52 protein-coding genes, 1 tRNA gene and 1 riboswitch (1 of these 54 running past the window's edge) are annotated in these 57,671 nt (G+C 40.1%); of the genes, 18 read left to right on the top strand and 35 right to left on the bottom strand.

All coding sequences use genetic code 11. The features are described from left to right. Positions 1–73 carry the 5' end (the start) of a hypothetical protein gene (locus ACEQ1T_RS06385; RefSeq protein ID WP_206835858.1) on the bottom strand. The gene continues 122 nt to the left of window position 1, outside the view, so the window shows 73 of its 195 coding nt (coding positions 1–73); it begins with the start codon at positions 71–73; its stop codon lies off the left edge, out of view. Positions 74–347: 274 nt separating this feature from the next. Between ACEQ1T_RS06385 and ACEQ1T_RS06380 the strand changes: the two genes are divergently transcribed. Beyond that, positions 348–536, top strand: coding sequence for a DUF2187 family protein (locus ACEQ1T_RS06380; RefSeq protein ID WP_009331029.1), 189 nt, complete (start codon positions 348–350; stop codon positions 534–536). 181 nt (positions 537–717) lie between these two features. Here the strand turns inward: ACEQ1T_RS06380 and ACEQ1T_RS06375 are convergent, their stop codons facing one another. Further along, a complete protein-coding gene (locus tag ACEQ1T_RS06375) occupies positions 718–828 on the bottom strand; it encodes a DUF6254 family protein (protein WP_019381647.1) in 111 nt (36 codons plus the stop codon). Between the two features lie 248 nt (positions 829–1,076). Here ACEQ1T_RS06375 and ACEQ1T_RS06370 point away from each other — a divergent pair, with 248 nt between their 5' ends. Together ACEQ1T_RS06370 and ACEQ1T_RS06365 are read left to right on the top strand one after the other, a co-directional pair. Next, positions 1,077–1,688 carry a lysostaphin resistance A-like protein gene (locus tag ACEQ1T_RS06370; RefSeq protein ID WP_370222127.1) on the top strand — a complete coding sequence of 204 codons (612 nt, stop codon included), beginning with the start codon at positions 1,077–1,079 and terminating at the stop codon, positions 1,686–1,688. Positions 1,689–1,888: 200 nt separating this feature from the next. After that, positions 1,889–2,572, top strand: coding sequence for a hypothetical protein (locus tag ACEQ1T_RS06365; protein WP_370222126.1), 684 nt, complete (start codon positions 1,889–1,891; stop codon positions 2,570–2,572). A gap of 51 nt (positions 2,573–2,623) precedes the next feature. Here the strand turns inward: ACEQ1T_RS06365 and ACEQ1T_RS06360 are convergent, their stop codons facing one another. After that, positions 2,624–3,682: a GerAB/ArcD/ProY family transporter gene (locus tag ACEQ1T_RS06360; RefSeq protein WP_206835849.1), complete on the bottom strand. Its 1,059-nt coding sequence runs from the start codon at positions 3,680–3,682 to the stop codon at positions 2,624–2,626. A gap of 197 nt (positions 3,683–3,879) precedes the next feature. Here ACEQ1T_RS06360 and ACEQ1T_RS06355 point away from each other — a divergent pair, with 197 nt between their 5' ends. After that, complete coding sequence (locus ACEQ1T_RS06355) at positions 3,880–6,030, top strand: AAA family ATPase (protein WP_370222125.1); 2,151 nt, start codon at positions 3,880–3,882, stop codon at positions 6,028–6,030. 49 nt (positions 6,031–6,079) lie between these two features. Here the strand turns inward: ACEQ1T_RS06355 and ACEQ1T_RS06350 are convergent, their stop codons facing one another. The 3 genes from ACEQ1T_RS06350 to ACEQ1T_RS06340 all read right to left on the bottom strand — a co-directional run bounded on the left by ACEQ1T_RS06350 (position 6,080) and on the right by ACEQ1T_RS06340 (position 10,052). Then, positions 6,080–7,774, bottom strand: a complete 1,695-nt coding sequence (locus ACEQ1T_RS06350) for a M3 family oligoendopeptidase (protein ID WP_206835843.1) — start codon at positions 7,772–7,774, stop codon at positions 6,080–6,082. Positions 7,775–7,910: 136 nt separating this feature from the next. Continuing rightward, positions 7,911–8,366, bottom strand: coding sequence for a MarR family winged helix-turn-helix transcriptional regulator (locus ACEQ1T_RS06345; protein WP_206835839.1), 456 nt, complete (start codon positions 8,364–8,366; stop codon positions 7,911–7,913). Positions 8,367–8,468: 102 nt separating this feature from the next. Further along, complete coding sequence (locus ACEQ1T_RS06340) at positions 8,469–10,052, bottom strand: bifunctional UDP-sugar hydrolase/5'-nucleotidase (protein ID WP_370222123.1); 1,584 nt, start codon at positions 10,050–10,052, stop codon at positions 8,469–8,471. 133 nt (positions 10,053–10,185) lie between these two features. Between ACEQ1T_RS06340 and ACEQ1T_RS06335 the strand changes: the two genes are divergently transcribed. Then, on the top strand, positions 10,186–11,685 hold the full coding sequence (locus tag ACEQ1T_RS06335) for an ATP-binding protein (protein ID WP_370222122.1): 1,500 nt from the start codon (positions 10,186–10,188) through the stop codon (positions 11,683–11,685). A 35-nt stretch (positions 11,686–11,720) separates the two neighbouring features. On the opposite strand, the gene ACEQ1T_RS06330 is transcribed toward ACEQ1T_RS06335, so the two are convergent. Next, the gene (locus tag ACEQ1T_RS06330) at positions 11,721–12,713 is read right to left on the bottom strand and encodes a phosphotransferase enzyme family protein (protein ID WP_370222121.1); all 993 of its coding nucleotides are present in this window, start codon (positions 12,711–12,713) and stop codon (positions 11,721–11,723) included. A 145-nt stretch (positions 12,714–12,858) separates the two neighbouring features. Between ACEQ1T_RS06330 and ACEQ1T_RS06325 the strand changes: the two genes are divergently transcribed. Then, positions 12,859–14,094 (top strand): MFS transporter, encoded by a 1,236-nt coding sequence (locus ACEQ1T_RS06325; protein WP_370222120.1) that lies wholly within the window; start codon positions 12,859–12,861, stop codon positions 14,092–14,094. A 177-nt stretch (positions 14,095–14,271) separates the two neighbouring features. Next, positions 14,272–14,592: a hypothetical protein gene (locus ACEQ1T_RS06320; RefSeq protein WP_370222119.1), complete on the top strand. Its 321-nt coding sequence runs from the start codon at positions 14,272–14,274 to the stop codon at positions 14,590–14,592. Positions 14,593–15,032: 440 nt separating this feature from the next. On the opposite strand, the gene ACEQ1T_RS06315 is transcribed toward ACEQ1T_RS06320, so the two are convergent. The 10 genes from ACEQ1T_RS06315 to ACEQ1T_RS06270 all read right to left on the bottom strand — a co-directional run bounded on the left by ACEQ1T_RS06315 (position 15,033) and on the right by ACEQ1T_RS06270 (position 23,831). Beyond that, a complete protein-coding gene (locus ACEQ1T_RS06315; RefSeq protein ID WP_019381639.1) occupies positions 15,033–15,317 on the bottom strand; it encodes a ferredoxin family protein in 285 nt (94 codons plus the stop codon). Beyond that, positions 15,317–16,612, bottom strand: a complete 1,296-nt coding sequence (locus ACEQ1T_RS06310) for an FAD-dependent oxidoreductase (RefSeq protein ID WP_206835819.1) — start codon at positions 16,610–16,612, stop codon at positions 15,317–15,319. Before ACEQ1T_RS06310 ends, ACEQ1T_RS06315 begins: the two co-directional genes overlap by 1 nt. Further along, positions 16,605–17,630, bottom strand: coding sequence for an electron transfer flavoprotein subunit alpha/FixB family protein (locus ACEQ1T_RS06305; protein WP_206835816.1), 1,026 nt, complete (start codon positions 17,628–17,630; stop codon positions 16,605–16,607). The genes ACEQ1T_RS06310 and ACEQ1T_RS06305 overlap by 8 nt, the downstream gene beginning before the upstream one ends. Positions 17,631–17,655: 25 nt before the next feature. Continuing rightward, complete coding sequence (locus ACEQ1T_RS06300) at positions 17,656–18,474, bottom strand: electron transfer flavoprotein subunit beta (protein ID WP_370222118.1); 819 nt, start codon at positions 18,472–18,474, stop codon at positions 17,656–17,658. 255 nt (positions 18,475–18,729) lie between these two features. Then, positions 18,730–18,963: an aspartyl-phosphate phosphatase Spo0E family protein gene (locus ACEQ1T_RS06295; RefSeq protein ID WP_206835809.1), complete on the bottom strand. Its 234-nt coding sequence runs from the start codon at positions 18,961–18,963 to the stop codon at positions 18,730–18,732. 298 nt (positions 18,964–19,261) lie between these two features. Then, entirely contained in the window at positions 19,262–19,795 is a 534-nt protein-coding gene (locus ACEQ1T_RS06290) for an acireductone dioxygenase (protein WP_370222117.1), read from the bottom strand. A 61-nt stretch (positions 19,796–19,856) separates the two neighbouring features. Further along, a complete protein-coding gene (locus ACEQ1T_RS06285; protein ID WP_206835803.1) occupies positions 19,857–20,492 on the bottom strand; it encodes a methylthioribulose 1-phosphate dehydratase in 636 nt (211 codons plus the stop codon). After that, positions 20,489–21,151 carry a 2-hydroxy-3-keto-5-methylthiopentenyl-1-phosphate phosphatase gene (locus ACEQ1T_RS06280; protein ID WP_370222115.1) on the bottom strand — a complete coding sequence of 221 codons (663 nt, stop codon included), beginning with the start codon at positions 21,149–21,151 and terminating at the stop codon, positions 20,489–20,491. The genes ACEQ1T_RS06285 and ACEQ1T_RS06280 overlap by 4 nt, the downstream gene beginning before the upstream one ends. Further along, positions 21,144–22,376: a 2,3-diketo-5-methylthiopentyl-1-phosphate enolase gene (locus tag ACEQ1T_RS06275; protein WP_206835793.1), complete on the bottom strand. Its 1,233-nt coding sequence runs from the start codon at positions 22,374–22,376 to the stop codon at positions 21,144–21,146. The genes ACEQ1T_RS06280 and ACEQ1T_RS06275 overlap by 8 nt, the downstream gene beginning before the upstream one ends. 86 nt (positions 22,377–22,462) lie before the next feature. Next, a riboswitch (SAM riboswitch) is annotated at positions 22,463–22,566 on the bottom strand. 92 nt (positions 22,567–22,658) lie between these two features. Next, positions 22,659–23,831, bottom strand: coding sequence for a pyridoxal phosphate-dependent aminotransferase (locus ACEQ1T_RS06270; protein ID WP_370222114.1), 1,173 nt, complete (start codon positions 23,829–23,831; stop codon positions 22,659–22,661). A 143-nt stretch (positions 23,832–23,974) separates the two neighbouring features. On the opposite strand from ACEQ1T_RS06270, the gene ACEQ1T_RS06265 reads away from it, so the two are divergent. Then, positions 23,975–24,760 (top strand): carbon-nitrogen family hydrolase, encoded by a 786-nt coding sequence (locus ACEQ1T_RS06265; protein ID WP_370222113.1) that lies wholly within the window; start codon positions 23,975–23,977, stop codon positions 24,758–24,760. A 36-nt stretch (positions 24,761–24,796) separates the two neighbouring features. Here the strand turns inward: ACEQ1T_RS06265 and ACEQ1T_RS06260 are convergent, their stop codons facing one another. The 4 genes from ACEQ1T_RS06260 to ACEQ1T_RS06245 form a co-directional block, all read right to left on the bottom strand. Then, positions 24,797–25,378 carry a metalloregulator ArsR/SmtB family transcription factor gene (locus ACEQ1T_RS06260; RefSeq protein ID WP_370222112.1) on the bottom strand — a complete coding sequence of 194 codons (582 nt, stop codon included), beginning with the start codon at positions 25,376–25,378 and terminating at the stop codon, positions 24,797–24,799. Between the two features lie 122 nt (positions 25,379–25,500). Beyond that, complete coding sequence (locus ACEQ1T_RS06255) at positions 25,501–26,001, bottom strand: methylated-DNA--[protein]-cysteine S-methyltransferase (protein WP_370222111.1); 501 nt, start codon at positions 25,999–26,001, stop codon at positions 25,501–25,503. Then, complete coding sequence (locus tag ACEQ1T_RS06250) at positions 25,998–27,833, bottom strand: PAS domain S-box protein (protein WP_370222148.1); 1,836 nt, start codon at positions 27,831–27,833, stop codon at positions 25,998–26,000. The genes ACEQ1T_RS06255 and ACEQ1T_RS06250 overlap by 4 nt, the downstream gene beginning before the upstream one ends. A gap of 166 nt (positions 27,834–27,999) precedes the next feature. Further along, the gene (locus ACEQ1T_RS06245; protein WP_370222109.1) at positions 28,000–29,805 is read right to left on the bottom strand and encodes a methyl-accepting chemotaxis protein; all 1,806 of its coding nucleotides are present in this window, start codon (positions 29,803–29,805) and stop codon (positions 28,000–28,002) included. A 507-nt stretch (positions 29,806–30,312) separates the two neighbouring features. Between ACEQ1T_RS06245 and ACEQ1T_RS06240 the strand changes: the two genes are divergently transcribed. Both ACEQ1T_RS06240 and ACEQ1T_RS06235 read left to right on the top strand, forming a co-directional pair. Next, a complete protein-coding gene (locus ACEQ1T_RS06240; protein WP_206835772.1) occupies positions 30,313–31,353 on the top strand; it encodes an acyltransferase family protein in 1,041 nt (346 codons plus the stop codon). 103 nt (positions 31,354–31,456) lie between these two features. Further along, positions 31,457–31,530: transfer RNA gene (locus ACEQ1T_RS06235), tRNA-Arg, on the top strand. Between the two features lie 77 nt (positions 31,531–31,607). Here the strand turns inward: ACEQ1T_RS06235 and ACEQ1T_RS06230 are convergent. The 3 genes from ACEQ1T_RS06230 to ACEQ1T_RS06220 form a co-directional block, all read right to left on the bottom strand. Beyond that, positions 31,608–32,327, bottom strand: a complete 720-nt coding sequence (locus tag ACEQ1T_RS06230; protein WP_206835661.1) for a lactate utilization protein C — start codon at positions 32,325–32,327, stop codon at positions 31,608–31,610. After that, entirely contained in the window at positions 32,324–33,754 is a 1,431-nt protein-coding gene (locus ACEQ1T_RS06225; RefSeq protein ID WP_206835659.1) for a LutB/LldF family L-lactate oxidation iron-sulfur protein, read from the bottom strand. Before ACEQ1T_RS06225 ends, ACEQ1T_RS06230 begins: the two co-directional genes overlap by 4 nt. A gap of 136 nt (positions 33,755–33,890) precedes the next feature. Further along, a complete protein-coding gene (locus ACEQ1T_RS06220) occupies positions 33,891–34,607 on the bottom strand; it encodes a (Fe-S)-binding protein (protein ID WP_370222107.1) in 717 nt (238 codons plus the stop codon). 204 nt (positions 34,608–34,811) lie between these two features. Here ACEQ1T_RS06220 and ACEQ1T_RS06215 point away from each other — a divergent pair, with 204 nt between their 5' ends. Continuing rightward, the gene (locus tag ACEQ1T_RS06215) at positions 34,812–36,560 is read left to right on the top strand and encodes a B12-binding domain-containing radical SAM protein (RefSeq protein WP_370222106.1); all 1,749 of its coding nucleotides are present in this window, start codon (positions 34,812–34,814) and stop codon (positions 36,558–36,560) included. Positions 36,561–36,587: 27 nt separating this feature from the next. Here the strand turns inward: ACEQ1T_RS06215 and ACEQ1T_RS06210 are convergent, their stop codons facing one another. Both ACEQ1T_RS06210 and ACEQ1T_RS06205 read right to left on the bottom strand, forming a co-directional pair. Next, the gene (locus ACEQ1T_RS06210) at positions 36,588–36,743 is read right to left on the bottom strand and encodes a hypothetical protein (RefSeq protein ID WP_206835652.1); all 156 of its coding nucleotides are present in this window, start codon (positions 36,741–36,743) and stop codon (positions 36,588–36,590) included. After that, positions 36,744–36,905, bottom strand: a complete 162-nt coding sequence (locus ACEQ1T_RS06205; RefSeq protein WP_370222105.1) for a hypothetical protein — start codon at positions 36,903–36,905, stop codon at positions 36,744–36,746. Positions 36,906–37,072: 167 nt separating this feature from the next. Between ACEQ1T_RS06205 and ACEQ1T_RS06200 the strand changes: the two genes are divergently transcribed. Further along, positions 37,073–37,423 (top strand): DUF3905 domain-containing protein, encoded by a 351-nt coding sequence (locus ACEQ1T_RS06200; RefSeq protein WP_206835648.1) that lies wholly within the window; start codon positions 37,073–37,075, stop codon positions 37,421–37,423. A 78-nt stretch (positions 37,424–37,501) separates the two neighbouring features. Here ACEQ1T_RS06200 and ACEQ1T_RS06195 read toward each other — a convergent pair whose 3' ends face one another. Next, a complete protein-coding gene (locus tag ACEQ1T_RS06195) occupies positions 37,502–38,866 on the bottom strand; it encodes a TrkH family potassium uptake protein (protein WP_206835647.1) in 1,365 nt (454 codons plus the stop codon). Between the two features lie 138 nt (positions 38,867–39,004). Here ACEQ1T_RS06195 and ACEQ1T_RS06190 point away from each other — a divergent pair, with 138 nt between their 5' ends. From ACEQ1T_RS06190 to ACEQ1T_RS06175, 4 genes are all read left to right on the top strand, one after another. Further along, complete coding sequence (locus ACEQ1T_RS06190; RefSeq protein WP_370222104.1) at positions 39,005–40,123, top strand: CdaR family transcriptional regulator; 1,119 nt, start codon at positions 39,005–39,007, stop codon at positions 40,121–40,123. Between the two features lie 103 nt (positions 40,124–40,226). Beyond that, positions 40,227–41,639 (top strand): glycolate oxidase subunit GlcD, encoded by a 1,413-nt coding sequence (gene glcD / locus ACEQ1T_RS06185; RefSeq protein WP_370222103.1) that lies wholly within the window; start codon positions 40,227–40,229, stop codon positions 41,637–41,639. Further along, on the top strand, positions 41,636–42,967 hold the full coding sequence (locus ACEQ1T_RS06180; RefSeq protein ID WP_370222102.1) for a (Fe-S)-binding protein: 1,332 nt from the start codon (positions 41,636–41,638) through the stop codon (positions 42,965–42,967). Before glcD ends, ACEQ1T_RS06180 begins: the two co-directional genes overlap by 4 nt. Positions 42,968–43,079: 112 nt before the next feature. Further along, positions 43,080–43,280, top strand: a complete 201-nt coding sequence (locus ACEQ1T_RS06175) for an alpha/beta-type small acid-soluble spore protein (protein WP_206835637.1) — start codon at positions 43,080–43,082, stop codon at positions 43,278–43,280. A gap of 48 nt (positions 43,281–43,328) precedes the next feature. Here the strand turns inward: ACEQ1T_RS06175 and ACEQ1T_RS06170 are convergent, their stop codons facing one another. The 7 genes from ACEQ1T_RS06170 to ACEQ1T_RS06140 all read right to left on the bottom strand — a co-directional run bounded on the left by ACEQ1T_RS06170 (position 43,329) and on the right by ACEQ1T_RS06140 (position 54,288). Beyond that, positions 43,329–44,474, bottom strand: coding sequence for an anti-sigma factor domain-containing protein (locus tag ACEQ1T_RS06170; protein ID WP_206835634.1), 1,146 nt, complete (start codon positions 44,472–44,474; stop codon positions 43,329–43,331). Next, on the bottom strand, positions 44,471–45,214 hold the full coding sequence (gene sigI, locus ACEQ1T_RS06165) for an RNA polymerase sigma factor SigI (RefSeq protein WP_206835630.1): 744 nt from the start codon (positions 45,212–45,214) through the stop codon (positions 44,471–44,473). The genes ACEQ1T_RS06170 and sigI overlap by 4 nt, the downstream gene beginning before the upstream one ends. 117 nt (positions 45,215–45,331) lie before the next feature. Further along, positions 45,332–46,558 (bottom strand): DUF5667 domain-containing protein, encoded by a 1,227-nt coding sequence (locus ACEQ1T_RS06160; RefSeq protein ID WP_370222101.1) that lies wholly within the window; start codon positions 46,556–46,558, stop codon positions 45,332–45,334. Positions 46,559–46,729: 171 nt separating this feature from the next. Further along, positions 46,730–47,206 (bottom strand): hypothetical protein, encoded by a 477-nt coding sequence (locus ACEQ1T_RS06155; RefSeq protein WP_206835624.1) that lies wholly within the window; start codon positions 47,204–47,206, stop codon positions 46,730–46,732. A 166-nt stretch (positions 47,207–47,372) separates the two neighbouring features. Next, positions 47,373–50,660 (bottom strand): efflux RND transporter permease subunit, encoded by a 3,288-nt coding sequence (locus ACEQ1T_RS06150; RefSeq protein WP_206835622.1) that lies wholly within the window; start codon positions 50,658–50,660, stop codon positions 47,373–47,375. A 219-nt stretch (positions 50,661–50,879) separates the two neighbouring features. Next, complete coding sequence (gene nhaC / locus ACEQ1T_RS06145) at positions 50,880–52,265, bottom strand: Na+/H+ antiporter NhaC (protein ID WP_370222100.1); 1,386 nt, start codon at positions 52,263–52,265, stop codon at positions 50,880–50,882. 445 nt (positions 52,266–52,710) lie between these two features. Then, a complete protein-coding gene (locus ACEQ1T_RS06140) occupies positions 52,711–54,288 on the bottom strand; it encodes a peptide chain release factor 3 (RefSeq protein WP_370222099.1) in 1,578 nt (525 codons plus the stop codon). A 190-nt stretch (positions 54,289–54,478) separates the two neighbouring features. On the opposite strand from ACEQ1T_RS06140, the gene ACEQ1T_RS06135 reads away from it, so the two are divergent. Continuing rightward, positions 54,479–55,354: a metal-dependent hydrolase gene (locus tag ACEQ1T_RS06135; RefSeq protein WP_370222098.1), complete on the top strand. Its 876-nt coding sequence runs from the start codon at positions 54,479–54,481 to the stop codon at positions 55,352–55,354. 191 nt (positions 55,355–55,545) lie between these two features. Then, positions 55,546–56,763, top strand: coding sequence for a NupC/NupG family nucleoside CNT transporter (locus tag ACEQ1T_RS06130; protein ID WP_206835610.1), 1,218 nt, complete (start codon positions 55,546–55,548; stop codon positions 56,761–56,763). Positions 56,764–56,810: 47 nt separating this feature from the next. Here ACEQ1T_RS06130 and ACEQ1T_RS06125 read toward each other — a convergent pair. Continuing rightward, positions 56,811–57,671, bottom strand: an 861-nt coding sequence (locus tag ACEQ1T_RS06125) for an alpha-amylase family glycosyl hydrolase (RefSeq protein ID WP_370222097.1), incomplete at its 5' end; no start/stop codon positions are given.

Genomic DNA, 57,671 nt, shown 5'->3' with positions numbered 1-57,671 from the left:
TTGACACATGATACTCTGAGATGATTCCATTTTTTAATTGATCGAGCACTTCTATAATTTGTTCATGATTCATTACTCAGAACTCCTTTTTACTCTATTCTTTTTCTATCATAATTAAAGTGCTGTCAATTTTGAAGTATCTAATATTATATCTGTACATCAATCATTTATTCTGAATATTAAATAATTTTAATGTACAAAAGTATTTTATCTGGTATAATATTACCAACCTAATGCTGTAATAAATTACCTAAACAGCAGTGAATTGCAAAATTCTTTACGCATTTCATAATATAGTGCAAACTGTTATTACCAGCGAAAGAAATGGACAAAAGGAGAGATGCTTTTTGAAGAAAGCAGAGGTTGGCAATATTATTGAGTTTCGTGACGGATTACAAGGGATTGTAGAAAAAGTAAATGAGAATTCTGTTATTGTAGATTTAACGTACATGGATAACTACCGTGATTTGGAATTAGATCAAAGAACAGTTGTCAATCATAAAAATTATAAGGTAGTAAGAGAATCAGCAGTATAAAAGAAAAAATGAAAGCGCATTCTTTCGGATCCAAAAAAAGCAGCTCTCTTGCTGCTTTTTTTATTCTGCATTTTATCAGTTTCATTCTCCACCTTCCTCTCCCCTTTTCAGCTTGCATTTTAAAATGGCGCACCCTTGAATTTCTTCACATTCGCGGCCCCCAGATTAGGGGGCCCAGATTTTATTCCTTTTCCCCGGACAGTTCTTTTAATGATTTCACTTTACCATGCGGGTGCTGGTCCTGCTTTCTTACCGTCCATGCACGCTCTTTTTCTCTTTTTGATTTCGTCATTATACATACCTCCCTTCTCATGGGTTTATGATTAGCATATCTGCATTATTTTATCTTAACGTTTCCAAAGAAATCTTTTCCTTACTTTTTAGGATTGTTTTTTGTTAAAATAGTGTTTGGTTATTTTTAAAAAGATAAGAAAGTTTTTTGTGCTTTGAGAACTGTCTAGCAGCGTCGCCTGCCCCCTCGGGGGGGGGGCGGGCGTGGGCAAGGCGCTTCGGCTTTTCTTATTGAAAGGAGATTAAAAATTGAAGAGTGTTGCCGCAGATGTCCGATTTATTGGCGGGATATTACTCGCTCATCTGCTTATGTATTTTACATTTCAGGATAAATCAATTTTTTGGTATATCTTTTCTGCCTCTTTACTGCTTCTAATCAGTTATTCCATCATAATGGAGGAAGTGGAAGACAAGGCCACTTTTGGAACATTTATTACCTATGGAGTCCTTTCGGGTTTCCTTTTGTACGGTCTTTTTTGGGCCGGATACAGTTTATTTGAAATTCTCAATCTTCCCTTTGTTAATCAGGTTGAAAAACTATACGGCCGTTTTTCACCATCCTTTATCTGGCACTATATTGCGCTGATCTTAATCATTGTTCCAGGAGAAGAAGTCTTTTGGAGGGGTTTCGTTCAAAAGAGATTGATGAAATTTACGACTGTTAAGTTATCCATCATACTATCGTCTCTCCTCTATTCTTCTGTTCATTTTTATTCAGGATACTGGATGCTAGCCTTTGCAGCGTTAATCGCAGGCCTCTTCTGGGGATGGCTATACGCTTGGAAAAGAAGCCTTCCGCTTGTAATCGTATCCCACCTGGTTTTTGACTTATTGATGTTCGTCCTGCTCCCCTTTTATTAAATGGACTCGTGCAGATTTCAATAATGATTAGACAATTCCATCATGGATTGTCTATTTTTTTTAGTTTTTATTGAGTCTTGTCGATGTTTTACATAAATGGTAATGTACTAATTAATAGGAATTTATATGTAACTCTTTCATTCCATTTACGTCTAATTATGCAAAAGCGCTAGGAGTGACAACGGGAGGATGAAACATTAATGAAAAATATGGCGAAATTAATCTTAATGCTGGGATTATTTGCTGCTATCCTGACAGGCTGCGGCACGACTCAGGATGATTCCGGCAATGAAGCAGATCCGGGGCAAAATGAAGAAGAAACTGCTTCAGAAGGACAGGATGGACAGGAACAGACTGAAGAACAGAATTCAGAAGAAGATGACTCTGTTGGTGAAGGAGACAGTGTTATCAGAATCCTTGAGCAGAATATGGCTTATATGGTTGAGGGTGAAGCGAAGGAAGAGACTGCCTTCCTGAAGCATAGTGATAATCAAAATTATTCTATTTACGTTTTGCCCGCCTATGAACTAACGGCCGAGGAGCCTAATAAAGATGCCTTATACCTTTCAGAAAATGATCAGGTATTCATGCGTATTGAACTTCTTCCGAATGATGCAGACTGGAATATGATCGAAGAAAATACAAAAGCACAATTAGGGGCTGTTAGCGAAAATGTGCAGACATCTGAAGCTCCTTTAGATAATTTTTACAAAGATGCTACTGTAATGAAAGCTGAAGGAAACGGTGAACTGGTTTCAGCCTATCTTGTGAAAAACGAAGATCTTTCTCTGAAGCTTACCCTATTCAATAAGGAAGAAGCTGACCATGAAGATGCTTTCCTTCAGATGGCGAAAACCATTATGAAGGAAGAGCCGCAAAAATAATGAAATGAAAAAGAGATCCGTGCAAAACGGATCTCTTTTATTTAGCTTTAATCAAGCTTTCTTGCCTTTACTTCCATCATCAAATGGCTTCATCCACAGAAGAATAATAAATGTCAAACTTACATATCCGAATACCGGATATAAATAGGAAAGCAATGTTCCATAATTGATCAAACTGATAAAGTAACATACTACAAAAATAAAGCCCACAATAATAATACTCGGAACTGAAATATACTTTTTTACCTGTCTCTCGATCCCAAACACATTCCCAATCACAGAAGTGAAAATTTCACCATAGATGACAAAAACAAATATCCAATAGAATGATGATGCCAACGTCTTAACAATAGCAGCCATTGGGATATCATAAGCTTCCAGATTTGGGAGCATCATCAGCGTCAAATGGCTGGAAAGCAGGATGAGAGTCAATGCGGCTCCTCCAAGGTATCCACCCCACTTTATTGTCCGATCGTCATTTATTTCTGAAGCCACAGGCACTAATACTGCTTGGGCCAATGTCAAATTCAGAGCCGTATAAGAGAACGGAGCCACTACCGCTTTCCATCCATCTTCAGCATATGGGATAAATAGAACCTGTTCTGCAAAATTAGGGAGTTTCATGCTTATGAACAACAAAATAAAGCTAAATGCAATCATCATCGGAACAACAAACGTATTCACAGCGAATAATCCGCGGATACCTACTATCATTGTAATAATCGTTAACCCTATCGTTATGAGCAATCCTGCAGTCTTGCTGATGCCGATCTGTTCTTCAAACACTGCTCCTGCACCTGACAGCATGACGGCGCAAACGCCCAGCAGCATAAACAGCATCAATATATTAATGGCAGAACCAAAAAATCTTCCAAATAAATATTCATTTAATTCCTGATAAGATGCAGCCTTTATTCGGGCAGAGATTCTCATTAATTTGGAGCCGAGAAAAATAAAGATATAGCCGCTCATTAAGATCCCAATTAAACCGATAAAACCAAATCGGGAAAAAAACTCCACAATCTCCCTGCCAGTGGCAAAGCCCGCTCCCACCACGGTTCCCACATAAACGGCAGCGATCTGGAAAGCTGCCCCCCAATTCGTTTTCACTTAATCTCCTCCTTCCTTTCCAATATATGTAGGCTGGTACAAACAAAGACGAGCTTTTTTGCAATACGGCTAAACTACAGTTAAGGGAAAAAATACCAAAACAAAATACTTGAAAGTCAAAGAAGGTCAAATTATAATGCGGGTATAAAGTCAAATATAGTCAAAGTCAGACCAAACTTTTTATGGAGGTATGCAAAATGCTTTGTCAAAAATGTCAAACAAAACAAGCAAATGTACAATTAAGACTGAAATTGAATGGAAATGAACGAAATCTAAACCTTTGCCATAGCTGTTATCAAACTGAAAAGCAACATAGCCTTACTTCCTTTGGGCCTGCTTTGAGTGGTTTTTCAGGTTTTGGCCAAATGCCTTTGGAGGATTTCTTCAAGAAGATGGCTGCCTCTCAAGGAAATGAAAACTATGATCTAAAAGAAGCGCCGGGACACAATCATGGGAATGGCGGATTTATCGATCAATTCGGACGAAATCTTACACAGCTTGCCAAAGCAGGTTTAATTGACCCAGTCATCGGACGGGATTTAGAAATAAATCGTGTGATTGAAATTTTAAATAGAAGAACCAAAAATAATCCGGTCTTAATCGGTGAACCAGGAGTAGGTAAAACAGCTATTGCCGAAGGGCTAGCCATTAAGATTGCCGAAGGAAATGCACCAAAGAAACTTCAAAATAAAGAAGTCTATTTGCTGGATGTGGCATCCCTGGTTGCAAACACAGGCATCCGCGGCCAATTCGAAGAACGCATGAAGCAGCTGATCTCGGAGCTTCAGACACGCAAGAATATTATTCTCTTTATAGATGAAATTCATTTGCTTGTTGGAGCAGGGTCAGCCGAAGGATCAATGGATGCAGGCAACATTCTAAAGCCCGCCCTTGCACGGGGAGAGCTTCAAGTGGTCGGAGCCACCACATTGAAAGAATACCGCCAAATTGAAAAAGATCCAGCATTGGAACGCAGATTCCAGCCTGTTCAAATAGAAGAGCCCGCTGAAAATGAGGCAATTGAAATCTTGATGGGACTGAAACAAAAATACGAAGATTACCATGATGTTTCTTTTACTGAACATGCCATTAAAGCATGTGTGCAGCTGTCAAGCCGATATATTCAGGACCGGTTCCTTCCTGACAAAGCCATTGATTTAATGGATGAAGCAGGTTCTAAAATGAATCTTCAATCAGGATATATACCAGCAGAAGATATTGAAAAACAGCTGAAAGAAATCAGCAGGCAGAAAGAACTTGTTTTAAAAGAAGAAAAATATGAAGATGCTGCAAAACTCCGTGAAAAGGAACTAAAACTCCAGCAGGCACTAAACGGGGACAACAAGGCAGAACGGCCAGTTATTGACGTTAGCCATATTCAGGAGATTATTGAAAAGAAAACCGGGATTCCTGTCGGCAAATTAGCAGAAGATGAGCAGGAAAAAATGCAGAACCTTGAGGCAAGTCTTGCAGAAAAAGTAATTGGACAGGCGGAAGCCGTGCGGAAAGTTGCAAAGGCGATTCGCCGAAGCCGTGCAGGACTTAAATCAAAGTACCGCCCAATTGGCTCATTTCTATTTGTCGGGCCAACAGGCGTCGGCAAAACTGAGCTGACCAAAACACTTTCCCAAGAGCTATTCGGCTCAAAAGACAGCATGATCAGGCTTGATATGAGTGAATATATGGAAAAACACAGCGTAGCAAAAATTATCGGTTCCCCTCCAGGATATGTGGGCCATGAAGAAGCCGGACAGCTTACTGAGCGGGTACGCAGAAACCCATACAGCATCATTCTGCTTGATGAGATAGAAAAAGCACATCCAGATGTACAGCACATGTTCCTTCAAATACTGGAAGATGGGCGCCTGACAGATAGCCATGGCCGCACTGTCAGCTTTAAAGATACAGTCATTATCATGACAAGCAATGCAGGAGCAGGGCAAAAAGAAATCCATGTTGGATTTAGTGCAGCTGACGCCGTCATGGAGTCAAACATTCTTGAATCGCTCGGCAGCTTCTTTAAGCCGGAATTCCTGAACCGCTTTGATAGCATTATTGAATTTAAAGCTTTGGAAAAAGAGCATTTATTGAAAATTGTCGACTTAATGCTTAATGAGCTTCAGGAAACATTAATTGAACAGGATATTGAATTGACTGTTACCAAGGAAGCCAAGGAGAAATTAGCTGCGGATGGATATCATCCCGTTTTTGGCGCACGGCCATTAAGAAGGATCATCCAGGATGAACTTGAAGACAAGATTGCTGATTTCATCATTGATCATGGCGGAAATAGCCAATTACAGGCCGATCTTGTTGACGGTTCAATTGTCATTAAACCCCTCCGCTAAAAAATAAGAAAGAGCCGGAATCAAGAATTTCCGGCTCTTTCTTATTTTTTTATAAACTCTTATCATCCACGGAATTCAGCCAGTTTTCAATTTCTCCGATAACAGACTCGACACAGCCCTCTTCAAAAGGAGAAATCAATCCAGCATCTTTAACAAGGCCTGTGAAAGGCTTGCTGCCGCCAAGCTGGCACAATTTTAAATAATCCTTCCATGCCGCTTCCTGATTCTCCCGAGACCTTTTCCAGAATTGAAATGCACAAATCTGCGCCAATGTGTAATCGATATAATAGAAAGGTGAATTGTAGATATGGCCCTGCCTCTGCCAAAATCCGCCGTTCTCTAAATACTCATTCCCATCATAATCTTTATGCGGTAAGTATTTCTTCTCAATTTCTCTCCATGCCTGTTTTCTTTCCTGAGGTGATGCTTCCGGGTTTTCATATACCCAATGCTGGAATTCATCAACTGATACTCCGTAAGGCAAGAATAGCAGTCCTCCGCTCAAATGAGAAAACTTGTATTTCTCGGTATCATCTTTAAAGAAGCCCTCCATCCACGGCCAAGTGAAAAACTCCATACTCATGGAATGAATTTCAGCAGCTTCATAAGTTGGCCAGTTATATTCAGGGATCTCAAAATGGCTGCTTGAATACACCTGGAATGCATGGCCTGCTTCATGGGTAAGAACATCAATATCTCCTGAAGTCCCATTGAAGTTAGAGAAAATGAATGGGGATTTATAGTTTTCAATATATGTGCAATAGCCGCCCCCTGCTTTTCCCTTTTTGGCTACCAGGTCCATTAGATTATTTTCTCTCATATAAGTGAAAAATTCACTGGTTTCTCTGGAAAGCTCGTCATACATTTTTTGTCCGTTTTCAATAATCCATTCCGGATCGCCTTTCGGTACAGCATTTCCTGTTTTAAATTCAAATCCTTCATCGTAATATTTCAGCCTGTCAACGCCAATCCGCTCTCTTTGCCTTTCCTTTAGCCTTGTGGCGATTGGAACGATGAAATCCTTCACCTGCTTGCGGAAATTTGCAACCATCTCCGCGTTATAATCTGTCCGGTACATGCGGAAATAAGCCAGTTCAACAAAATTCGCATATCCAAGTTTATGGGCAATCCCTGTTCTAACCTTGACAAGCTCATCATAAATACGGTCCAGCTCATTCTCATTATCTCCCAGGAAACCAAAGCGTGCTTCGCTTGCTTTCTTGCGCATTTCTCGATCTGTAGATTCAGTAAATGGCTCCAATTGGGCAAGAGTGCGTTCTTCACCTTCAAAATCAATCTTGGCTGAAGCAATTAATTTAGTATACTCTGAAGAAAGCTTATTTTCTTTTTGCAAAAGGGGAACAATCTCTGGCGAGAACACCTTCAATTGTGCTTCAGCAAGCGCAAACAGCTGATTCCCCCATTTTTCTTCAAGCTCTGCCCTGAACTTAGAATTAACCAAAGCCTGATAATACCTTGTAACAAACCCTTCTACTTCAGGCTGAATTTCATCCATATAATCCTGCTCTGCTTTATAAAATTCATCATTTGTATCAACTGAATGACGGATATAGCAAAGGTTGAACATCGTGCCGACATCATTTCGAATATCATTAATTTCCTTCATAGCTCGATTTTGCTGTTCTGCAGAAGCTGCATTTTCAAATTTCTCAAGCGCTGCTTCGAAGTTCCCCTTTACTTTTTCAAGATTCGGACGAACATATGCATAGTCTTCAAATCTCACATTATTTCCCCCTCATGTATATGTAAATCGATTTTAAACAAACCACTAAACTATTTCGACAATATTTGGTTAATTTCCTCCCCTGAACCTATCTATAAAGCACAAAATAAAAAACAGCCGGTTAAGGCTGTTTTAATTACTGTACCCCATTTTTATCATTGGAGATAGACAGTCCAAGCTTCTTTAATAACTCAATGGCCGTACCTTTTTCTTCTGGAGTAAGCTCGGACATTAATGAATGGATATGCTTTTCATGGTCAGGGAATATGTTTTCGATAAAGTCTTTTCCCTTATCTGTTATTTGCGCAAAGGTAACTCTTCTGTCATTCGGGCATGCGACCCTTTTTAACAAGCCTTTCTGCTCTAGCTTGTCCACTACATATGTGATGCTTCCGCTGGCCAACAGTATTTTCCCGCCAATCTGCTGCAAAGGCTGCTCACCTTTATGGTAAAGCAGTTCCAGAACAGCAAATTCAGTTGGGTTCAATCCATAAGTTTGTATTAGTTTATTTACATTTTCATTTATTGCCCTATATGCCCTGGACAGGACAATAAACAATTTCAACGATTGGTCAATTTGTTCAGACCCCATTTTATCCAATCCCTTTACCATTTAATTAGTAGCGTTTACCTAAATTCAATTCTCAATCATTATAGAAAACAGGAAGAAAGCTGTCAATTTAACACATTCGGATCATTTGCCCGCTACAACCTCCCAATTGTGATTAAGAGTTGGAATTACCTTTTTCTTTTCAAAGAAGTAGTCGGCAATCAATTCGGTCATATCGGTTAAAATTTCTTTCACCACTGGCTTATCCTTGAACATATTGTAGCCTCCACCGCCAGCAGCACGGTAATTGTTCATTACTACATGATACTCGCCATCTTCCCTGATAGGATGCCCTTTATAGAGAAGCTTTGTGATCCTGCTGCCCTTATGTCGTGAAATATCTATTTTATACTCAATACCTTCCCACATATCGTAATTATAATGCTGTGGCTTTGGATACGAAAAATCAGGATTCACCATAATTTTTCCGTCACTGTTCAATTCAAAATAAGCTGCTGACCGCTCCAAAGCGCCTTTAATGTCTTTTCCTGTAACATTGAGAACACATAATGAATTTGGATAAATATAGTTAGAAACAATTTCTCTCATCGTTACTTTAGACTTGAATCCCGGTGCCCCCTCATGAAATAAGGCCGTACAGGAAATATCAGCACCTGACGCTTCCATCTGCACTTTATTAATGAATTCAATCAGCGGATGCTCCCCTGTACGCGCCTCAAATATATTATCAATCAGCATATCCCCATCAATTTCACCGATCACCTTATCCAGCCATTTCTGGGTTTTAGATTCATAATACCCGGCAAGCTGCAGCACCTCATTATCAGGCGGCATTCCGTCCGGATAAATTAAGGCAGAGTGTTTTTCATCAATCAGCCAATCATTGTGTTTCTTTCTGAATTTAACGGTAACCTTTGCAAGCGCTTGACCATTAAATCCCGGCTGCACAACAGCCACACCATTTACTTGTTCTCCTTCAATATAACGGTGCTGATGCCCGGTAATCAGAACATCAATTCCAGGAACTTCTGTACAAATCCGATATGCTTCATTTTCTCCAGTTTGTTCTTCTGTCTCTTCACCTGTTCTGATATCCCTTTCAAAGCCGCCATGATAAGAGACAATAATCAAATCTGGTTTCTCTTCCTCCTGAATATATGAAACCCACCTCTTTAAGCTGATCACCGCAGATTCAAAAACAAGATGTTCAATATGCTGCCTTTTCTCCCAATTGGGGATATACTGGGTTGTGACACCTACTACCGCTGCTTTCAAACCATTTGGAAAAGATTTTATTTTATAAGGTAGCCCGAAATACGTTTCCTTTGTTGAATTGAATAAAATATTGGCTGACAGCCATGGGAAATTGGACTCGCTGACAGCTCTTGCAAGTATGTTCTTTCCATAGTTGAATTCATGATTTCCGATTACAGCTGCATCATATTCAAGTTCATTTAATATTTGAATCATGGGATTTTTTTGGTTTTTTAAGTATCTGGAATAATAATAAGTTAGAGGAGTTCCCTGGATCAGATCGCCGTTATCAATAAGAATGGAGATCTCAGATTGTTCCTTTTCTTTCTTAATTATTGCTGCAAGCTTACCCAGCCCATGATCAGCGTGCTCTCCAGTTCCATAATAATATGGATAAACATGTCCATGGACATCACTTGTAGCTAAAATCGTGAGAAAAACCTCTGATTTCATCAAATAACCCCTCCTTACATATAAAATATCATTCCTTTGAAAGAAAAAAACCACTTTTAACACAAAATGGTATAATATTGATAATGTCACTTAGATAAGAACAAATCAACCTAATTATGCTGGAGTTAACCTGATGAATAGTCGAAAACGAAATTTACTACTATATTTAATCGCAGTAATTATTCCCACTTTGGCCGGCAGCATCTTTTTCGTTATTGACTCTGTTAATCAAAACGATGAAAAAAGACTGGAAGAAGCAAAATGGATTGGCTCCATACACCAAAGGAGCTGGGATCAGTTTATATCTGAAACTGTGACCACACTTGAGATGTTATCACTGACTGCAGGAAGTGCTGACACGCCATCTGATAAACTGGAGCCTCTGCTCCAAAAAGCCAATCAACTGGATCCGCGATATGGCGGGATTTACCTTCTTGATCCCAGCGGAAAGGTTCTTACAGGGTCAAATCAATTTTTAGCGAACTCCGATTTATCTAAAAAGAAATATCTAAATGAGGTTTCACGCACGAAAGATATTGTTATCTCTAACTCAGCTGAAACCCTCACCAATGGGCAAACAGTAGTTGGGATAGGAAAGCCCGTATTCAACGACAATGGAGAGGTAATCTCTATTATTGTGGCACATATGAGGGTGGATTACGTACAAAATATTATGAGACTTCTTACTCCTGAAGCACGGCTTTCTGTCCTTAATTCAGAAAGGGAAACGATTATGGACATCAACATGAATGGTGACTCATCGTTTTCCAGGCATAATAGCATTTCAATTCCAATTGACAGGCTTCCCTGGAGTGTAAAAGTAGAATTGCCGCCAAGAGATATGCTGGAAATTGCCAAAGATGCTTTTAAGGCTATCCTTGTATTAATGATTATAAGCCATATTCTATTTCTCTTTATTAAGTATTTAAGGCTTAAAAAGCAGAATGAAGAGGAAAAAAAGGAAAATGAGCTCCAAAAGCTGGAACTGGTGGGTACTCTTGCTGCCAGCACTGCCCATGAAATCAGGAACCCTTTAACAGGAATAAAAGGCCTTATACAGCTATTAAGTGAAAAATATACGAATACACATGACCAGTATTACTTTTCAGTTATTAATGATGAGATAAGCAGAATTAATGAAATTGTAAGTGAATTTTTAATACTGGGTAAACCTGCAGCTCAAAAGATGGAAACGATGGATTTGAGAAATATCATAAAGGAATTAGAACCCTTGATACGCTCCGAAGCTAATTTACACAATGTCACTTTTGAATCTGCTCTTTCAGATGAACCTGTCATGGTCGATTGTACGAAAGACCAGATGAAGCAGGTTGTCCTGAATTTAACGAAAAACGCTTTTGAATCGATGGAGGGCGGAGGAAAGCTGACAATCAAGCTAAATAAAATGCATTCCAAGTGTCAGCTTAAGATTGCGGACACAGGCTCAGGAATCCCTGAAAATGAGATTGAAAAAATTTTCCATCCATTTTACACTTCAAAGGAAATGGGCACGGGCCTTGGCCTCGTGGTCTGCAGACGCATTCTGCACTCTTTCGGCGGTGAAATATTTATTACGAGCAAAGAAACTAAAGGAACGCATGTAGATATTTTTCTTCCTATTAAAAACGCATAAAAAAGGAAGGTGCACACTGACGGGCACCTTCTTTTTTAAATCGGATAGATAGGATCATTTCTCTCTATTCTTTTCTTTATCGTCTCCATCATAAATAATAGCTGCGAATTCCTGTCTTCAGGAGCAATTTTTTTATGAAGGACGGAATAAAGTGTGATATCTCTTAGCCTCAGAAATAAGGGCAGCTGCCTTTCCAAACCATCAGGAATTTCATTTTCCAGCTGATAGCCAACCAAAAACGCGTCCAGGAAATGTTTACCAAATATTTCCATTTCTGCTGTATCCGCCTCTTTGAACTTATATAAAAGTGAGTAATACAGCGGAATCGCTATATCAGATGCAAACCAATGATGGCAGCAGTCATCAAAATCAAATACATGAATATCTTTCCCATTATAAAAAAAGTTTCCCGAATGAAGATCCGTATGAATAAGGCCAAAACTGTTTATATTTTTCGGCAAATTTTGAAGCAGATTCAATAAATCCTTTGTATGCTTAATGACCAATTGATCTTCTGCCGGTATATATTTCTCCACTAAAAGCAGTTCTTCTTTATCCCATTGCATTCGCGGTAAAATTCCAGCTGATGGAACATATGATTTTGTGGCTGCGTGCATTTTCCCCACCGCTCTTCCCCATGCTTGAAATAACTCCTGATTGAATTCGCGTGCTCGAACACTTATTGGTTTTCCCTCTGCTTTTGAAAACAGGCTGGCATAAAAGGCAGAACCGTCCTCGGCTGTTAACCTCTCAACCATATTCCCATTCTGTGATGGAAAAACTTCTGAAACCTTTAAATCCTTCGATTTCAGGTAATTCATCCAGTCTGCTTCTGATAGTAGCTCCTCCAGCATGCGGTGAGATGAGTGGGTTATCCTCAAAATATATGCTATTCCATCTTTATGAACCTCATAAACATAGTTTTCAAAGTCACCCAGCTTTTTATAATTCCCGATATTCAAAGAATAGATTATAAGGAAATTTTTGAGAATATCGTCCGTCATTAAAGCATCAACTGCTATTTCCATTAGCTCCCCTGCCCTTTTATATAATCTGAATAATGTAAATTATATAATATTTAATAGATTTCCAAAATAACTATTTTGAAAGACTAATGAATAAGGTAAACTATATTTAGCTTTGCGAAATGTTCAGAAAAAAGGAGACTATATCATGAGTACTACCGCTGCTTCAATCAGCCCAAGATATGAGCCGCAGCAGAAAACGGCCTATCGAATCTTATTCATTATTGGCCTTTGCCACCTATTGAATGACTCTATACAATCAGTTATTCCAGCCATGTTTCCCATTTTAGAAAAATCTATGGGGCTTTCATACTCACAGCTAGGAATGATTGCCTTTTCACTGAATATCGTGTCATCTGTCATGCAGCCGGTTATTGGAATGGCCACTGATAAAAAGCCGTTCCCTTTCGCCTTGCCAATCGGCCTGACTTTCACTTTATTTGGCATATTAGGATTGGCCTTTGCCCCGGATTATAAATGGATTATTATATCGGTATTATTGATTGGTTTCGGTTCAGCTGTGTTCCACCCGGAAGGATCCAGGGTTGCTTATTTGGCAGCTGGCCAGCGCAGAGGTCTGGCTCAATCTATCTATCAAGTCGGCGGAAACACAGGACAGGCACTTGCTCCTATCATTACCGCGCTCATTCTAGTTCCGCTCGGTCAAATGGGAGCTGCCTGGTTTACTGCAGTTGCTGCAATTGCAGTCGGACTGCTGATCTATATAGCATTTTGGTATACTGGACGCCTTCAGGAAGAACTAATTGCCGGCAGAGCTAAAAAACTAGCTGGTGGACATAATAATAAAAAGATATCAAAAAAAGTATGGCGTGCACTGACCCTGGTTCTCTTCTTGATATTTGCCCGTTCATGGTATATCTCCGGGATGACAAATTTCTACGCTTTTTATGCAATAGAAAAATATTCTTTCTCCATTAGTCAGGCACAGCTCTTCTTATTTGCATTTTTAGTATCAGGTGCTTTGGGCACATTTTTTGGCGGGCCGCTTGCAGATCGGTTTGGAAAGAAAAGGATTATTTTCCTGTCCATGATCCTGACTGTTCCGCTTTCCATCCTGATTCCTTTCGTTCCATCTCCAATTGCATTTGTCATGCTCGTGGCTAGCGGATTCATACTGATGTCAAGCTTTTCGGTGACGGTAGTATACGCTCAGGAATTAGTTCCGGGCAAAATCGGCACTATGGCAGGACTTACAGTGGGGCTGGCTTTTGGTATGGGGGCAATAGGCTCAATTGCTCTGGGCTATATTGCTGACACTGTTGGTCTGATAAATATGATTATATTAACCGGCTTTCTTCCCGTACTGGGTTTGCTGACATTATTGCTCCCGCCGGATGAAACTGTTTCAGAATGGAATAAATAGATAAAAAGGAGGGGTCCCCCCTCCTTCTTCAAAAGGATTGCAGATTCTTTTTTAAAAGTTTTCTAAAAATTTTAACAATTGTGTGCAATCTTCTCCTTTTTTGCCATATAATAAAGGTAAGATATTAGCTCTCTTTGTGCAGCTAAATACCCTGTAAAATGTTAGGAGGGATTAAATATGCACCTGCCAAACTACTTTGATTTTTATCAAAAATGCCTTATTCCAGCAAAGGCAGCTGAGCCATTCCTTACGGCTGGGCAAACCCATTGGCTAATCGCTCTGGAAGGACAGCTTAAAGAACAGGAAAATGAATTCTACGTCTGGAAAGTAACCCTATATCCGTCCAATTCAGAAGGAAGTTTTTCATGGAATAAGGCGCTTTATTCTTCATCTCTGTACGAATGCATCCATAAAGCGTTTGAACATGCTAAAGAGCTTGAAGCCAATGTAAAAAACTCACAGTTCAATTTTTTAAAGAGACAAGAGAGAATCAGCTAACCTCAAATTTTATTCCCCTATGCGTTACTCTTTTTTTACCCTCGAATGTGAAATAACATACATATAGGTAATTTCTACTTTTAATCAAAACCCTCAGAAAATTGAATTCATAATTCATTATAAAAAAAAGAGCCTAGACATCTCTAAGCTCTCCAAGATTATAGGGGGTCAACTATAATAGTCCGACCACTTTTAGTTTAACAGATCCTGCCTATAAAATTAAGATACTAAAGTACTATTACTTAAAAGCTTTAACGCGGTAATTTATAATAAAAACAGAATAACATACTGCAGGATTAATAGTTTTGATATAGGTTGTTAACATTTTGTTAATATTTCTAATCTATAATATAAATGTACCGAAAGATAAAACCTTTTTCATTACCCCCCTTTTCAAACCGGCCAAATATGGCCGGTTTTTGTATGAAATAGGGGTTTACTTATGCAAGCCTGAATACTATACCATGGCCGCCTTTTGGGTATTCCCATTTAATATTCTGATATGGGCATCCAATCCGGCAGCTGCCGCATTCATGGCATCCTTCATAACCCACCTGCATTCTCAATCCTTCCCACTTGTACACCTCAGCCGGACAGAAAATAGTGCATATTTTATCGGGGCATTTTGTCATGCAGATATCATGATCCAATACGGTAAGATGTGATTTGGTGTCTGCCTTAAAACGAACTAAATATTGCTTTTCTTCGATCGTTTTTGTTGACATTATTTCACCGCCTTCCATGCCCTGTACATGTCTTGAAGCACACGAATGGTCCCGCGCTCACTGGTGAAGCTCTTCACAATTTCCTTTTGCTTATCTTTCTTAGGAGTTCCATCAACTGTAAAGAATTTGCTTGCTGCCCTGTTCAGCATTGGAACATATTCCTTAAAATACTGAGGATAGTGTTCAAACGTGTGAGTTGCATCTTTATATTTTTCCAGGTCTTTAATAATAAAGCTTTGATACAGTGTTTCCCTGTACTGATTCAAGCTTGTTTCGCTAAAATCACCCCGTTTTTTGGCATCAATGATGGTTTCTGCAGCCATCGTTCCGGAAGCCATTGCCATATTGGAGCCTTCGCGATGTATGGCATTAACCAGCTGGGCAGCATCACCTGCAAGAAGGACACCATCCCCGGCCACTTTAGGCACTGAATGGTAGCCACCCTCAGGAATCAAGTGAGCCAGATACTCAGCAGATTCTCCCCCTTCTATTAAAGGTCTTACCATAGGGTGTGTTTTTAAATAATCCAGCAGGTCATAAGGCTTAAGCTTTGCCTTAATCATGCTTGACAGTGTGGTTCCCACACCAATGTTAATACTCTCTTTATTGGTGTAAATAAAGGCAGTTCCCAGATTGCCTTTCGTAGAGTCCCCAAATATTTCAATCGTACAGCCCTGGTTGTCTTCCAGGTTAAAGCGGTCATTAATTTTGTCTTTTGAAAGATTAATGACTTCCATTACCGTTAGTGCCACTTCATCAGGGCGAAATTCTTTATGGTAGCCCAGCTGTTTTGCCAGCAGTGAATTTACACCATCTGCCAAAACCACCACATCTGCATACACCTCACCATCCGGCCGGTCAGTTCTTACACCAACTACTTTTCCATTTTCAGTCAGACACTCAAGCACGACTGTTTCATTTATTAAAAGTACTCCCTGTTCAATCCCTTTTTTTGCAAACCATTGGTCAAATGGCGCCCGGAGTACTGTAAAATTATTATATGGCTCCTTCCCCCACTCAAGACCTTTATAGCCAAAACTCACTGTCGATTCTTTATCCATCATCCAAAACCGCTGCTCTATGACAGGCCTCTCCAGCGGTGCTTCTTTCCAAAATTCCGGAATGATTTCCTCCATTTGCTTACGGTATAATACTCCACCCATTACATTTTTGCTGCCGGGATATTCTCCTCTTTCAATTTGCAGGACTTTTAAACCGTTTTTGGCGCATGTGTATGCACAGGAAGTCCCTGCAGGCCCAGCCCCCACCACAATGACATCAAACTTTTCAGACATAACTCATTTCACCCCCTCTTTCCCTTGCTTCCTTTAACTCTTTAATTAGCTTCGGCACAATTTCAAGTGCATCACCCACGATTCCGTAAGTTGCTACATCAAATATTGGTGCTTCCGGATCTTTGTTAATCGCAATAATGAACTCTGAATTCTTCATGCCTACGACATGCTGAATTGCCCCTGAAATCCCAATAGCAAAATAGACCTTTGGTGTAATAGTTTCCCCGGTCTGCCCTACCTGCTGTTCATGCGGCAGCCATCCAGCCTCCACTACATCCCTAGTACCCCCTACGGTTGCTCCAATTGCTTCAGCCAGCTCATGGATCAGCTGAAAGTTTTGAAAATCACCCATCCCTTTTCCGCCTGCAACGACAACATGAGCATCTGCTAAATTCACTTTTTTTGTGACATCTTTCACAATTTTAATCACCTTAGTGCGCATGTCATCTTCCCTTAGAGCAATCGCTTCTTTTATAACCTCTCCCTGCCTATCTGGATCTGGCTCCATGGCTTTCATAACCTTAGGCCGGACAGTAGCCATCTGCGGCCGGTGCTTTTTACAAAGGATGGTTGCCATTATATTTCCCCCAAACGCCGGGCGGCTTGCTTCAAGAAGCCTCTTATCCACTTCGACATCCAGCATGGTTGTATCTGCAGTCAATCCTGTGCTAAGATCTGTAGCAACAGCACTGGCCAAATCTTTACCATTGGAAGTGGCCCCATAAAGAAATATTTCAGGTTTATATTTTTCTGCAAGATTGATAACTGCCTTCATATATGATTCTGTCCGGTAATCCTTCATTACTTCATGGTCTATTACATATACCTGATCAGCTCCATAAGCGATTACCTCCTGACTTAAAGGCATTATTTCATAACCAAGCAGCACACCGGAAAGAGGCACATCCAGCTTATCTGCCAGCTTCCTGCCTGCACCGAGCAATTCAAGGGATACCCCCTCAATTTTTCCATCATTTTGTTCTATGAATACCCACACTCCCCGGTTCTCATCCATCATGTAAATTACCCCCTAATAATTTCTGTTATCGGCTTACAAACAGCTCTTTCTTATCATTAAGAAGCTCCATCAGCTGCTTAACCTGTTCGTCCGCATTCCCTTCAAGCCTCTTTCCGCCTTCCGGCTTAGGAGGGGTAAACATTTTTCCAACTATCGTAGGAGACCCTTTCAAACCGAGCTGTGTACGATCCACATCCTCGAGATCATTTACAGACCAGATAACCGGCTCATACCTGGCAGCTTTTATCATGTTAGGCATAGGAGAGTATTCTATGCTATTAATCTCTTTTTCAACGGTCAGCAGACAAGGGACTTGAGCTTGTATCAATTCATACCCGTCCGTAATTTTCCTTTTGATCAGGATCGTTTTTTCACCTTCATTAAATTCGGATACCTCTATAACATTTGTAACTGGCGGAATATCCAGCCTTCTTGCTATCCCTGGTCCCACCTGGCCGGTATCTCCATCAATAGCATGTTTTCCGCATATGATTAAATCCACAGGCATATCTTTTGAAATGCGTTCCAATGCTTTAGAAAGAGCATAGCTTGTTGCGAGTGTATCTGCACCGGCAAATGCACGGTCCGAGATTAAAAAACCGCGGTCTGCTCCAATTTCGATGCTTTTCTTAATAACAGCAACAGCCTGTGGAGGCCCCATGGATAAAACCGAAATAATGCCTTTTCCTAAGGTCTTTGTTATTTTCACTGCTTCCTGCACTGCATGGGCGTCATAAGGGTTTAAAATGGCAGGAGCACTTCGCCGGTCAAGAGTATTAGTCTTGGGATTGATTTTAATAATTTTTGTATCTGGGACTTGCTTGACACACACAACTATGTGCATTTTTTACTTTCCCTCCTCTTAACTTAAAACTTGTATGAGTATTGTTCGCTTTAAGAGATTTATAAAAAAGCTTTGTATTACGATATATGATTCTCGATACAGGCATAGTACTGCAATAAGGAATTAATAAGAAATGTGCTGCTCAATATCAAGAAAAGAGGAAGCAGGCTCCCCAAATAAAAAAAAGGACCCATTATGGATCCTTTTTTTTGCTTCCTTATTATATGCTCAATATATATGCTCGGCTTTTTAATATTAGACAACTGCTTTCTTCCATGAGAGAATCATTTCCCGGAAGGAAATCCTCATTCTTTTCTTTTGTTCCTTCTCTCTTTTAATGACGCATTGATATTCAAAAATTAATTGATCAAGTTCCTGGCTGCAGCGCACAGTTTCCTGGCTCGCCATTCCATTTTTCTTGGCTGTTTCTATCATTTTTTCCCTTTTTTGCTGAATTTCAGTCAGCAGCTGTATTCTTTTATAGCGCAACGTTCTTCCTCCTACTCCTATCCCTTTATCCGATATAAATGTGTCTACTTGAAGCATTATTACAAGAATTTCTATAAATGTAAATAGATTCGCAATATTAGACAATCTTTTTCCAAACTTATTTTTATCGACATCAATTTCAATTCGCCATCATGCGGTTTCGACACATTCTGCTAAATTACACATGCGGCATCAACGGGATTTGATAAAAAATTTGCCAGACTAAAACATGTAAAAAATATCCAATTGTTATAGTGAGAAAATAAAAACCCAATGCCGGTGGCAATGGGTCATCAAATTATTGATGGACTTCCTTTTTTTCATAAATTGGCACCCATCCTTCTGCAGAAACAAAAATTCGGATGGCTACTACTTTTCGATCATCCTGGAGGGTAAAATAATGGCGGATGTTTTCAGGTACGGATATTAAATCGCCTGGATTCAGGAATACTTCAAAGAATTCCCCATCTTTTCCTTGTATAATAAAAACTCCATGGCCGCTGACAATAAATCTCACCTCATCATCAGTATGATGATGTTCCTGCTGGAAATTTTGAAGAAGCTGCTCCAAATTCGGCGTATTCTCTGAAAGCGAAATTACATCCTGTGCCTTATATCCTCTTCTTTCTGAAATATCTTTAATTTCTTCAGCAAATGCAGCCAAAATTTCTTGTTTTTCATTATCGGAAAGTAAATATTTTTCCTGCAGATTTTCAGGCAATTTCTCTATTGCCCATTGCTCATAGATAACCTCCTGCTTTTCCAGAAAAGCTGCAACCTCTTCCTGATTCCTGATTTCTTTTTTTGAATTTTTCAGTACAATATATGCCAAACTAATCAACCCTTTCTATTAAAATCTTTCTCTAGCATGTTTTAGAACAGAAGCTTGGGTACTAGACTACTTTAAATAGCTGATTGGGCTTATGTTCCAGGAGCCTTAGCTGATAGCGGAAAAGAAACTCTGAAGCCTCAAGGATCTTTTTAGCCTCAAAGGAGGTTTTGCCCCATACAGTAATTCCATGATTTCTTATTAAAACAGCACCTGCATCTTCATGTATATGGGAAGAAAAACACTTAGCCAGCGCGGGAATATGTGCATGATTCGGAATAATCGGAATCCTAAGAACAGCATCTTCCTCCCATTTATCAAATGCTTTAATCAGCTCCTGCCCTTTAAATGTAACTGCCTCCTGATCACCATAAATTTCTGAGATGACATTATTATCTATTGTATGTACATGGAGACTGCATTCAGCTTTTGTTCTTCTATATATCTCAGTATGCAGAAGTGTTTCAGCGGATGGCTTTAGATGTGTTTCCACTGCCGGGTGTCCATATTCATCAACAAGGAGAAAATCTTCATCAGTTCGTTTCCTTTTATCCTTTCCGCTTGCTGTAACGAGGAATTGAAGGGGACGCCCGCTGACCTTAATGGCCAGATTTCCGCTCGTTCCCATAAACCAGTCCCTTTCTGCAAGCTCGTCCTTAATATCTGCAAGCTCATTCCATTTTTCCTCAAGTCTGCTCATACCCTCACCTCATTTAATCTTTTTAAAAGCTCAATGCAATCATAGAACGATTCAAAGGCACAATGATTTAGGTTCATCTCTTTGCTTTTCTCCAGGAGCAGGTCTCTTGCTATGACAAAGTCTGCCTGTTTTGCAGCCTCCAGATCAGTTACTGAATCCCCGATCACCACTTTAAAGGTTTCCTCACCCTCCAGTTTTCTCATAATGGAAGGCTTGCAGCAGCCGCAATTATTATCGCAATTCTCATCACAGCTATGCGGCCATAAGATTTTAATTGTATCGCCGCTAAAATCAGAACTATTGCAGAACACCTCTTCAAAGGGTCCATACTTATCCAATACAGGAGCCACAAAAAAATCTATTCCTCCGCTGACTATATAAAGCGGTATATTTTCCTTTGCCAGATAATCGATAAATGGCTGAAATCCCTCTCTTACTCTCGCATTTTCCAAGATGAAATCGGTGATCTCATCTTTCAGACTGCTTGGGAGAAGGGAAAACATCTTTCCTACTCCTTCCTGAATGGAAATTTCCTGTGCCAGAACTTGATTTTTTATCCCTTCCCACCTGGAAGGAGCAAAGTGCTTCATGATATGAATGATGTTATCATTTTCGGTAATAGTTCCATCAAAATCACAAAAAACCGCTATTTTAGCCATTCTTGACAGCCACCTCTTTGTACCCCCACAGATCAATCGCTTTTTTTAATTCAGGGAAGTTTGATGGAGCATCTGTTAAAGAAGCCCCCTTTAATATTAAATCAATTGCCTGGCGGAATGCCAAACCGCCTCCTCTTGCCCCATCCGGATGCCCATGTACGCCGCCTCCGGCATTGATTACACTGTCTATTCCGAAGTCTTCGAAAAGAAGAGGCACAAGACCCGGATGGATGCCGGCTGATGGAACCGGAAAGGTTCTTTTGCAGAAATCATTCTTAGTCAGGGCATCCCCAATTGATAATGCCTGAGTTTTTTCAAGGGCAACCGATCCATAAGGGGAAGGGAATAGAGACAAGTCTGCACCTGCATACCTGAGAAGTTTCCCTAAAAGCAAAGGATAGGAAATCCCATAAACATTTGAAGCAGAAAGTGCTCCACTAACTGCAGGATGTGCCATGATAGGCAGCCCAATCTCTTCATCTTCTCTTAATGACTGCAAAACATCGAGCCCATAAGAAAATACATTAAACAGAAGAAGGTCTGCACCAAGTCTGGATGCCTTCCTTGCCTTTTCTTTTAATTCAAAAGACCTGCCTGTTAAATTTACAGCATATAGGGTACGGTGCCCTGTTTCCTCATAAACCTGCCTTAGCACTTCTTTGCCTTCGGTTATCCTGGCTTCAAAAGGTGTAAGGCGGTTTTCAAATAGAATTTCATCATCTTTTACAAGGTCGATGCCGCCAAGGGCCTGTTCCCTAAGCTGCGAAGTTAAAAAATCCATGTCTTTGCCCAGCACCCCTTTGAAGATGCTCATTAGAAGGGGTCTGCCATATACATTCACTTTTTCCCTCAGTCCGTCAATCCCGAATCGAGGCCCAGGGAAAAAGCTTTTAAGTTCATTGGAAAACTGTAAATCTAACAATTTAATCTTTCCGTCCAATGACAGCTTTCCAAAGACTGTTGTTAATATTGCCGGTAAATCCGGACTGAAATTAACAGTGGGATAGGCAATCTTAATGACTGCAGCTGTTTCCTTTCTTTCTTCATCTTTAATAAGGACTTCAACAGCAACGACCCTGCCTTTATGCTTTTCCAACTGCTGTTTTTCAAGCTCGGGCAAATGGGTCCATGACCCGACCGTTAACCCTAAAGCGATCTCCTCGGCCTTTTTCTCCGGGTTATGTTTTTCATCATGAATCAGATACGTTGCAATAATTTCACTCATGTATATTCTTCCTTTCAAAAATCAAAGAATGGGAACAATAAAAAACCTCTTCAAATAAGAAGAGGTTAGCATAGCAATCTAACATCTTCTTATCTTTCAGCTAAAAGCTGCAAGATTTAGCACCGTGCTCAGGTATAAGTCGGTTGCCGGGCTTCATAGGGCTAGTCCCTCCGCCTGCTCTTGATAAGAAAACGAAACGAGTATTCAGTTAATTTCGAATTAAAATTTAATTAGAATTATGACAGTGCTTAATATTTTTGTCAATTGAATTATGAAAAAAATTTAAAACAAATTTAATTTTTTTATTCGCCCCACTGCTTCTTTAAGTCTATCCTCAGATGTCAGCAATCCGGCTCTCACATACCCTTCTCCATAATCACCAAATCCGATGCCAGGTGCAACCGCAATATGCGCTTTATCCAAGAGATAGTCAGCAAACTCTTCCGATGTAAATTGCTCAGGGACTTTGAGCCATGCAAAAAAGGAGCCTTTAGGAGCTTGTACATCCCAGCCAATTTCCCTGAGGCCAGAGATGAAGGTATTCCGTCTGGATTCGTAGATAAAATTCAACTCATTAACACAATCCTGGGGTCCTGACAGAGCGGCTGCTGCAGCTTCCTGAACAGCACCAAACAAGCTGACGTATAGATGATCCTGCATTAGATTCAGTGCTTTAATGACACTTGCATTTCCAGCTGCAAATCCTATTCTCCAGCCTGCCATATTAAAGGTCTTTGAAAGGGTATAAATTTCAATACCGACCTCCTTTGCCCCTTCTGCCTGAAGAAAACTTTCAGGCTTGTTGCCGTCAAAACCAATTCCGCCATATGCAAAATCATGGACGATGCAAATACCATGACTTCGGCTCAAATTAACTGTTTCCTGAAAAAAATCCTTATTTGCCACTGCTCCTGTCGGGTTATTTGGATAATTAAGGAACATCAGTTTAGCTGAATTAAGCTGATCTGCTGACAATTCACTGTATACGGGCAAGAAGTTATTATCTTCTCTTAGAGGCATTGTCACCATGTTTGCTTTAGCAAGTGCTACACCTGACCAATAATCAGGATATCCCGGGTCCGGAACCAATACGCTGTCCCCAGGGTTTAAAAGGCATTGAGGGATTTCAACAAGGCCAGCTTTACCTCCAAAAAGGATGGCTATCTCGGTTTCGGGATCCAATTCAACATCGAATTCCCTTTTATAAAAGGATGCAGCGGCCTTTTTTAAATAAGGGAACCCCTGGAAAGGAGAATATTTATGGTTTTGCGGATTTTCGGCTGCACTTTGAAGACTCTTGACAATATGCTCCGGGGTAGGCAGATCAGGATTTCCCTGTCCAAGATTGATGACATCAAAACCTTGTTCGAGTTTTTTCCCCACTTTGGCTGTCAGAGATGCAAAAAACTGTTTAGGCAGACTTTTCAAAAGATCTGATTGCGGATAATTTACCAAATTGTTCACCTGCTTAAAAAAAAGATTGAAAATATAGTCACAAATGATATAACGTAAATGATAAGATGTAAAGTAAAATTTTGAAAATTTCCATCTATCGGACTAATTTTACCATATGGATAAGATGATTGCGGGGGAGTTTTATGAAATTAAAGATTGCCTGTTTACAAATGGATATTTCATTTGGAAAACCTGAGGAGAATTATAAAACAGCCGAAACCATGATTAATAAGGCGCTTAAGGCTAATCCGGATGTTATTGTGCTGCCTGAACTTTGGACGACAGGCTATGATTTGACCAGATTGGGTGAAATTGCAGACCAGGATGCCGGGTCAGCACTAGTTTTTTTAAAAGAGGCAGCACAGAGCAATCGAATTCATCTGATAGGAGGATCTGTTGCAAAGAAAACATCCGAAGGCATTTACAATACTCTGCTGATTGTAGATAACAAGGGTGACTTCATACATGAATACAGCAAGCTGCACTTATTCAAGCTTATGAATGAACACCTCTATCTGAAAGGAGGGACAGCTAAGGGAGTATTTTCTCTGGAAAATAGGAAGTTTGCAGGGATGATTTGTTATGATATCCGTTTTCCTGAGTGGGTGCGGACCCATACAGCGGAAGGTGCCGAAGCTTTATTTGTAGTAGCAGAATGGCCATTGGCCCGGCTGGCACATTGGCGGTCGCTTTTGATTGCACGTGCCATTGAAAACCAGTGCTATGTAATTGCATGCAACCGCTCTGGCTCTGATCCTGACAATGTCTTTGCAGGCCATTCGATGATTATAGATCCTTGGGGAGAAGTGCTTGCTGAAGGTTCTGAAACAGAAGAAATCCTCCATGCTGAGATAGACCTGGATAAAGTGAAAGAAGTCCGCAGCATGATTCCGATTTTTACTGACCGCAAACCGGATTTTTACCGCTGATGGCATACAGGGCCCTGACTAGGGCCCCTGACTTTTTTACCCTTCTATTTTTGCCCACATTTCTGGAGGGTTTAATTCATAAATGCCATTTTCCCTGTACATATAATGATTAATAATAAACTCTCTGCGTATTGTAGCATAGTCTTCATGATACTGTTTAATATATTCGTTGAGCACTTTTTCTTCATATTTTTTTCCCATTTTCAACCCTTTGATTAGATGTTCAAAAACCATGAGCTTCTTCTTTCTCTGTGCAGGTATATTCTTCAGTTTTCCATCTTTTGTAAAGAAGTTTTCAATAACCTTCTGGCTTTCTGAATTTTGTTCTTCCATTTTCTTAATCTCCTCTTTATCTGCCAATTTCGCAAGAACACCCGACTGATGTTTCAGTACGGATTCATTTAGATAGAAATAAACTGTATTTTTATCTCTTCTCTGATAAACAAGGTTTATTTCCCTGAGTTTATTTAAATGATGGGTAATGGTTGGCGGGGTCAATCCAAGCTTCCCAGCTATCGCCTGTCCATGCAAAGGCCCTTTGGCAAGAAGAAAAACAATCCTGATTCTGGTTGGGTCTCCCATTGTCTTATAAAAAGCTACTAAACGATTTAATTGCATAATACCAGCACCCTCATTTCGATTATCATCTAATTAGATAATAATCGAATTAATCTCCTCCAGTCAACCATATATATAATATCGCATAAAAAAATCACCCTTAGAGGTGATTTAAGAAAGAGCTATTTAATATAATTAGCCCCCTCGAGGGATAGCAGTACTTCTTTAATTTCAGTCCGGGTTCCTGCATACCCTGTTAACGATTTATTTTTTCCGATTACCCGATGGCATGGAATAATGATCGGAAGGCGATTGGCCTTGTTTGCCTGTCCAATGGCGCGCACTGCTTTTTCTTTCCCTATTTTGACAGCAATGTCCTGATAACTTCTTGTCTCACCAAATGGGATTAGGCAAAGCTCTTTCCAGACTGCTTTTTGAAATTCAGTGCCATGAGGTTCTATAGGGATGTCGAACTTTTTCCTTTGCCCATCAAAGTATTCCCCAAGCTGGATCGAACACTTTTTGATTAAAGGATCGGAGGGATCGAATTGCAATGATAAAACTTCTTCCCCTTCGAGAAAATCTTCTTTCCCCATGTATAATGCCGAAAGGATCCCCTTTTCAATGACAATGTAAATGTCTCCTGCCGGTGTGTTTTTTTTAGAATAAATTCTTAGTGTCATTTCATTCCCGCCTTTAAAATATAGGGCAAATAGATGTGGAATACAGTTCCTTCCCCCAATTTGCTTTCCACTTCAATTGTTCCCTTATGTTCTTCAATAATTTTATATGTAACCATTAAACCAAGTCCAGTGCCTCTTTCCTTTGTAGTATAGAAAGGTTCACCAAGCTTTTTTATTTTATGTGCGGGAATTCCTGTTCCTTCGTCCCTAATGGATATGTGAACTTTATTATTTAACCCCTTCTGAATGGATACAGTAATATATCCACCTTTAGGCATGACTTCAATCGCATTTTTTATTATATTGATAAAGACCTTTTTCATTTGATTGGATTCACAGAAAACATTGGGCAAATTCTTTTCATAATAAGTCCTGAATTGAACATTATGCAGCACAGCCTGAGCACTCAGGAGATCGACTGTTTCCTTCATGATTTGAGATATGTCTTTTTCCACAAATTTGACAGCTTGAGGCTTAGCGAGTATGAGAAATTCATTAATAATTGAATCTATCCTGCTAAGCTCAGTGGTAATCACATTGAAATACATAGAATGATCTTCCTTCACACTGCCCTCCAGCAGCTGTATAAAGCCTTTAAGAGCTGTCATTGGGTTTCTGATCTCGTGGGCAATTCCTGCTGCCAATTCTCCAATGACATTCAAAGTGTCTGATTTCCGAAGCTGTTCTTCCATTTCCAGCTTCTCAGTTATGTCTTTAAATGTTGTCATACTGATATTAGAAAAAATATTCAGCTTGTTGGAAAACTCAAAGAACTTCTTTCTGCCTGATTTCAGAGTAATGGAAAGGTTACCGTCTGATTGCCCCGCTGAATGTATGTTTTTTATCTGCTCCTTTAATTCATCATCGGTTATATTGCAGTCATTCAAAATACTATGCAGCGATACACTGATAAGCTCCTCTTTTGTCATTTGAAGCAATCTCTGACCTGATTGATTAATATCGACTATTTCAAACTGGTCGTTCCAAAGAAGAATACCTTCAAGGGCACCTTCAAATATCATGCGGAATTTTTGTTCGCTTTCCCTCAAGCTTTTCTCCATGGCATGACGCTCACTGACATTTCTGAAGATAGTCATATGGTAGCCTTCAACGGAGTTTAATTTCACTGTAAACTCCAAAGATTTGAACTGGCCATTTGGCATAAGAAAAACTAGCTCATCCCGTATGCTTCCCTTAACGAACATCTCTTTAACAATGCTTCTGTATCTTTCCGATTTTTCATATACAAAATCTTTTATCTTTTTTTTGAGAAGCTCGTCATGAGTGCATTCAAAAATTCGGCAAGCAGCTTCATTCGCATCGATGATTTCGCCATCTCCACCCCAAAAAATGATCCCATCCAGAGCTTCGGTAAATAGGTCCGCATACAGCTCTTCATTCTTTTTCACTTTCCGTTCCAGGAGCCGCTTACTCGTTACATCTCTTAATATGCACATATAAAGACTGCCCTCATTAAGGATGCTGGTAGTAAAATCAAACTCTATTATCGTTCTGCCGTTATAAATAGGAAGAATGCCCCTGACACTTTCCTTCCTCTTCAACAGTTCCCTTTGCTTTTCAAGCTTGAAATGCCTATTTTTCGGCACGATATCAGACAAATTCCTGCCGAGCAGATATTGTTTATCCATTTTTAAGCTTTCAGCAAATGATGGATTGACATCCACAATTCTCTCCTGGCTATCAAAAATTATAATTCCATCTTTCGAGCGTGAGAATATATTATATTTAGGTGAATTATCATTGGCCAAAATATTATTTTCCTTTTCCAAAGTCTCAATCCTGGCATAGAGTTTCCTGATTTCCTGATTCATAATGACCACTCTATTTCCTCCTATTGGGATATGCAATTAATTAAATATTTCTACAAGATCTGACTAAAACCTTTAAATCTCTGAGAAAACTGTCCTATTAATTTTTCATATCAAAGGGTTCTGGGGGAGAAGAAAAGGCATACCCTGTCAAGAGTATGCCTGGAATTTACAATTTGAATTTTGCAATCATCTCATTTAATTGTTCTGCCAATTCCGACAAGGACTGTGCATTGTCTGAGATTTCCTCCATTGAATGGTTAGTCTGAGCCATTGATGCACTCGTTTGTTCGATGCCTGCAGCAGATTCCTCAGATACTGCGGCAATACTGCCAATGGACTGGTTCATTTGGGAGGAATTAATGGAGACCTGCTCAAGGCTGCGGGAAATGTCACTGACATTTGTTGACATTGAGTTAACTGCCTCATAAATATTCTGGAATGTTTGCCCCGTCAATTGAATTTGCTCAGTTCCCTTTTCAACTTGAACATAGCCTGTTTGAAGCGACGTGGCCACACTGTTTGACTCTGCTTGAATGCCCACGACAATTCTAGTGATATCTGAAACCGAGAATGATACCTGCTCAGCCAGTTTCCTCACCTCATCTGCCACAACTGCAAAACCTCTTCCATGCTCACCGGCTCTGGCTGCTTCAATGGCTGCATTTAATGCCAGCAGGTTAGTCTGGTCTGCAATTTCCTTTATTACCTTAACTAATCTGGATATTTGCTTTGTCTGATCATCGAGTCCATTTACCTTGTCCACTGATGACTTCATTATCTGGTTAATTAATCCCATTTGTTCCTGGGATTCCTTCATTAGCTTGTTTCCATTCTCAGTGAGCGATAGCACCTCTGTGGAAGCACTCTTTATTTCATTACCGCTGTATGAAGCTTCCTTCACTTTTTCCAGGTACTCGTCCATCATTAAAGATAAACGTGTTGCAGAGCCCGCCTGATCCTCAGCGCCTCCGGATAGTTCCTGCATCGTTGAAGCAACCTGCTGACTTGCTGCTTTCACTTCATTTGCAGCAATATTCAGTTCTCCGCTTCTTTCTGTCACATACCCAGAAACTGCATTAATTTCCTGAATCATGGTCTTCAGTTTTATTTTCATGGAATTCATGGCTCTGCTAAGCTGGGCTACTTCATCATCACCCTCATACTCCACCGAATCTGCATTGAGGTTTCCTCCTGCAATATCATTTGAGAATTGTACAATGGCAGTCAGCTTTTTAGAAATAATACGTCCTATAAAAAGGATACTTGCGATTCCCAGGATAGCAGAAATGATGATTGAAATGCCAAGTACTATTAAAGTAAGGATAAGGCCAGATTTAGCAGAAGTCACAGCCTTTTGCTGATCCTCTTTCATCATGCTGCTGAGAGTATTTAATTTATCGACCGTTTCAGAAATGATATTATCGGCCTGCAATTTTCCCAGCCTATATTCTCTTGCATGCTGGAGTTTCACTTCTGGCTCAATGACATCATGAAATAAACTGGTGATTTTTTGATCATTTTCATCAATTTGTCTAAAAAGGGCTTTTAATTTTGAATCGCTCAGTTCTGGAGAAATTTCCTCTTTCAAATTATTAAAATCCTCTGTCAGCTCATCGAATGTTTTTAAATGTTTTGGGTTGGAGTCAATGATAAAGTTTCCAATCGTGCTCCCTTTATGATGAAAAGTGGCCGCTGATTCAGTAATCTTAATGGCCTTTTCCCCAGAATCCTTAACTATCTCCAGTTTTGAATTGGCAATTGTCAGCAAGAAGAAAGTAAGAACGGTGGAAACCGTGAATAGCCCAATGGTCACAAAAAGCGCAACCCCATATTTCTGGCCAAGCTTCAGGTTCTTCCACCATCTAGTGCTGGCCATTTTGTTTAAATACTTGGCTATGCTAAGCTTTATTGGCTTGGACGATTCTTTTCTTTCCTTCTTGCCCGGTATAAATTTTCTTACCCCTTTCAACATTGCTTCCCCCTTTGTGATTTAACCAGATGCGAACAATTGAACTAGTTTGTTTCTAATTCTTTTTTACTATTCTTTCAATTCATTATAATAGAACAAAAAAGACATTTGAAGATTATTTTTCCAATTTTTCATTTTAATACAGCCTTCCCTGCACATTTTCCATTTAAGAATCTTCTCTTTAAAACCCTGATTGTCTCACTAAATCGTCAGCTATGACATACTAATCGAACTACTCCCTTTTATCTGCGACAAAAATGAATTTTCACAATTGAGATTTGAAACAGATTTACAAGAAGCCATTCAAGCCATATAATATATGAGCTAACAAGCAAACATTCTTTGTATAACAGGAATTTATAGATAGTATGACAGAAATTTCGACGGTCAACCATTTTACTTTATCTGTAAATTAAACCTTCTATTTACACGAGAAAAGAAGTTTGCTTCATGTTAAAGTGGGTAAAGAAAGAAAGAGAATTTTTGGGGGTCTTTAATAGAGGAGGACTTATGAAACAACGTGACTTTTACTTCGACAACATGAAGTTCATCTTGATCTTCTTTGTCGTTTTTGGACATTTACTCCGCTCTTTTATTGAAGATAATGAAACAATCTATACTTTATATAAGGTAATCTACACGTTCCATATGCCAGCTTTTATACTGGTTTCCGGTTTTTTTGCAAAAGGCTTTTATAAAAAAGGGTATATAAAGAAAATTGCAAAAAAGCTCATACTGCCATATATTATTTTTCAGGTTATTTATTCGATTTTCTATTATTTTTTATATAATAAAGGCACATTTGAGTTGGATCCTTTTAACCCGCATTGGTCTTTATGGTTCCTGATCAGCATGTTCTTCTGGAATATCATGCTTCTATTCTTTGCAAAGTATAAACCTGTATATTCCCTGGCTGCTGCTTTTATCATTGGGCTTGCCGTCGGATATGCCGATTGGATTTCAAACTATTTAAGCTTATCCAGAACATTTGTGTTCTTTCCTTTATTCCTAATGGGGTATTATTTAAAGAAGGAGCATTTTTATGCGCTATTCCAGCCAAAGTTCAGAATTAGTGCATTAGCTATTTTTGCTGTAGTCTTTGCAGGCTTTTATCTCTATCCTGAAGTGGATTATAAATGGCTGCTTGGCTCAAAACCATATACTGAAATGGGGACAGCTTCGATTGGGGCAGTCTTTACGAGATTGGGCTTTTATGTCCTAAGTTTGATAATGGTATTTAGCTTCTTTGCTTTTGTGCCCCGTAAACAATATTTCTTTACTAATTTAGGAAAAAATACACTTTATGTCTATCTGCTCCACGGTTTCTTTGTACGAGTATTCAGGGAAAGTGATGTACAGGGCTTTTTTAACAAACCGGAAAACTTCCTGCTGCTTGCCGGAATATCGCTGCTGCTTACTTTGCTTCTCTCAAGCAAACTGATTACTTCATTTGCACAGCCAATTATAGAACTGAAAACGTCACAGCTAAAGAAGCTTAAAGATAGATCAAGGGCATATGCCAGATTTTATCGTAAAAAACTTACAAGTTAGAGCATAAACCGGTCATGGATTACTGGCCGGTTTTTTACTTTAGTCATAACCATTGACCATTTTTGATTATTGGATTATAATAAGTAACTGTGTTATATATTTTGTCCCAGTAGCTCAGCTGGATAGAGCGACAGCCTCCTAAGCTGTAGGTCGTGAGTTCGAATCTCGCCTGGGACGCTTTTAGAAAAAACGCCAACAAAAGTTTGGCGTTTTTTCTCATACTTACAAAAACCGGATGCCTGGTGCCCCACGAGTTATAAATCATCAATAACTATATACGCAGCCTTAACAGGCCCATGTACACCAACAACGAGGTTCATCTCAATATCAGCGGAGTTGCTTGGTCCAGTAATGAAATTAATACAGGAAGGTGCCTGCTGCCCTGAGTTTACCCTTTCCCTAATGATCCTTGCTGCCTGTGTCATGCGCGGAACCAGGGTGCTTTTCGGAATAAGGATGATAGAAGCAGCAGGGAGAAAACTGACTGTCCGCCCGTGATCCTTGCTGCTGAACAAGACTGCTGTGCCAGATTCAGCCAGAGTTATTTCACTGACCGTGATGCCGATGTTAGCATGTTCTGCGTATTCAATATTTCTTCCTTCTTCAGAATAATCCCATTCATATACATCTATATTCTCTTTTGGCCAAATCTCCTTGAATAGCGGTGTAAGCCCAAACTGTCTAAAGCGGTCATCCTTCCAGGTCACAACGGGACCCCCGCCATATTGGGCTACAATTTCTTTGAGCGTTTCAGTCAAATTGGCAGCACTGGTTACAACAAGGTCAGTGTGGATTTTCGTACACTGAGTCTTTAAAGCTTCGAGAAGCTCATCAGCATCCGCTTCTTTCAAGACTGCATCCTGCGGGTTAAAGCTCCATTCCGGTCTTTTGACTCCAGTAATTCTTTTTTCCCTGCCCAATCTGCCTGCAATTTTATTTAAAAAAGCATCTCGATTCTGAATTGTTCCATTCACTGCTGTCCGCCTCCTTTTGGCCGGTTTTTGAACCAATCGCGAAATCTTTCTTTATTGGGAGCTGGAAAATCCCTGATTTCTGTCCATGCTTTTAATGGGCCTGGTCCCTTTGTAATTTTGTCCCCTGCGGTAAATGGATTCATGGCTGCCGGTGCCAGCTTTGACCCAAGCTTATAAAGGGAGGGTGAAGCTGCCCCCAGCCCAAAAGCCTTCATAGTCATCTTTTCCGATATCGGAGCTCTTCCTTCTTTTTCGACAATTACCTGCCGGTGTTTATGAAGAAGTTCATGAAGAGGGATTTTGACTGGACAGGCTTCCGTACATGCTCCACAAAGTGTTGAAGCATATGGCAATTCCTTATAATCATTATAGCCTCCTAAAAGGGGTGACAGCACAGCTCCAATCGGGCCTGAATAAATGGATCCGTAGGAATGGCCGCCTACATGTCTATATACGGGACAAACATTTACACATGCAGCACAGCGGATACATTGGAGAATGGAGTGAAACTCCCCTCCTAAAATCGAAGAGCGGCCATTGTCCACTATAACCAGGTGGAATTCTTCAGGACCATCGACGTCGAGTTCTTCTCTTGGACCAGTCAGAACAGTAATATAACTCGTTAGCTTTTGTCCAACAGCGCTCCTCGTCAGCATGCTGACAAGCACTTCCATTTCCTCGTAAGTCGGGACCAGCCTTTCCATGCCCATTACCGTAATTTGCGTCTTAGGTAAGGCTGTGACGAGATCTGCATTGCCTTCATTAGTCACTAAGGTGATTGAACCAGTTTCAGCAACAGCGAAGTTGCAGCCCGTTATGCCAACATCTGCGGTTAAGTATTCACCGCGCAGCATTTCTCTGGCATGCCATGCAAGTTCTTCCGGCTTTTCTGTGTTCTGATAGTTCAGTTTTTCTGCAAACACATCCCGAATCTGCTCTTTATTCTTATGAAGAGCAGGCGCAACTATATGCGAAGGAGGATCGTGATCGTCCACCTGAAGGATGTATTCCCCCAAATCTGTTTCAATTACCTGACATCCGGCCTCTTCCAATGCCGCATTTAAATGTATCTCTTCGGTTACCATAGATTTTGATTTAACCACTTTTCTTGCATTCTTCTTTTCAATTACTTCCCGTATATAGGAAGATGCTTCTTCTGCAGTTTCAGCGAAAAAAACCTGCCCGCCCCTTTTAGCTACATTTTCGCTGAGCTGGTATAAGTAAAAATCAAGATTTTCAAGTACATGCTGGCGAATTTCTTCTGAAAGCGACCGCCATTCTTCCCAATTTCCAAGTTCTGCTGCAGCATCAAGCCTTCTTGTCTGAAGCCTTTCCTGGGCACCTGACACTGCCCCTCTCATAAAGGAATTGTTTATTCCGGAATCCACACGATCCTTAAAGTCATTTGTTCCTATTTTCATAGCCATTTCTATTCCCCCTTTAGAAAAGCACAAGCGCCTTGCCCACCCCCGACTGCTCAAGGGGGCAGGCTGCCTACGATAAACAATTATCGACGTTCAAAATTGTCTTTCCTTCTTGCGGGAAAGCATGTCCATTAATTGCTTAGCGGCAATTTAACACTTCAGCAATATGCATTACTCTTATTGGTTTTCCCTGCCTGCCGATCCTGCCTCCTATATTCATCAGGCACCCTGCGTCAGCTCCAATGAGAATTTCTGCTTCAGTCTCCTCTATATGCCCAACCTTTTCATCTACCATTTGTTCAGATATTTGAGCCATTTTCACGGAAAAGGTACCGCCAAAACCGCAGCATTGCTCCTTGCCGGGAAGCTCTTCGAATTCCAGGCCCTTCACATTTTTCAATAATTTCATAGGTGCTTCCTTTACACCAAGAAGCCTGGTCATATGGCAGGATGTATGATAAGTGGCTTTTCCTTTTAACTTTGCTCCAACATCATCCACGTTTAGAACTTCAACGATAAATTGAGTAAGTTCGTATGTTTTTTCTGCAAGCTTTTTTGCTCTTGGTTCCCAAACAGAGTCACCTTTAAAAACGTACGGATACTCATGAAACATATAGGCGCAAGATCCAGAAGGGGAAACAACATATTCTGCATGCTCAAATGCTGTAATCATCCTTTTCATAGCTTCCTTTGATTCTTTCACATAGCCGCTGTTATAGGCAGGCTGGCCGCAGCAGACCTGTGATTCCGGAAAATCTATTTCACATCCCAGGCGCTCAAGCAATTCAACAGCTGCTTTTCCTGCATTTCCCTGAAACATATCTACCAGACATGTTGCAAAAAGACTTACCTTCATTCATTCCCTCTCCCAGCTAAATACTATATTTTTCTACTATCTTACTATAGGTTTAATGAAAATCGTTTAATTTTTATAAATATTATAATAATTAGTATAGTTTATCTCCCTTAGCATATGTCAATGTTTTACTTCCTTTTTTTCATTCAAAAATATGATACAATTATATGATGTTTAAGTTGCTAAAAAGGGAGTTCAAAATAAATGAAAGTTATCGCCAGTACGCTTAATGCCAAATACATTCATACAAATATAGCGATCCGCTATCTGAAGGCATACGCACAGCCTGATTTCGATGTGGAATTAGCCGAATATACTATTAAAGATCCGGTGATGAATATCGTTACAGATCTGGTCCGCAAAAAACCTGATGTGATCGGATTCAGCTGTTATATATGGAATATCGAAGAGACCATAAAGGTCATTAAAATGATAAAAAAGATTGACTCCTCCATTCATATTGCAGTTGGAGGACCTGAAGTGACATATGATGTTGCAGATTGGATGAAAAATATAAAAGAATTTGATTACATTGTTATCGGTGAAGGTGAGGAAACGTTCAAACAGCTGCTGACAGAACTGAATGGCAAAATGAATATGGAAAATGTGCATGGTCTTGCTTTCAGGGAAAATGGCAAGGTTCGTATTAATCCGCAGCGGAATAAGCTGGATTTGCGCGAGCTGCCCTCACCATTCCGCTTTGAAGAAGATATTCCCCACCTTTCTAAACGGGTCACTTATATAGAAACCAGCCGGGGGTGCCCTTTCAGCTGCCAGTTTTGCCTTTCCTCAATTGAAGTAGGTGTGCGATACTTTGACAGGGAAAAAATTAAGGACGACATCCGATATTTAATGAAGAATGGTGCAAAAACCCTTAAATTTGTGGACCGTACATTCAACATAAGCCGCAGTTATGCTTTGGAAATGTTCCAATTTTTAATCGATGAACATCTGCCGGGAACAGTTTTTCAATTTGAGATCACTGCAGATATCATGAGGCCTGAAGTAATTGAATTTCTAAACAAGGAAGCTCCGGCAGGATTATTCCGATTTGAAATTGGCGTACAGTCGACAAACGACTATACGAATGAATTGGTCATGAGGAAGCAGAATTTTGCAAAGCTTTGCCGCACAGTCACAATGGTAAAGGATGGTGGAAAGATCGACCAGCACCTTGACTTAATTGCCGGACTGCCTGAGGAAGATTATGATTCATTCAAAAGAACCTTTAATGATGTTTTTGCAATGCGGCCCGAAGAGCTCCAGCTCGGCTTCTTAAAAATGCTGAGAGGCACCGGGCTTCGATTGAGAGCAGAAGATCATCAATATATTTATATGGACCATTCACCATATGAAATACTTGGAAATAATGTTTTATCCTTTGATGACATCATCCGCATTAAACAAGTTGAAGATGTTTTAGAGAAATATTGGAATGATCATAGGATGGATGCGACCGTTGAATATTTGGTTACAAAAGTATTTCCCACTCCATTCGATTTCTTCCAGGAATTCGGAAGTTATTGGGAGCAAAAAGGATGGTCCAGAATTGGCCATCAGCTTGAGGATCTTTTCAAACGCCTTTTTGAATTCCTGCAATCAAAAGAAATTGCTGATTTGGATATAGCAGAAGGCCTTATGAAGATTGACTATATTTCAAAACAAAAATACAAACCTAGAAAACCCTGGTGGCAGCCAAGCTATGAAAAATCCGAGAGATCAAAGCTATACCAGTCCCTGCTTGAAAATCCAATCCAGCTGGGAGAAGGCTTCTTAAGCCTTCAGCTGAATGAAAAAGAAATTTACAAACATACCCTAAGTGAAAAATTTTCTTTTGATATTGAAAAATATAATAAAGATGGAATAATTGAAAAGAATGACTCTGTTCTGCTTGCCTATTTCGACTCAAGCACAGAAAAAGTTTCCATCTTTACTGGCCCTTTACATGATTGATAAAACCGGCAGGAATCTGCCGGTTTTTTAGCATTTATCCCGATCTTTCTTTTTATCTTTATCACGGTTCATAAATGGCAGTTCATAAAGTTTTCCGGAATTTATATCACCAAACTCCATACCGAATTCTACATTGCCCGAGCCATTTTGGCGGTCTTTTTTTCGTGGTTTATTATGATCCACTTAGACTCTTCCCTCTCTCCCATGCTTGGAGTTGCGGTTAGCCATTTTCATGGGAGTCTCTCCCTGGCTGAATTCTGCTGAAAACTCTGATTCCTGAAGGTTCTTCTTAGGCGTTTTGCTGTATTTTTCAACGGCATTATACTCAGCTTTTCGTTTGGCCATCCCAATCTCCTCCTGAATTATAATTCATAGTGTTAAATCCATTTTAAGGTTTAACACAGCTTTATTTTTAGTAAAAAACACGGTTTCATCCCTATCTGAGTCTTCCTTATTTTACAATCATAAATTTTGCTGCGGTGCAGAAAATAAAGTAAAAAGGAATGAGCGATATGACTAATAAAAAGAAGAAAGGTAACAAAAGCATTGGCATTGATGAGACACTGCCACATCAAATAGAAGCACCGAGCTTTAAAGACACAGGCATGAAACTTCAGCCTCCTTTCAAGAATTCTTTTGGCGTAACCATTGGGGACAGTTATTATTCTTCGGACAGTTCACCGCTGGAAAACTGGAGCGATGAAACAGATCCTGCGGTGATGGCAGGTGAGGATTGGATTCATCCGACAAATGATATTGGCTGGAATACATCTGAAAACAAAGAACTCCTTGAAAGCAAAAAGCCGCCTCAAGGATACCCATTCATGCATCCTACTAAAGATGTCAGCCGCGGGACGGATTAATAAGAAAAGCCCAAGCTTATACGCAATGGGCTTAGAGACGGAAAAAAGCAGTCCGGAATAGTCTTCCGGGCTGCTTTTTCAGCCAATAATAACGCGCTCTTTAGGATAATGAAAATTAGGCTGTTTTTCTTTGCCGCCTATAATAAATAAGAAGGACGTTAATCCAATTCTTCCAATAAACATTAAGGCCATTATGATACATTTCCCGATCATTGATAATTCAGGTGTGATTCCTAACGATAGACCCGTAGTACCAAAAGCTGAACAAACCTCGAAAATTATTTCTATTAGCTCCATCTGCTTCTCTGTAATGCTTAAAATGACAACAGAGAGAAAACACATTCCAATAGCAAGCAATGTGATAGCAAGGGACTTCAGAATATCATCTTCATGAATTTCTCTTTTAAATATTTTTATATCCCGATTTCCTTTGGCAAAGTGATATATAAAAAGGATATTCACCGCAAAGGTAGTCGTCCTGATGCCCCCTCCGACAGAACTCGGGGACGCCCCGATGAACATCAATATACTCATTATGATGAGGGTAGGCATTGTAAACTCATTTACATCCATGGTTGATAGTCCGCCGCTCCTGGTCGTGGCGGATTGGAAGAATGCATAAAAGAAGCTTTCATGCCAGTTCATGCCTTTAAAATATTGATTGAATTCCATGATGAGCAATATAACCGTACCAAACACAAGAAGGGCGGCATACGTCACAGTCGTCAATTTTGCAAATAAGGAGAAGCGAAAAGATGGTTCCTGATCCCATTTATTCCGAAATAAATATTGCTTTAATTCAATAAGTACAGGAAAACCTATAGCTCCTAACGTAATCAGAATAATATTGATCAGCTGCACGAAATAATCGCCGGCATATGGTTTAAGAGAGGCTCCTGTTATATCCATGCCTCCGTTGGTTGTTGCACTGACAGAGGCGAACAGCGCATGCAGAAATGCATCATCCCATGCAGGGTAATATTTTAGAAAATGAAAACCCAATATGAGCGCACCTAGCGTTTCAATTACCAATATTATTTTAATGATTTCTTTCACTAAATTGACAAGGCCTGACAAGGCATATTGATTATGATCGACCATGATGAGGCGGCGTCCTCTTAATCCAATCTTGCGGCCAAGCAGGAGCCAAAAGAATGTGCCCAGCGCCATGATCCCTATTCCTCCAAACTGAAGGATGAACATGATGACAAAATAACCAAAAACACTGTATGTTTCTGATATATCAACCACAGACAGACCGGTCACACTGACTGCACTGACAGCTGTGAAAACCGTATCAATAAATGCAACCTCCACTCCTGTTTTATGTACAGCCGGTATTCTTAATAAAAGTACCGATACAGATACTGCCAATAAATAATATCCGGATATTACTTGGGCAGGTGTTAGTTTATCCAGCCAACTTCTTACGTCTTTCCACATATCATACCTGTCCCCTTCAAAATTTTTCTAACCCTTATCATAATGAATATACCCGGTTTTTAAAAGGGATATTAGAAAATTCGCAGGAAGTTTTTTATTTATATATAATAAAGTCAAAAAATCAAAGGGAGATATGACATGTTGTTGCCTGACCTGGCTGAAAAAATAATAGCTGAAGTTCGTCTGTTTCTTCAGGAAGATATCATAGTTGCCAATACCAGCGGGGTAATCATAGCAAGTACAGATGCAGACAGAATAGGCAGTTTTCATGAAGGAGCACTTCTTAGCATGAAAAATAAAGAAAAGCTGATTATTACCAGGGAGGATCAGTCACGCCTTCAGGGTGTAAAAGCGGGCATTAACCTGCCGATCTTTTTTAACGGAGAAACAGTTGGAGTTATTGGCATAACCGGAAATCCCAATAAAATTTCCCCATTCGCAGAAATCATCCGCAAACTAACAGAGTTATTTATCAGTGAAAGTTACTTTGCAGAGCAGCTCGATTGGCAGGCCCGTGCACTGGAAGGTTTTATGTTCGACTGGCTGCAGACCAAAGATTGGGATCCTGCATTCAAAGAACGGGCTCATCTGCTGAAAATAAATCTGGCTGTAGACAGACAGGTTTCAATCGCAGAATTCAGGCAAAATAGCCAACTGCTTCATCGGGATTTATGGAATAGAATTTTATCGTGGAAAGAAGCAGGTCCGCATGACATTCTGATTCGCTGGGGCAATGATCGAATTGTGCTTTTAGCCGGGGTATCTTCAGCAAAAAAAGAAAATAGGATAAGAGAAAGGGTCACCCGCTTCCATCGTTTTCTTGAAAATCTTCTAGCTGCTGAAGTAAGCATTGGCACCGGTAAACCATTGCCCCCCTTCAGCCTTTCTGATTCATTTATGCAGGCGGAGCGAGCTTTAAAAATCGCAAAAGACCGAGGCACCATCATATTTGATCAGGATTTAACCATTGAAATGATATTTGATGATCTGTCTCCAGAAACTAAAAAGGACTTTATAGAAAGAACGATCGGCACATTCATGAATGAACAGGATCTTATGATAACCCTTCAGGAACTATTCAGGCAAAATCACTCCTTGAAAAATACTGCTGAAGCCTTGCATATACATATTAACACCCTTCATTACAGACTCAAGAAAATATCAGATCTTTCCGGGCTATATACATCTAATTTGAATGATTTAATGAAACTTTTCATAGCGGTAAAACTTTTGGATGAAGGTACAAAAAATAATTAAAATACACATCAATATTTGTATTGTTAACCATAGCAGGGAGTTCCCTGCTTTTTTTATACTTAAAGAAATAGATAAGGCCAGCTTCATAAAGGAGAGGATCCATTTGGTTGATATTCAAATAAAAGAAAAATTAATTGCCGTTGTCGGAGCTGATAATTATGATGACTCCAAAGCAGGGCGTCTTGCTTATTCATATGACGCAACACCAAATTTCCAATCGATGCCCGATGCAGTGATCAGTCCGCGAAATGCTCAGGAAGTTTCGAGTATCCTCAAGATTTGCAGCAGCTCAGGAATTCCAATCGTACCAAGGGGATCAGGAACCAATTTATGTGCAGGAACCTGCCCTACAGAAGGCGGGATTGTTCTCCTGTTTAAGCATATGAATAAAATCATTGAAATTGATGAAGAAAATCTTACGGTTACAGTACAGCCCGGTGTCATCACGCTTGACTTGATTAACCAGGTTGAAGCAAGAGCGCTTTTTTATCCACCTGATCCAAGTTCGATGAAAATAAGCACAATCGGAGGAAACATCAATGAAAATTCAGGCGGACTGCGCGGACTGAAATATGGAGTTACAAGGGACTATGTGATGGGGCTGGAAGCTGTACTTGCGGGCGGAGACATCATTAGAACGGGCGGCAAGCTTGCGAAAGACGTGGCAGGATATGATTTTACCAGACTGCTGGTTGGATCTGAAGGAACATTGGGAATTATTACGGAAGCAACATTAAAACTAATCCCGCTTCCAGAGTCAAAAAAGACAATGCTCGCTCTGTATCAGGATCTTGAACAAGCTGCAAAATCAGTCTCAAAAATCATCGCAGACAAAATCATTCCCGCCACCCTTGAATTTTTAGATCAGCCTACATTAAAGGCAGTTGAGGATTTTGCACAAATTGGATTGCCAACAGATGTCCAAGCTATACTCCTTATTGAACAGGATGGTCCGATTGAGGTTGTAGAAAAGGATATGCAGAAAATGGCAGAAATCTGCAAAAAACATGGGGCTGTATCTGTACAGCTCGCAAATTCTGAAATGGAAGCAGAAGCCTTGCGGACTGCAAGGCGTGCCGCTTTATCGGCTCTTGCACGCCTTAAGCCGACAACCATTCTTGAAGATGCCACAGTACCAAGATCTGAAATTGCTAACATGGTAAAGGCAATTAATGAAATTTCCAAGAAATACGAACTTGCCATCTGTACGTTTGGCCATGCCGGTGATGGAAACCTGCACCCTACTTGCCCCGCAGATGCCCGGGATAGTGATGAAATGGAACGGGTTGAAAAAGCTTTTGAAGAGATATTTATCAAGGCGATTGAACTTGGCGGGACAATAACAGGCGAACATGGAGTAGGGGTCATGAAAGCTCCATATCTTGAACTAAAACTGGGCAAGGCAGGGATTGATGCAATGAAAGCAGTTAAGTCTGCATTAGACCCCAATAACATTCTTAATCCTGGCAAAGTTTTTGCCAAGGATAACAGAAAACGAGTGGTGGTTGCCCAATGACAACATTAAAAGAACAAACAATCATTCAGGAAGAATTTAAGAACCGAATGGATGAAGATGAGATGCTGAATTGCATGCGCTGCGGCTTCTGCCTCCCTTCCTGCCCCACTTATGTCGAGTCAGGCTTTAAAGAAACTCACTCCCCAAGGGGAAGAATCGCTTTAATGAAAGCTGTTGCTGACGGATTAATTGAACCGGATGAAGATGTAGAGAGATCTCTTAATCTTTGCCTGGGCTGCCGTGCATGCGAGCCTGTTTGTCCTTCAGGAGTAAAATATGGCCACTTGCTGGAAGAAGCGAGGGATATTATTAATCAGAATAAGAAACACTCGCTTCCGGTCAAAGCTGTTCGCAGTTTGGTCTTTAATGGGCTTTTCCCCCACCAGGACAGAATGAGGGCAGCTGCCGGCCTATTAGGCTTTTATCAGCGTTCAGGTCTGCAATCGGCCGCCAGAAAAACAGGAATGCTGAATTGGCTTCCAAAAAACCTCACGGCCATGGAAAAGGTACTTCCTCAAGTGCCAAAACTAAAAGAAATGAAAAATAGGCCATCCTATCTCTCAGCAGATAAACCTGTAAAAAAAGCCGCGTTTTTTACTGGATGTTTAATGGATACGATGTTCCTGGAAACCAATAATGCGACAATAAAACTTCTGCAGCTTGCAGGATGTGAAATCCATATTCCTCAAAATCAAGCCTGCTGCGGCGCTCTTCATGGCCATAGCGGCGAAAAACAGGGAGCCAAAAACTTGGCAAAGCGGAACATAGAGGCTTTTGAGAAACTGGACGCAGACTATATCATAACAAATGCAGGCGGATGCGGAGCATTCCTTATTGACTATGACCATCTTCTTAAAGATGACCGGGAATGGCATGAAAGAGCTGTAAAGTTTTCACAAAAACTCAAAGATATCAGCGAAATTCTATACGATCTTGACTTTCACCAAAAAGTTAATCTTGTGCTTCCAGGGAAGATCATAACCTACCAGGATTCCTGTCATTTGCGAAATGTCATGAAAACCTCAACAGCCCCGCGCACCCTTCTGAATTCAATTAAGGGCATCGAATTCAGGGAAATGAAGGATGCAGACAGATGCTGCGGTTCTGCCGGTATTTATAATATTGTTGAGTCTGAAATGTCTATGCAAATACTTGATCAAAAAATGATCCAGGCCAAGTCGGCAGATGCGGCAGTAATTGTAACCTCTAATCCGGGATGTCTTTTGCAAATGAAGCTGGGGATAGAACGGGAAGGTTTATCCGGAAACGTAAAGGCTGTTCATATCGCAGATATTCTTCTGGAAGCTGCTGTTGATAAAGAAAAGTAAAGAAACTGCTTATGCCGAAATATTTCCACTTATGAAACTCCCTTTTTAATTCATACTACAAATACAGAGGGAAAATAAACTCTGTAAGACCAATAAAAAGGAGTTGAATACAATGGCAAGAAGCAGCAATAAGCTTTTAGTTCCTGGGATTGAACAATACATGGACCAGGTTAAATATGAAATTGCCCAGGAATTTGGTGTTCAATTAGGCTCTGATACTGTATCCCGGGCTAACGGATCTGTAGGCGGAGAAATTACTAAGCGATTAGTTCAGCAAGCCCAGGCACAAATGTCCGGTCAAAATAATAAATAACAACTTCATATAATGGAAAAAGTCCGGAGCTGTCTCCGGACTTTATTCTTATCGATTTCCTCTTTCATGGTGTTTTCCCTGTTTATTTCCGCTTGAATTATTGCGATTGTCCCTATCTTTATGGTTTCTCTCAGGACCATTCCCGCCTTTGTTTTTCCCATTTTCTTTTTCTTTGGGATTTCTCTCGGGGTTATTTCTTTTTTCATTAGCTTTATTATTTTTTTTTTCGCTTGGATGATTTTGATGTTTTTGGGCTTTTACGTTATTTCCTTGATCTTTCTTTTCTTTATTATCGTGCCCTCTTCCAGGATTATTTCCTTTGTAATTACCGCTGTTATTTTGCTGGTTCTCAGATTTCTTTATTTGCCCTGGAACAGCAGGTTGTTCTTTATTATCTTCTGCTTTCTCCTGCTTTTTTAATTGGCTTTGCGTATTTTCTTCCGGCTTTTGCGGAGGATGAATTTCTTTATCTGTCTGTTTAACCGGATTCGCAGGTTCAGGTTTTTCTTTCTTGTCAGCGTCAGCTTTTAATTTATTTTCTTTATATAATCCAGGTGAGAGCCCTTTTTCTATAGCAGCTTCTCTTTCCTCTTCACTTGCTTCCAGTAAAGTTACTTCAAGCTGCTCTTTTTGTGCAGCCTGTTTAATATCTGCCAGTTCCTCCTGAATGCGCTTATCCGCTTCTTTACTCTGTTCTGTATAAACGGCAGCAATGACTACCTCTTTGTTTTCCTTAAAATAGCCCTGTTTCTTTATCTGAAGAAGAATTTTGTCAGCTACCTCATGAATACTGTTTTTTTTCCAGTCCTTGATGTTTTGGATAATGAATTCTCCTTCTTCATTATAAGGCACGAGTTCTACTACCTGATATTTTTGATTGACCCCTAATTCAATACTCGGATTAACGTCTATTGACATATATGCATACACTTCATCGTTTTGCAGGAACGGCAAAAAAGAAACGATTGCGAGCATTAGTGCAAAAGCTGCTGCCATTAATCCTTTTCCTTTAAATAGATTAAAAATAGTTAAAGGCGATGACTTTTTTCCGTTTTTCAGTTCTATTGGGAAGAATTCAATTTCCTGGCCAAGTGCATATGCCCCATCTTGATTTCGAGCACGCAGAAATTCTCCTTCCGGGGTTAATAGTGTTAAAAAACGTTCGTTTATTTCCATGATAATTCCTGTTTTCACGTTTCCAACACCCCTTTGATATAATCCTTCAGAAAGACATAATCACCCGTTAATATTAGTGAAATGGCAATTATATATTTCCTGTTTCTCTCTATTGTTTTTCTGCTTAAGGATACATAGCTCTCCAGCTGCTTTATCGGCAGCTTTTTTTTATCATAAAGAATATTTTTGAGTTCATCATTTTCAACCAGAATTTTGGCTACAGTCATCGCATTTTTTCGTGCATCAGCATGTTTTGGAGACTGCTCGATCAAATCGCTGAAAGTAAGGTCGAACTCCTGAAGAATCTGTGTAAACTGGAGGATTTCTTCTTTTCTCAGTTCCTCATCCGTTTTTTTCCTGAAGTCTTCAATGGACAATTCGTCTTCAATCGCCGAACCTGTATCATCATCATCCAGATTAGAGCCTCCATTAAAACTAAGATTCTGAAATTTGGATTGCTTGCGGATATAATCAATAACCCGCCTTTTAATCAGCACTTCCGAAAAACTGATCAATGAACTCCCTTTATCAGGACTGTACTTTTGAATGGCTTCATTAAATGCGATGAGACCAATGCTGAATTCATCATCTGATTCATGTATGTATCTCTTGCAGACTGATGATACTGTTTTAGCAATAAACGGCTTATATGACTCAATTAGCTCATTATTTAATGCTGTATCTCCATGCTGTATTAACTCTACCGTTTCTTCGAGCGTTCTTTTACGCTTCTTCGCCATAAACAATAAACTTAGCAATAGCCCCACCTCTTTTCAAAACACATTATATCATACGGTGTCCAGATTATTTTTTTTAGGGTGGTTTTATTTGCTAAGGAAATGTAAGCCTCGAAGTGCTTTACTTTCCAGCTAAAATCAGTTGTCTTTATTCTCTTTGCCTTGACCTTTTGCTGCTTCAGCTTTCTCTTTTCCTTTGCCGGCATGTCTCTTTGCTTCTGCCTGCTTTTCTTGAATCTTCTTTACCTGCTGTTCTTTTGCTGCTTTCCCAGCTGCCTCACGTGCTTCTTTTTCAGCTTGTTTAGCTGCTTCGCGTGCTCCCTTTTCTGCTTTTCTAGCTTCTTCACGTGCCGCCTTTGCTTCCGCTCTCTTTTGGGCTTCTATAACTTTTGCCTCTTCATGAGCTTTTTTATTCTCAGCTTTAGCTGCATCTTTTGCTTCTTTAGACACCTTCACGGAAACTTCAGGTAACACATTTGTCTCTTCAGGAGCTGATTTATCAATCTTTTTCTCCGGATTTTCTGCTGTTTCAGTTCCAGAAGAAGCATCTTCAGATTTAATCGGTGCAGGCGCAATTTCTGTAGCTTGCCCAGATTCCTTTTCATCTATCACTTGTTCAGACCATTTTTCAGAGAACTTAGCAATGTTTTTTTGCATCGCTAAAATGGCAGGATGATTTTCATCGAATCTTTCTGAAAACTTAGCAAGATTTGCCTGAAGGGCAATGATATTCTGTGCAAGGGCTTCTTTTACTTCATCTTCAGGTTCCTTTTCCAACGTGCCATTATCAGAAATATCCACATTGTCTGCAGGGTCTTCAGCAGGATCAGCATCTTCAGCTAATTCGCTTTCGCTAATTAGATTACCGTTGTCCTCCTCACCTGGTTTTGATTTTTCTTGGTCTTCATTCGCTTCATCAACGATGGTATCAGCGTTTTCCATCTGTTCCAGTGCTTTTTCTATTGCTTCTAAAGCTTCTTCTTCTTTTCCTTCAGCCAAAAGTGCTTCTGCTTCAGCCATGCGCTCTGCTGCATATCCTGCAAGCAATTTTGCATCTTTAATGTCATCAAAAGTTAAAGCAAGCTTCACTTTTTCCAATGCAAGCTTTGCAAAGTAGAAGAAGCTTCCAGGCAATAGAGATGGGGCTTCTGATTCATTTTCATCAAGCTTTTCTTTAGCATTTTCAGTGGATTCAGCTGACAGATCATTTTTTATTTCAACTGTTTCAAAATCTGCATCTTCCTTGTTTTCATTCGCAAAAGCTGTTGCGGCTGAAAATGTGAATGTTCCTGCAATCACTAGCGCTAGTGCGCTTTTTGCGATTTTATTCATTTCTTTGCTGGATAAAAATTTCAATGATTTCACCTCAGAATTTAATTAAAGCGGCCGCTTGTTCATTACAACTGTACGGAATCATGAAAGAGATTTTTGGGGGTTAATAAAAAATTTTATTTTTATAAAAGAAAAAAAGCTTTAACAATCACTAAATTGATTAGTGTGCCAAAGCTTTTTTCATTAATAAAATCTTGTGCCATCTTAACTTTGCACCGGGTGCTTTCTCCATTTCAAAATAATCCATCTGATCAATAGACCGGTTAATACACCCGGAATAACAAAAAGCATGGGAAGAAAGACCGGCCCAAAAAAGACTCCAAATAATTTCAGCTTAGTTGAGTACATAAGTCCTACTGTCACAAAATAGGCACTAAACACAAAGGGAAGGAAAGATAATTCTTCATTTTCGGGCATAGCAGTACGATATGCATCCCACATCGCAAACATGTAAAGACAGGGGTAAAACATGAGCCACTGATAATTAAGGACATGAACCGCTTTATCAATTTCTCCCATAAAACTGAGCATGATGGCTGAATTAAAATGGCTGTATACATTAATGATAAATTCAAGCGCGACAAATAATGTTCCCTTCCACAGCTGCCCCATTAATAATTGGCTAAAACCAGGCAATGCAATACTCCAAAAAACTGCTTCTAGTTTACTGAGTTTTTTCATTTCATTACCACCAGCTACAAGTCGATACTTTTATTGTGCTCTGATTATTGGCCAATTATCAAAAGAATTTTCCAGATATTTTCCTGAAACCCCATTAAAATAATGAATTCAATTTTGACACAAGCATGCCAAAAGGCCCCTTCTAATAGAAGGAGCCCGCATACGTTTAGGTATTTTCATCCCTGTTGTGTTCTTTTTTTTCATTATTATCTTCTTTTACAATTTTTAATAACTCTTCAAGCATGCCAGCCATATCATCTCTGCTGTAGGATCTTTCTTCAGGGGATTGTAGCTGATTTTTGTCGTCTGCACCTTTATTGTGATTCCAGTCTTCCCCCACTCTCTCTTCAAGCAGGTAAGCTGGCACTAAATGGCCATCCGGTGTTGCATACATTTTATTTAACCGCCTTGTATCCTTGTCAAAGAAACTATATACAACAGGTATCACAAATAGAGTCAGGAACGTACTGCTGATCAGCCCGCCTATCAGTGCAATCCCCATAGGCTGGTTAATTTCAGTTCCTTCTCCTATTCCGAGGGCAAGAGGAACTAGCCCTAGTATAGTTGTTAGAGCTGTCATAAGTATTGGCCTTGCACGGTCCTTAACTGAAATGATTATCGCATCGTAGGTCCTAAGGCTATTCTCTTTCTTTTGATTTATATAATCGACTATGACTATTGCATTATTAACGACAATTCCTGCCAGCACAATAATCCCGATAATTGCAGTTAAGCTGATAGGTGTTTGGGTTGCAGTAAGAGCAATTGCCACCCCTATCACCATGAGAGGCACAGTAAACATGATAACTAACGGATACTTCAGCGACTCAAATTGTGCTGCCATGACAAGGTAAATAAAGATGATTGCCAGTACAAAGGCCAGAATCAGGTCATCAATGGATGATTCCAGCAGCTCCCTGTCACCGCTAAAAACAATCTCCGTTTCATCCGGCAAATCCAGATCAGCAATTTCTTTATCCACTTCTTTTGACATGGCACCCATGTTTGTTGAAGACTTGTACTTTAATGTAAATTGGACAGCATCCTGCTGATTGATTCGCTGAATATTGACCGGTCCTTCTCCGCGTTCTATTTTCGTTACGTCACTGAGAGAAGTATAATTTCCATCAGGCTTTTTTATAAGCAATTTTTTTAAATTATCTATATCCTGTGTGACTTTTCTGTCGTACTCAACAAAGACACCATATATATTTGATTCTTCATCTATCATTTGTGTTGCCCGATTGCCCCTTGTTACATCATTTACTGCCATGGCCACCTGGGCAGGAGCCAGGCCGTGCTCAAGCGCCTTTTCACGGTCCACAGTAATTTGAATTTCTTCAACGGTATCCATAAGGTCAGTCGATAATTCTGTTACATCATCCAAGTCCTTCAATGAATTATAGATTTTATCTACATTATCCGTTAAGCGGTTTGGATCTGTATCTCTTACACTGAAAGTCAGTGTATTCGGAGCTGTACCGGATGAAGATTGCATGTTAAATGAGAGTTCGGCAGTTTCATTAACCTTTGTTGCAGCATTTTCCAGATCCTTTTTGACATCATCGGCAAATTCAAATGTTGATCTTTCCCGCTGATCAAGCCCTTTCATTTTGATATACAATTCAGCGATATTGGCATTCTTCGAGCCCCGGAAGGATCCTTCCTGTGTAGTTCCAATGAGGCTTACATATGTATCTACCTCTTCTTCATCCTTTAATTCTTCCTCTAGAGCAGATATAACCTTTTCTGTTTCTGAAAGTGCAGTGCCGTTTTCAAGCTCCATACGCACCGTAAAGAAGCCTTCATCTGCATTCGGAAGAAATTGTGTGCCTACTGTGGTCATTCCAAAGCTGCCCGCTGCCAATAACAGCATGGTAATCGCTATTACCACAGCACGATTCCGCAAAGACCATTTAATTGATTTTTCAAGTGAACGCATTAAGCCTGATTCCTGCCGTTTTGTCTCAATGTTTGTTTTTGGGGACTTCAGCAGTCTGCTCGCCAGCATTGGCACAACTGTCAGTGCAACAATTAGAGATGCAAATAGGCTAAAGGAAATGGTCAGGGCAAACTCCTTAAACAATTCACCGATGATTCCAGTTATAAATACTACAGGGAGGAATACAGCGACAGTCGTCAGTGTTGAAGCAGTAATCGCACCTCCTACTTCTTTAGCTCCATCGCTGGCAGCCGTTTTAGAATCTTTCCCCATTGATAAATGGCGGTAAATATTTTCAATAACTACGATGGAATTATCCACCAGCATTCCAATTCCAAGCGCCAATCCGCCGAGTGTCATAATATTTAAGGTGAAATCTGAAAAATACATTAAAACAAAGGTAAAAATAACAGAATAGGGAATAGAGATGCCAATAATAAGCGGGCTTTTAACATTTTTCAAAAAGAAAAATAGCACAATCATGGCAAAAGCACCGCCAAGAATCAGTGAATTGGAAATATTCCCTATTGCAAGGTTTATGTAATCTCCCTGGTCAAAAAGAATTTCTGATTCAATATTTTCAAATTGTTCTTTCTCAAGAAGATCATCCAATTGTTGTATGAACTGATTTGAAACTTCTGCCGTATTAGCATCTGATTGCTGCAGGACACTCAGTAAGACGGATGGAGACTGGTTTGTGCGCGTGATGGTTCGATCATCCTGGCTGGCCAGCTGAACCTTTGAGATATCTTCAAGGCTTACTTTATCGCCAGTTGCAGGGTCAACTGTTACGGTAAGTTTTTTAAGCGTATTTAGGGAATCAATGGAACTAATGATCCTGGTTGTCAGCTCTTTTCCCTCAGTCAAAACCGGATCACCTGGCATTGAAATATTATTGGATTCAATTACATCCACAACATCAGCCTGGCTTAGTTTGAAATCTCTTAGTTTTTCCTGATCAAGTTCCACCCTTACTTCCTTAATAGCTGTTCCGGAGAGATTTACGCTTGCTACTCCTTCAACTTTGGTCAGCTCCAGATTCAGTTGTTCTGCAAGCCTTCTTAATGCTTCAGGCTCCTCATCTGCACTGAGGGATAATTGTATGATCGGAAACTGGGCAGGATCAAACTTCATAAAGCGGGGTTTATCAGCTTCATCAGGAAGCTGTGTCTGGTCCAGCCTTTGAATAACCTCACTTTGTATTTCATCTATATCTGTAGTCCAGGAAAATTGCATCAGAATGAAGTTTGCGCTCTCTTGAGAGGTGGAGGTTAGGGTTTTAATCCCCGGCAATGTTGCCAGATTTTCCTCGAGGGGCTTTGTTACTTTTTCCACCACTTCATCAGGACTTGCTCCTGGATATGAAGTTACTACTACTCCTACAGGAGGATTCAGATCGGGTATGAGTTTTAATGGAATATTCAAGAGGGAGACAACCCCTAAAATAAGCACTAAGAACATCGTAACCAATGTAAAGATTGGCCTTTTGATTGAAAAATCACTTATTCGCACACATTCTGCTCCTTTCAAAGTCAGTAATTAAATGACGCTGCAATGATTGGTTAAAATACATTTTAACTATATTAAAGCAGCAATCACTATGCAAGAAATCAATGTGCTGTTAAATGGGGATAAAGAACATTATATTTGACTTTAAAGAGGTTCTATCATTCAAAATTCGAAATAATAAGGTTCTTTGCCCACAGAAAAAAAGCAGCATTACACAGCTGCTTATTTCTCAATTTTTTCGATTTTTATACCAGTGAATCCATAGATAAGAGTAATAACCGGACTTAGTATACAGAAGAAAGCAAACGGCAGGTAAGCTGATGTTTCCACTCCCAGTACACCTGTTAGAAAAACTCCGCAAACACTCCACGGGACTAACGGATTTACCACGGTGCCGGCATCCTCAAGAATCCTCGAAAGATTCTTCGGGTGCAGTCCGGCTTTTTCAAAAGGTTCCGTGAAAGCATTCCCAGTTAAGAGAATCGACAGATACTGTTCACCAAGCAGGAAGTTAATCCCGATTGCTGTTCCTGCTGCTGCCGCCACCAGAGCGGACACACGATTCAATACTCCTTTGATGCCTTCAAGCAAAGCTGGAAGAATGCCAAGCTTTAAGAATAAACCACCCATAGAAAGTGCAAGCAATACCAAAGAAATAGAAAACATCATGCTTTCCATGCCGCCTCTTGATAATAGTGCGTCAACTTCCTCTGAACCACTTTTTGAGGCATATCCCGAATACAGCAATGACATCATTCTTTCGAATGCGAAGCTGTTTTGAACAAATATGGCTAAGATTAATGCCGATAAAATTCCGGCAGACAGCGTGATGATAGCTGATACTCTTTTAATGGCCATAATAGTCAAAATGACAAATGGAATTAGGGAGTACCAATGTACCAGCCCCTCATCCAGCAGAGTTGTTTTCAGCTGGGCAATCTTTGAAAAATCAGACGCTGCCTCGCCTGGTGACAGCACAGCAAAGATTGCCAAAGAAATGATAAACGAAGGAATCGTTGTCCATGCCATAGTCTTAATATGCTCAAATAAATCCACCTTAACTGTCGATGATGCCAGGTTTGTTGTATCTGACAACGGAGACATTTTATCTCCAAAAAATGCGCCGGATATAACCGCACCTGCAGTAATCGCATCCGATAGACCCAAAGCAGAGCTGACTCCCATAAAGGCCACTCCTAATGTAGCAGCCGTCGTAAGTGAGCTTCCAATGCTCATGCCAATCACAGATGCTACCACAAACACAATGGCATAAAAGAACTTTCCATTAACAGCTTCCAAAGCCAGATAAATAAATGTAGGAATGGTTCCGCTTGCCATCCAGCTGCTTATCAGCATGCCGATTAAAAAGAAAATGAAAATCGCCCCTAATCCAGACTGGGCACCTTCAATCAGCCCTTTTTCCAGCTGTGTAATGGATACTTTTTTTATTAAACCATAAGCAATTAACCCCATTATCGCGAAAACAACCGGAATATGAGGCACTGCCCCTGCGAAAATAATAGAATAGCTAATCCCGCCAAGGATTATTAAAGTTACAATAAGCGCCTCCAGCGGCTTCAAATTCAATGCTGCATGTTCCTGATGCATAATGTATTCCTCCTAAAAAATATCAGAGTTCGGGAGCAAACAAAAAAGCCCTCTCGCCTATAGGGACGAAGGAGCTCCGCGGTACCACCCTAATTGATAAGCCATTTCTGCTTACCCGCTTAAAGAGAATGTCCTGTTGAGATGCAGTTGTATTTCGACCAATTGCTGCCTGGATTTTCATCACCCATCCAGTTTCTATCTGCTGCCGGCAACTGCTCTACTTTCTTCTGCGGACAAAGTCTATATTTTAATCGAGATTGAACTTCCCGCTTTTTAACTTAAACGCTTTTTAGCACTAAAGCATGTGTGTTAATACTATATTATCTATTGATGAATATGTCAATAGGATTGACATAGGAATATACAGGAATTAAGGCAAGAGAAGAGAGGCTCTGTCATTTACGGGGACCAACAGCAAAAACGGCCCCTAAAAGAGGCCGCATGATTATTCTGAGTCCATCGGATTATATAGTTTTACATCCGGATTTTTTTCCTGGAACCATCGGAGTGCAAAGTCATTTTCAAATAGAAAAACGTTTTTGTCGTAACGGTCTTTAACCAGGAGACTTCTTCCACTGGAAAGATTTTCGTTGACCTCATTGCCTTCTACCCAGCGGGCAATTTTTGAGCCTTGTCTTTCCATATAAACTTCTGTATTATATTCATTTTTCATTCGGTGTTCAAAAACTTCAAATTGCAGCTGCCCAACCGCTCCCAGAAGGTATTCTTCCATTTTAACTGTTTTAAACAGCTGAATGGCGCCTTCCTGCACCAGCTGCTGGATGCCCTTATGAAAATGTTTTTGCTTCATGACATTTTTTGCAGTTACTTTTACAAATAGCTCAGGTGTAAATTGGGGAAGACGTTCATATTGGAAATTATTTTTCCCAGTGGTTAACGTATCGCCAATCTGGTAGGTTCCCGGGTCATAAATTCCGATGATATCACCGCTTACTGCAGAATCGACTGTACTTCTGTCATCAGCCATGAATTGTGTGGACTGAGCAAGCTTGATGGACTTGCCGATTCTTGGTATATTCACAGCCATGCCACGTTCAAATTGGCCTGAACAAATTCTCAAAAATGCTATCCGGTCGCGATGAGCAGGATTCATATTTGCCTGGATTTTAAATATGAAGCCAGAAAATTCTTCTGACAGCGGATCAATTTCCCCTGCTGTAGAATTCCGAGGCTGCGGCGGCGGTGCAAATTGAAGATATGACTCGAGAAATGTCTGTACGCCAAAGTTGGTCAGCGCGCTTCCAAAAAATACAGGAGTCAGTTCACCCTTTGCAATTCTCTCTCTTGAAAACTCATTGCCCGCTTCATTTAACAGCATAATTTCTTCAAGAGTCTGATCATATAGCCCAGTATCCTTAATAGAGTGGTTTCCCTCTATTTCGCCCTCCTCATTCAGGGAAATAAAGCGGTCCTCTTCTTCTACTCTGAATTGCTCAATTCGATTATTAAACCGATCATAAATTCCGAGGAATTCTTTTCCCATCCCGATTGGCCAGTTCATTGGATATGATTCAATTCCCATGACCTCTTCTAATTCTGCAAGGAGCTCAAGCGGTGCCTTCCCCTGGCGATCAAGCTTATTCATAAAAGTAAAAATCGGAATTCCTCTCATTCGGCAGACCTTGAATAATTTAAGTGTCTGCTCCTCGATGCCTTTCGCTGAGTCAATGATCATAACAGCACTATCAACGGCTGTCAGCGTACGATACGTGTCTTCACTGAAATCCTGGTGACCAGGAGTATCTAGAATATTAACGCGTGCACCATCATATTCAAACTGCATCACACTGGAGGTAACAGAAATTCCGCGCTGCTTTTCAATTTCCATCCAGTCGCTTGTCGCATACTTGCCTGTTTTCTTCCCTTTAACTGTACCAGCGTCACGAATGGCACCCCCGAATAACAGGAGTTTTTCAGTCAGCGTCGTTTTACCGGCATCCGGGTGGGAAATGATTGCAAAGGTGCGGCGGGATAAAACTTCTTCTTTAAAATTTTTGGACATTTTCGTTCCTCACTTACTTGTATGAAAATTTTGTTAAAAAGCAATCAATGTGTCACTTAATTATTGCAATACCTTCAATTTTATCGCTCCAAAGTAAAGTTTGCAACGCATTTTAAGATTGCATATTTCTTTTTATAAAACTTTTTCAGGCTTATAATAGTGAAACTAAATATAAAAAAGGAGGTTAATAATGGACACAATTACTCATACATTATTCGGATTGGGCCTTTTCGGTGCAGTCGACAAACGGAATATGGATAAAAATTCCAAGAGGGCGTATTTGCTTACTGCTGTCGGGGCAAGCCAAATTCCGGATATTGATGTAATCTCCCGCTTATGGGATACAGAAGGACTTTACCAGATGTGGCACAGAGGCATTACCCATTCAGTTTTCCTCACTCCGGTCTGGGCCCTGCTGTTTCTTCTCCTGTCCTTCCTGCTCTTCAAAGTAAAGGATAAGAAGCTTTTTCTGCTGGGATGGCTTGCAGTTTTCATACATAATACAAGCGATTTATTTAATGCTTGGGGCACGGGTTATTTGGAGCCATTTTCAAATATGAGGATTACGTTTGGCACGATTCCTATTGTTGATTTAGTGTTTTGGACCATCCTGGGAATTGCTTACATTTTTTCAAGAAGAAACAAGCTAAAATCGCCTTATTACTTTAAAATGGCATGGGCCTTTATGTTTCTTCATGTGATGATCCAAAGCACACAGGGATTTATTATTTATAAGCAGTATAATGATCAATATGATCAAGTTGCCCTGTCGGCAGACTTTATTCCATGGACCTTTTCAGTCATTGCCAAAAAAGAGGATGAAGTAACCATCTTTAATGATAACCTTTTTAAGAAAGAGGAAACCCAATATGTGCTTCAATCAAGAGAAACTGCCGATTTAGATAAATTGTTTTCTCAGCGGCCTGAAGCTAGGACCCTATATGAATGGTCCCCATTTGTCGTCCTGGTTGATGATGATGAAAGGCTTGGCCTCTATGACCCCCGGTTTTACAGAAACGGTCAGTCTTTTCTGTTTGAATATATTGAGAAAAATACGGAAAGGTGAGCATCTTGCTCATCTTTTTCTATTTTCCCCATACATGCTGCATGCATAGAATTTTTTCATTAATTTATTTCTTTTGCACATAATACAACTATTGAGCTTTTATAGGCTGTTTCAATAGGGAATAGGAGTACTGCCAGAACCCTTCCTCAAGCATTCTGCAAGGGAAAATTACATAGTTAAGAGGTGTAAATATGAATTTTATTTGGGGAATATTCGGTATCATTGTCGTTTTAGGAATCGCTTTCCTGCTCTCAAGCAATAGAAGGGCAATCAGTTTAAGAACTGTTGCAGGAGGGCTTGCTATTCAGCTGATTTTCGCCTTTCTCGTTTTAAAGTGGGAAGGCGGCAGAAAAGGATTAGAATGGCTTACAATGAAGGTAAACGATATCATCAATTACGCTAATCAGGGAATAAACTTTTTATTTGGCGGCCTTTTTACAGATGAATCTGGAATCACCTTCGTTTTCGCACTTCAGGTTCTGCCTGTGGTAATCTTTTTTTCATCATTGATTTCTGTTCTCTATTATTTAAGGATTATGCAGTTTTTCATAAAGATCCTGGGCGGAGGGCTGTCAAAGCTTCTCGGAACCAGAAAAGCTGAGTCCATGTCGGCAGCAGCAAATATTTTCGTGGGCCAAACAGAGGCTCCGCTTGTTGTCCGGCCTTATATTGCCAATATGACAAAATCTGAGTTATTTGCTGTTATGACCGGCGGCCTTGCATCTGTGGCAGGATCTGTTTTAATCGGATATTCCCTTTTGGGAGTGCCTCTCGAATATCTCCTGGCCGCAAGCTTTATGGCAGCACCTGCAGGTTTGATACTGGCCAAAGTCATGCTTCCTGAAACGGAGGATAAAGAAGAGCCTAAAGAATTTGATATGGAAGTGGATAGCGATTCTGCCAATGTCATTGATGCGGCCGCAAAAGGAGCAAGTGTCGGGCTGGAACTGGCTTTGAATATCGGGGCCATGCTTCTTGCCTTTATTGCTCTGGTTGCATTGATTAACGGTCTTCTCGGATGGGTTGGAGGATTATTTGGCCTCGAAGGATTAACGCTCGAAACCATTCTGGGTTATGTTTTCTCACCGCTTGCATTTGCAATTGGCGTTCCATGGTCAGAAGCTGTGCAGGCCGGAAATTATATTGGCCAGAAATTAATTTTGAATGAATTTGTTGCTTATTCAGCTTTTGCACCCGATATTCCAAATTTATCTGATAAAACGGTTGCAATCGTCAGCTTCGCCCTTTGCGGATTTGCCAATATTTCTTCATTGGGTATTCTGCTTGGAGGACTTGGGGGATTGGCACCAAACCGCAGACAGGACATTGCACGGCTTGGACTGAAGGCAGTTGCAGCGGGTGCCCTAGCATCTATGTTAAGTGCTGCCATAGCTGGAATGCTGTTTTAAAAAAATCACGTGAAAATCCTCCCGTTAACAGCGGGAGGATTTTATTTTTATTTCTTTAAATAGTAGATAACGGATTCATATGGCCTTAAGTTAATGGTCTGTGCTGCAGAAGGTGAATGATTGTAATTGGACAGTAAGGTCTCCTCTTTATATTCATCTGCTTGAATATGTTCAGGAATGATAAATGAAGTTTCTTTCCCATAGAAATTATTCACAACCAGAAGCTTTTCATTATCACCATTTCGAACATAAGCAAACACATCAGGATGATCCTCAGAAATCAGTTCATAGTCTCCATAAGTGATAATATCATACTGCTTGCGAAGCTGGATCAGCTTTTTATAATGATAAAAAATAGAATTCCCGTCATTCAATGCTCTTTCGGCATTTATTTCACTGTAATTTGATGCAATATTAATCCAAGGCGTCCCATCTGTGAAACCTGCATTTGCAGAACCATCCCATTGAACTGGCGTCCGGGAATTGTCGCGTGATTTGCTTTTAAGAATATTAATTATTTCTTCTTCAGTCATTCCTTTTTCCTTAAGGATATTATAAACGTTCAATGATTCTACATCTCTGTAGTCTTCAATGCTATCAAAGCCCGGGTTTGTCATGCCAAACTCTTCACCCTGATAAATATAAGGGGTACCTTGCATCATATGAATAACTGTCGCCAGCATCTTAGCAGATTCGCGATGATATTTTCGGTCATCACCATATCTTGACACAACACGGGGCTGATCGTGATTACACCAGAATAAAGCATTCCAGCCCCTTCCTTTGTGCATTTCAGTCTGCCACTTGGATAAAATCTGCTTTAACGCTCCAAAATCAAATTCAGCGAGTGCCCATTTCTCCCCATTAGGGTAATCCACTTTCAAATGATGAAAGTTGAAAGTCATGCT

This window comes from Cytobacillus sp. (genome assembly GCF_964223445.1).
Classification (GTDB): Bacteria; Bacillota; Bacilli; order Bacillales; family Cytobacillaceae; genus Cytobacillus.
Note: the sequence above shows the minus strand (reverse complement) of the source record. Positions and strands in the feature narration are given on the sequence as shown.

Excerpts from the sequence above, each read along its gene's own strand:
- ACEQ1T_RS06375 (WP_019381647.1), bottom strand. The coding sequence starts at position 828 with ATGACGAAATCAAAAAGAGAAAAAGAGCGTGCATGGACGGTAAGAAAG.
- ACEQ1T_RS06365 (WP_370222126.1), top strand. The coding sequence starts at position 1,889 with ATGAAAAATATGGCGAAATTAATCTTAATGCTGGGATTATTTGCTGCT.
- ACEQ1T_RS06355 (WP_370222125.1), top strand. The coding sequence starts at position 3,880 with ATGCTTTGTCAAAAATGTCAAACAAAACAAGCAAATGTACAATTAAGA.
- ACEQ1T_RS06345 (WP_206835839.1), bottom strand. The coding sequence starts at position 8,366 with ATGGGGTCTGAACAAATTGACCAATCGTTGAAATTGTTTATTGTCCTG.
- ACEQ1T_RS06340 (WP_370222123.1), bottom strand. The coding sequence starts at position 10,052 with ATGAAATCAGAGGTTTTTCTCACGATTTTAGCTACAAGTGATGTCCAT.
- ACEQ1T_RS06335 (WP_370222122.1), top strand. The coding sequence starts at position 10,186 with ATGAATAGTCGAAAACGAAATTTACTACTATATTTAATCGCAGTAATT.
- ACEQ1T_RS06330 (WP_370222121.1), bottom strand. The coding sequence starts at position 12,713 with ATGGAAATAGCAGTTGATGCTTTAATGACGGACGATATTCTCAAAAAT.
- ACEQ1T_RS06325 (WP_370222120.1), top strand. The coding sequence starts at position 12,859 with ATGAGTACTACCGCTGCTTCAATCAGCCCAAGATATGAGCCGCAGCAG.
- ACEQ1T_RS06320 (WP_370222119.1), top strand. The coding sequence starts at position 14,272 with ATGCACCTGCCAAACTACTTTGATTTTTATCAAAAATGCCTTATTCCA.
- ACEQ1T_RS06315 (WP_019381639.1), bottom strand. The coding sequence starts at position 15,317 with ATGTCAACAAAAACGATCGAAGAAAAGCAATATTTAGTTCGTTTTAAG.
- ACEQ1T_RS06310 (WP_206835819.1), bottom strand. The coding sequence starts at position 16,612 with ATGTCTGAAAAGTTTGATGTCATTGTGGTGGGGGCTGGGCCTGCAGGG.
- ACEQ1T_RS06305 (WP_206835816.1), bottom strand. The coding sequence starts at position 17,630 with ATGATGGATGAGAACCGGGGAGTGTGGGTATTCATAGAACAAAATGAT.
- ACEQ1T_RS06300 (WP_370222118.1), bottom strand. The coding sequence starts at position 18,474 with ATGCACATAGTTGTGTGTGTCAAGCAAGTCCCAGATACAAAAATTATT.
- ACEQ1T_RS06285 (WP_206835803.1), bottom strand. The coding sequence starts at position 20,492 with ATGAGCAGACTTGAGGAAAAATGGAATGAGCTTGCAGATATTAAGGAC.
- ACEQ1T_RS06280 (WP_370222115.1), bottom strand. The coding sequence starts at position 21,151 with ATGGCTAAAATAGCGGTTTTTTGTGATTTTGATGGAACTATTACCGAA.
- ACEQ1T_RS06275 (WP_206835793.1), bottom strand. The coding sequence starts at position 22,376 with ATGAGTGAAATTATTGCAACGTATCTGATTCATGATGAAAAACATAAC.
- ACEQ1T_RS06265 (WP_370222113.1), top strand. The coding sequence starts at position 23,975 with ATGAAATTAAAGATTGCCTGTTTACAAATGGATATTTCATTTGGAAAA.
- ACEQ1T_RS06260 (WP_370222112.1), bottom strand. The coding sequence starts at position 25,378 with ATGCAATTAAATCGTTTAGTAGCTTTTTATAAGACAATGGGAGACCCA.
- ACEQ1T_RS06255 (WP_370222111.1), bottom strand. The coding sequence starts at position 26,001 with ATGACACTAAGAATTTATTCTAAAAAAAACACACCGGCAGGAGACATT.
- ACEQ1T_RS06250 (WP_370222148.1), bottom strand. The coding sequence starts at position 27,833 with ATGAATCAGGAAATCAGGAAACTCTATGCCAGGATTGAGACTTTGGAA.
- ACEQ1T_RS06245 (WP_370222109.1), bottom strand. The coding sequence starts at position 29,805 with ATGTTGAAAGGGGTAAGAAAATTTATACCGGGCAAGAAGGAAAGAAAA.
- ACEQ1T_RS06240 (WP_206835772.1), top strand. The coding sequence starts at position 30,313 with ATGAAACAACGTGACTTTTACTTCGACAACATGAAGTTCATCTTGATC.
- ACEQ1T_RS06225 (WP_206835659.1), bottom strand. The coding sequence starts at position 33,754 with ATGGCTATGAAAATAGGAACAAATGACTTTAAGGATCGTGTGGATTCC.
- ACEQ1T_RS06220 (WP_370222107.1), bottom strand. The coding sequence starts at position 34,607 with ATGAAGGTAAGTCTTTTTGCAACATGTCTGGTAGATATGTTTCAGGGA.
- ACEQ1T_RS06215 (WP_370222106.1), top strand. The coding sequence starts at position 34,812 with ATGAAAGTTATCGCCAGTACGCTTAATGCCAAATACATTCATACAAAT.
- ACEQ1T_RS06205 (WP_370222105.1), bottom strand. The coding sequence starts at position 36,905 with ATGGCCAAACGAAAAGCTGAGTATAATGCCGTTGAAAAATACAGCAAA.
- ACEQ1T_RS06200 (WP_206835648.1), top strand. The coding sequence starts at position 37,073 with ATGACTAATAAAAAGAAGAAAGGTAACAAAAGCATTGGCATTGATGAG.
- ACEQ1T_RS06195 (WP_206835647.1), bottom strand. The coding sequence starts at position 38,866 with ATGTGGAAAGACGTAAGAAGTTGGCTGGATAAACTAACACCTGCCCAA.
- ACEQ1T_RS06190 (WP_370222104.1), top strand. The coding sequence starts at position 39,005 with ATGTTGTTGCCTGACCTGGCTGAAAAAATAATAGCTGAAGTTCGTCTG.
- ACEQ1T_RS06180 (WP_370222102.1), top strand. The coding sequence starts at position 41,636 with ATGACAACATTAAAAGAACAAACAATCATTCAGGAAGAATTTAAGAAC.
- ACEQ1T_RS06175 (WP_206835637.1), top strand. The coding sequence starts at position 43,080 with ATGGCAAGAAGCAGCAATAAGCTTTTAGTTCCTGGGATTGAACAATAC.
- ACEQ1T_RS06155 (WP_206835624.1), bottom strand. The coding sequence starts at position 47,206 with ATGAAAAAACTCAGTAAACTAGAAGCAGTTTTTTGGAGTATTGCATTG.
- nhaC (WP_370222100.1), bottom strand. The coding sequence starts at position 52,265 with ATGCATCAGGAACATGCAGCATTGAATTTGAAGCCGCTGGAGGCGCTT.
- ACEQ1T_RS06140 (WP_370222099.1), bottom strand. The coding sequence starts at position 54,288 with ATGTCCAAAAATTTTAAAGAAGAAGTTTTATCCCGCCGCACCTTTGCA.
- ACEQ1T_RS06135 (WP_370222098.1), top strand. The coding sequence starts at position 54,479 with ATGGACACAATTACTCATACATTATTCGGATTGGGCCTTTTCGGTGCA.
- ACEQ1T_RS06130 (WP_206835610.1), top strand. The coding sequence starts at position 55,546 with ATGAATTTTATTTGGGGAATATTCGGTATCATTGTCGTTTTAGGAATC.